The following is a 57022-nucleotide window of genomic DNA, read 5'->3' as shown; positions in this document are numbered from 1 at the left end:
GCTTTATCTTCCGGAATCCACTTCGACCATATATCCTCATGCTCTTTCATCCACCAAAGCGCTGCTTCTTCAGCGGAAGTTCCTTCGTCCTCCATATATTGCAAGGCTTCTTCCGTCAAGGCGCTGCTAGTTTCATAGTTTTCCAGAAACTCAACTGCTTCAGGTGCTTGTTCAGGCAAATCTTTGTGAACTGCTATAATTACGTCATTTGGAGGAAATTTGGTCTTTTTTGTTTCTTCCCAAGTATTTTCGTCATATTCCGGCTCTTCGAGCAGTACAAGATCGTACTTGGCAGTGATTGCTGTTGGGGACCAATAGTATCCAACCCAGCCTTTGCCAGATTTATAGGCATCCACTAGCGATGCAACAATAGCTGAATCAGAACCGGGCATAAAATTATTCAAAGTTTCATCCAATCCGTAGGCTTCAAATTTGGAATCAATATGGTCGGCTACTATCCAGCCGCTCGGCGCATTGATTACCCTTCCCCTGTCCGGATCTTCAGGATCGGCGAAGACTTCGGGATATTTCTTTAAATCCTCCACTGTTTTTAAATCCGGTGCCAGCGGTTCGATTCCCCTCTCTTTGTCTCCGTGAATGACGTATGCAGGTACGTAAAGCCCTTGATCATTATCATCAAAATTTACAGAGGTTTTAATAATATCTCCTGATTCAATTGCATCCTCATATACTTCTTTGAGGTTGTCTGTCCATATTTCCATATAGACGTCGATATCACCTTTTCTAAGTCCCTGAAGCGTCGCTGACGACGATCCTGCCGTCACATCAGTTTTATAACCATATCCTTCTTCAAGAATTTTTTGGGCAATTGCATTATGGACCCTGATGCTGTCCCACCCTGCATCAGCAAATACAATTTTATCCGATCCTTTTCTTGATGTTGTTTCATCGCTGCCGCCTCCTCCGCAAGCCGTTAAAAACAGAAGCGCTGCTGCAGCAAAAATACTTCCTATTTTCCTCATGCTTTCTTCCCCTTCTCTATTTTTTATGGAGCGTGGACATTATGTCCAAACGCTATTCACTCCATATCCGATAAATGAGTGAAATGTTGAGCATAGTTCTCCGAAAACATGCAACACTATTAAGCTTAGCCAACTGCATCGACTATATCAAACGAGTGTAAAGGCCAATTTATTAGTTTAATTGCGATGTAATAGAGTTAGTGCTGAATTAAACTGCAATCGTTCCCATATGTTCCCGAATTCTCCGTTTACCTCCCTTGTTCGGTAACTTTAGTCAGTTTAGAATCGATTATCCAAACAAAATAATAGTAAACTGAACTTTCCCTCTTTTCTTAAAGTGTTAGTTAGGAAATAAAAAAAGCATCATATAATCTATTCCAGGTGGTTACCCTAATATACATAGCGGCAGTTGAGTAAAAAAGGAGTTATTAGTATGGATCAAAATCTGTTGGCTGTGCTCATCGGAGTGTTTTTCGGATGTATAGCCCGAGTATTACTTCTTCGAACCGACTTCAGGCAGTATCCTACTTATCCGCAAGGAAGGATCATCCATCTCTCACTAGGATTTATAGCGGCTTTTATCGGTGCGGTAGCCGTTCCCTCAGTCCTTGAATCTAATTGGACTGCGGTAACATTTTTGGGACTCGCAGCAACCCAGTTCAGGGAAGTTAGAAAAATGGAACGGGATACATTGACAAATATTGATTCAAGCGAGCTTGTCAGGCGCGGTACGCCTTTTATTGAAGGAATGGCTCAGGCATTTGAAAGCAGGAATTATTTAGTCATGTTTACTGGACTAGTGACTACCATATTTGCGGTCTTTTCACCTTGGCTAGGCATTCTGGGTGGAATTATCATGCTTTCTGTTGTTAAACGGAATATGACAGGAAATAATTTGTTGGCAATCGCAGATATTTCGGAAGGCGAAATCCGATTTGACGGCCCAAACTTATACGTTGATGACATACATATTAAAAATGTCGGATTGAAAGAGAGCCGGCAGATGATTTTGAATCAAGGTGTAGGCGCCATTGTCACTCCCAAAAATGAAAACAGTGTGGTGACTATTTCCAATCTCGGGCAAAGGCAGGCAATGCTTCATCATGTAGCTAATGTACTAGGTGCATATCTGGACACAGGTGAACCCGACATTGTTCCATTGTCAAAAAGAAATATGAATGATGGGAGAGTCGCGCTATTTCTTATGCCTCAGGAAAAAGACTTCCAACAAATAAAAACTGTACTTGAGCATGTCCCTGTGCTTGACAGCGCAATCAGGCTGCCAGGTGAAGCGGACAAAGGCAAATAGGAGGCTTCCCCTCATGGTCGAAAGGAAGAATGAACAAGTGGCTGAAACCCCTGATATTAAAGCAATCGTCACAACAGATAAAAACCTAATCATCAATAGCGGAGCGCCGGTATTTTTATCAGCAAACCACGAGGAACTTCAAAAGCTAAGCAAAAGCCTTGAAAGAATTTTAGATGCATCCTCACATGAAATTAATAAGGAAACAGTTATTATCGTGGCAAGATAAAAAATGAAACTGTTAGGAATCTGTGCACGCTTGGGCAGGCAGCTACCCCCCTGATTTTTTTCTTCATAAAATGAAAATAGGAGGCTATTTCCTTGTTGAAGAAAGTATTGACGAAAATCGGAAAATCGCAGCAAAGAATTGATGCACTGGAAAAAGCGGCCGGAACGATAAAATACACCGGGGATGTAAGCTACCCTGATACGCTGCACGCCAAATTGGCAACCAGTAAATATGCGCATGCCAATATCAAGGGAATAAATACGGACGAAGCTTGGAAAGTTCCAGGGGTTCGAGCAGTGATTACCGGAAAAATGTTTCCCTTTCATATCGGGCCTATTCTGGCGGATCGCCCTCCTTTGGCAATTGACAAGGTCCGCTACTTTGGCGAGCCTATCGCGTTAGTTGTGGCTGAAAATGAATATCAGGCCTAGCAGGCGGCATTATTAATCAGGGTCGATTATGAACCTCTCCCTGTTGTCAATTGTGTGATACAAGCAATCCAAAAAGAATCCCCTTTAGTCCATGACAATGCTGGGCAATATCAAAAAATCATCAGTAACGTTTATCCCGTTTCAGGTACAAACATCGGAAGCCACATTAAGATACGCAAGGGTGATTTCATCCAGGCTTGGGAAAGCTGTGAAGTGAAAATGAAGGCAGAATATGAATTCAACCTTTCTGATCATGCTGCCTTGGAAACGAGGACATGCAGCGTTGAAATCAATCCGTCCGGAAAAGTTATTGTTCATTCATGCACACAATCACCCTATACGATTAAAAAAGTATTGAATCAATTTTTTAATCTCGAAGTCGGAAATATAATCGTCATGTTCCGCTTCTTGGTGGAGCATTCGGCGGGAAGGGAACCGTTCAATTGGAGCCCCTGGCTTACTTGGCTTCAAAAATGGTCGGCGGGAAGCTTGTCAAACTGCAATATGATCGTGAAGAAGATATGATCACCTGCGCCGGGGCATATCGGGCTTCATGCAACAGTCAGGCTAGGAGCTACGAAGGAAGGAAAAATAATGGCTGGCCAATACACCTTCTTGATCGATTCGGGTGCATATACGGATCAGGCGGCAGGCATCACTAGAGCAGCCGCGCTTGATTGCAGCGGTCCGTATGAAGTACCTAATGTATTGTGCGACTCATATTGTATGTACACCAACCATACATATGCAACTTCATTTCGGGGGTATGCACATCCTGAGCTTACCTTTGCTGTAGAAAGAACGATGGATCAGTTGGCAGAAAAGTTGAATGTCGACCCAGTCGAACTGCGGCTGTTGAACTCTATCAAACCTGGAGACACCTCCCCCACCCAAACATTATTGACGGCCAACAATATAGGAGATCCGGATAAGTGTATGAATAGAGCCAAGGAACTGATCAACTGGGAGGAAGGACAAAGACTGGAAACTGGTGGAAAAATCAAAGCTAAAGGAATCAGCCTTTTTTGGAAAACATCTACCACAGCAACGAATGCGCAAGCTGGGGCACTGTTGACTTTTGAAGCGGACGGACGTGTCAACCTAAACTGTGCAGCCATTGAACTAGGCCAGGGATCAAAGACGATCCTTGCTCAAATAGCAGCGGAAGAATTGGGGCTGGAATTGGATAAAATCCATGTCACAATGGAAGTAAACACACAGTACGACCCCCATCAATGGAGAACTGTTGCAAGCAGTACGACATTTCTTGCAGGGAGAGCTGTCCAAGCTGCCGCAAAGGATGCCAAGACTAAATTAAAAAGGACCGCTTCCATCGTTCTGAAGTGCTCGGAAGTAGACCTCGAGGTAGGCGGCGGAAGAGTTTATTTGAAGCCGAGTCCGGAATACGGGGTTGAAATTAAAGACCTTGCACTAGGCTATAAGTTCCCAAACGGAAATGCTGTCGAGGGGCAGATTGTAGGCCATGGAAAATATATTCAAAGACATCTGACTCCGATGGACAAAAATACCGGATTCGGAAAACCAGGGCCCTGGTGGTCCGTCGGTGCCCAGGCAGTTGAAATACAACTAAATCCAGTGGATTACTCCTATCAAATTTTAAAAGCCGTCACTGTCTTGGACGGCGGGACTATTATCAATCCGGCTACAGACATTCAACAAATGAGAGGCGAAATGTATTTGGGACTAAGTTTTGCAAGCAGTGAATCATTCATTTTCGATGATAATGGGGTTGTTCTTAATCCCCAACTGCGCACGTACCAAATGCTGCGATTCGGCGAGGTGCCCAAGGAATACCTTGTTGATTTTATCGAAACCCCGTCTGCTGATGGCCCTTTTGGAGCCCGTGGGATCGGTGAATATGGAGTGATCGGAATGCTTGCTGCACTTGCCAACTCTCTCTCTGCAGCGGTACAGACAAACTTGAATACACTTCCGCTAATTCCCGAATTCATTTGGAAACAAAAGGAGGGAAGGAATTGATCCCCTTCGATTTTGAATATTATCGCCCGGATTCATTAGACGGAGCAATTGAATTGTTTCATACATTGGATGATAAAAAGACTGAAATCTTTTGCGGAGGAACGGAATTCATTACTTTCGCAAGGAATAATCAGCTTACAGCGGATGCAGTTATAGATATAAAATGCATTACATCGTGAGAAATTTCTTTGAATATGCATCATGCAGGTTTGCGATTCCTCGAATAAGCTATAGCGCAGGAGCACCTTCATCCTGAATAGGCTTCCTTGCAGCTTGTGGCCTCGAGCCGATGGCGCATGGCCGACTTAATACGCCAAATCCTGTGGGCCGTCGGCATAAGGGCCTCCTGTCCGTCGGAGCTAGACATAACTAATCCTCATTCGGTTAGAAAGTTATGTCTATGTTAATAATTTCTTTTACTTTAAGACAAGTACCCTCGGCCTTCAATCAACCGGGGGTATTTTCATCCTTTGATTTTAACATTGATTTGACAGCCTCTTTAATCTCCGCGTAACCCGTACACCTGCACAGATCGGATTCAAACCATTCTTCAATGATTTGATCCGTTGCATTGGGATGTTTCTCTACCAAGGCGTGGCAGCATTGATTGCAAATCCATCATCGAAGAATTCTGCTTTATAGATCTCTATGTTTTTTTGTGCTTCTTTTTGATTTAATTTCTGTGCAAATGCCGAAAGTTCCCCTGCTGATCATTTTGTTTGCTGTTCACACTGATTTCCTCCCTGCTGACATTGCTCTTTAATTATTATTCTTTATATTTCAGGCAGGAATTATCCATTTTTTTATCCGTTAAAAATACTTCTCAATCCGTAAATAATCACTTTCGACAAATTAAGTCACAGTTCCTTCCTTTTTCTATTATTCTTTTAAAGAAATATGTTATGCTTGTATTTCGATTTCAGTCATGATAAAATCACTTTCGACACTATATTTGGTGACGAAGACTGTACATAACACAATATATTGATAATTCACAAGAAAAGGTGCCCATTATGGGCTTAATAGGGAATCCGGTGAAAAACCGGAACTGTCCCCGCAACTGTAAATGCGAACGAAAGGGAAAAACCACTGTCCATCATGACGGGAAGGTCCCCCAGTAGGTTGATGCATGAGTCAGGAGACCTGCCTTTTTTTGTCCGAGTTTCAATTCTTCGGGGATTGGGAAGATGAAACGATAGAGGAGCTATGTTCTTTTCCCTATCGTTTGATCCGCTCTTTCCTCGAGAGCGGATTTTTTATTTGTATAAAACAGGAGGTTTCTATTAAAAAATGACAACTTTAATAGTAAAGGAACACGGAATCAGAAAAAAACCGTTTGACAGGGATCGTCTGGAAAGCTTCATTCAGAGAGTCACTACGATTGAATCACAAGAGTACAGAGAAAAGATTTTTAGGAGCATTGAAACCAGGGCTGAAATAAAAGCTGAAAATATCACCGATATTCTTATTCAATCCGCACTGGAAAATGTCGACGAATTGAATACACAATGGTCATTTGATGCAGCGCGTATTTATTTACAGGACCTATATAAAAAAGCGGCTGAAAACCGTTTATACGATAAAAGCAAGAAATACGGGGATTTTTACGAGCTAATAACAAAGTTAACAAATAAAGGTATCTACACCCCTGCCCTTCTGAAGAAATACAGTAAACAGGAAATCAATGAATTGGCAGAGCTGATCGAGCCTGAGCGTGATTTGTTCTTTGATTATACGGGGCTTCATACGCTGGCTACCAGATATTTGGCTGTTGATCATGAAAAGAATACTTTCGAGCTTCCACAGGAAAGATGGCTCATCATTGCCATGCACCTTATGCAGGATGAATCTGCCGACATGCGCCTGAATCTTGTGGCCGAAAGCTATTGGGCATTGTCAAATCTTTATATGACGGTGGCAACCCCGACATTGGCAAATGCCGGTTTGGCGCACGGGCAGCTGTCAAGCTGTTTCATCGATACGGTGGATGATTCATTGATCGGCATCTATAACAGCAACACAGATGTGGCAAGACTTTCCAAAGACGGCGGCGGAATAGGCGTCTATATGGGCAAAGTCCGAGCTCGGGGCAGCTCTATCAAAGGGTTTAAAGGAGCTTCCTCCGGCGTAGTGCCATGGATCAAGCAGTTAAACAACACGGCTGTCAGTGTGGATCAGCTTGGAAGGCGCAAAGGTGCCATTGCCGTATATCTGGATGTCTGGCATGCCGACATTCTTTCCTTTCTCGACTTGAAGCTTAACAATGGGGATGAAAGGCAACGTGCACACGATATTTTTACCGGAGTCTGTCTGCCAGACCTTTTCATGGAACAGGTGGAAAGCCGCGGAGACTGGCATTTATTCGATCCACATGAAGTGAAACAAGAGATGGGCTATTCATTGGAAGACTTTTATGATGAAGAAAAAGGATCTGGCTCCTTCAGGGAAAAATACGAAGCGTGTGTACATAATGAGAAATTGACTAGAACAACAGTACCTGCCATCCAAATCATGATTAGAATCATGAAGTCACAGCTTGAAACAGGGACGCCATTCATGTTTTACAGGGATCAAGTGAACAGAATGAATCCGAATAAGCATGCAGGTTTGGTCTATTCTTCCAATTTATGTACAGAAATCATGCAAAATATGTCCCCTACGGTTCATCACGAGGAAGTGGTCGACGGAGATACCATCATTACATACAAAAAAGCCGGCGACTTTGTCGTGTGCAACCTATCCTCCATTAATCTGGGTAAAGCGGTTGACCCGGCGGACGAAAATTATGACATTTTGGAGCGTTTGATTCCAATCCAGGTAAGAATGCTGGATAACGTCATCGATCTGAATACAATTGATGTCAAGCAGGCTGCGATAACAAATCGAAAATACCGTGCGATCGGCCTTGGAACTTTCGGTTGGCATCACCTGCTCGCATTAAAGGGCATAGCCTGGGAGTCCAAAGAGGCTGTTCTATTAGCAGACAGCCTATACGAGAAAATTTCACAATTGACCATCAAAGCAAGTATGCAGCTGGCAAAAGAAAAAGGAGCCTATCCCCTATTTGAAGAAAGTGACTGGGAGACCGGCAAATACTTTGAAATCCGTGACTATTTGTCAGGTAACGAAAGCAATGAGTGGAAAAAGATTATGGCAGATATAAAAGCACATGGAATCAGAAACGGTTATTTGATGGCTGTAGCACCGAACTCAAGCACATCTGTAATAGCCGGTTCAACTGCTAGCATTGACCCGGTGTTCAAACCTTTTTACCACGAAGAGAAGAAAAATTACAAGCTTCCTGTTGTTGCGCCGGATCTTAATCACAATACGTACAACGTTTACCGAAAATCGGCATACATTGTTGACCAGCGCTGGTCCATTCAGCAAAATGCGGCCAGGCAGCGCCATATCGACCAGGCAATTTCATTCAATTTCTATGTCCCTAACCATATTAAGGCACAGGTCATGCTTGATTTGCATTTGCAGGCATGGGATTCCGGGCTCAAAACAACGTATTATGTCAGATCAACTGCATCCGATATAGAGGATTGTGTATGGTGCGAATCCTGATCTGCTATGCCAGTTTCAGCGGAAACACGAAAGAAACTGCCGAAATCATTGAAAAGGTACTTAATGTTAATGGGCACACAACAATTTTACATCGAATTGGATCGGGTCCAGCCCCCGATCCCTCCCGCTTTGATGCAATGTTAGTTGGAACCTTTACATGGGGGAAAGGAAAAACTCCCGAACTTGTTAAGGACTTTGTTTACGAAATCGGCTATAAGCCGCCGAATGTTTTCGTTTTTGGTACCGGCGATACTCAATTTGGTGGCGACACCCTGTTTTGCCATGCAGCTGAAAAGCTCGCTGCATTTTATCATTCATCATACGAACCATTAAAAATAGAGCAAAGCCCCAGGGGCTTTCAGGAAAATTCAGTAATAAAATGGACGGAAGGAGTATTGAACCAATGCCTAATACACTTGACAAAGTAGCTGTTTTGGAACCACTGAATCCCAATCGGTCAACTGCATTGTTCGGAGGAAAAGCCAGCGGAATTTTGAATTGGAATGACCTTGCCTATCCCCACTTTTACAATCATCGAGAACAGATCCGCGCTTTATTCTGGCGTGCCAGCGAGGTGGATATGACACAGGATATCAAGCAATTCCCAACACTGTCCGAACAAGAACAAAATGCTTTCTTAAAAATTATCGGACTGCTTGCTACACTTGATGGACCGCAAACGGACGTAGCAGCGAGAATCGGGCATTTTTCTACTGATCCATCCGTCAAATCGATCATGGCCACGATTGCTGACCAGGAAAGCGAGCATAATCACAGTTATGCATATGTCCTCTCCTCAGTCACCTCTTTGGACAGACAAAATGAATCCTTCGAAACAGGAAGAACAGATGAGGTATTATTGAAGAGAAATGAAAGGATCATGCAGGTTTATAATGAATTTGCATCGAATACCACAATTGAAAATGTGTTGAAAGCTATGGTCTACACTGCATTGCTGGAGGGATTGTTCTTTTATTCCGGATTTGCCTTTTTCTATAATCTGGCACGCAACCAAAAGATGGTCGGATCATCGACGATGATTTCATATATCAATCGTGACGAACTTCAGCATGGTCGTTTTATCAGCGACTTGTTCAGGGCCACGCTGGCTGAGAATCAGGAATATAATACAAACGAATTTACAGAATGGGTATATGACCAGTTCCGCCACTCCGTAGAACAGGAAATTACGTGGAGCCGTTATGTACTGGATGGCATCGAAGGAATAGATCTTATTGAGATGGAAGGCTATATCAAATACAGGGCAAATAAGATGCTCAGAATGCTTGGGCTAAGTGAGATCTACAACGAGTATGTTGAGAATCCGATGAAATGGATCCGTGCATATGTTGACAACTTCGATGATACGAAAACTGATTTCTTTGAACAAAAATCACGCCAATATACAAAAACAAGTGATTTAAATGGATTTGATGAATTGTAAATAGCTAGGTAATGGCCTTTTGGGAGGATGAACGGATTTCACGCATCCTCCCTTCTAGTTTTGATGGATAGCCGCTCGTTTAGGGTTTGGCGGTGTTTCTCCGGAGCTGGGTTAGAACATCTCCTGAATCAAATCGAATAAAAACAAAAAGAACTGCCCATAAGGCAGTTCTTTAGTGCATTATTATAGTTTAACAACGTTTTCCGCTTGTGGTCCACGTTGACCTTCAACGATTTCGAATTCTACTTGTTGACCTTCGTCAAGTGTTTTGAATCCTTCGCCTTGAATAGCGCTGAAATGTACGAATACGTCATTTCCGCCTTCCACTTCGATAAATCCAAAACCTTTCTCACTGTTAAACCATTTAACTGTACCAGTTGTCATGCACAAAAACCTCCAAAAATTTTTTAATATGTTCCTAATATTTACCGGGTAAATAAAAATTCACATATTATAATCAATACCCACTTGTCGGAGTAGATATTCATTATAACATGTGAATAATGGTAACTCCTAATACAGGCAAATAAAATTGGCATATCCTTACTTTCTTCATTTATCATACATGATGACAGTAAAAAAAGCAAGGAGCGGGCAAACAATTCTTTATTTATTATTGTGTTGCCCATTTCCATAAATATTATACGAATGAGCGATTTTTTTCTCCTTATTTTGTCTTTGTTGCACCAGATGCTTTCGCAGCTGGTTTCTTTGCTTTTACAGGACGTTTTACTTTTGGCTTTGTCCTGTCTATCGACGCTTGAAGTGCCGCCATCAAATCTGTCATTTGAGCTGCAGGTTTCTTTACATCAACTGTGACCAAGTCTTTTCCAGTCTGCTTCGCTTCAATCAATTCAATGACCTTTGTACGATATTCGTCTTTATATTTGTCCGGATCGAACGTGGTCGTCAACTGATCGATAAGCAGGATCGCCGTATCGATCTCTTTTTTTGTCACATTATCAGCAGCTGGCACATTAGGGACATCGGAAACATTTCGAACTTCATCGGGGAAATGGATTATCTCCATTAAAAGCGTATCTTTATAAACCCGTATGACCGCCAGTTGCTCCTTTGAGCGGATAATTATTTTGGCAATCCCTACTTTCTCCGACTCTGTCAATGCCTTCCTCAGTAATCCATATGCTTTGTTTCCCCCGTCAGGTGACATGTAATAGCTTCGGTTAAAGTATATGGGGTCAATTTCGTTTAATTTAATAAAATCGATGATTTCAACTGCTTTTTCTTCAACAGCCTCTTTCAGTTCCTTCAGTTCGTCATCTTCCACAATTACAAATTTCCCTTTCGTCACTTCATACCCCTTCACAATATCCTTTACCTCAATTTCTTTTTCACACGTGGGACAGATTTTTTCATACTTGATTGGTGTATGGCACTCATTATGCAAGGAACGGAACTTCACATCCTTGTCCTCTGTTGCAGCATGCAGCTTGATTGGAATATTCACAAGACCGAAACTGATGCTTCCTTTCCACATCGTATGCATATCGTCACCTTCGTCACTTCATATTTATCTTAGCTTTTGTTAATTGCCCCAGTAAATAAACATATAAACTTTTGGTAAAAAAAATCTGTTTGGAAAATCTATAAATAAATTCTGATAAGGTGTGATTTGTTTATGAAGCCTATGCTCCCGATATTAACCTTTCATTCCCCTGAAAAAGGCAGCTGGCTGTATGAAATCAAATATGACGGTTATCGGGGAATTTTGGAATGGACGAAAGAAGACATGTATCTTTGGAGTAGAAATGGAAAGGATCTGCTCCCTCAATTTCCTGAAATCCGCTTATTTCTAAATAGGTATGCGGAAAAGGTCAAGAAAGATCTTCCCCTTCGATTAGATGGAGAGCTTGTTATATTGGAGAATTCGTACAAGGCAAATTTCTCTAAACTACAGCAAAGAGGGAGAATGCGTTCAACGGAAAAGATTTCTTTAGAAGCCCAGGAATGGCCCTGCCACTATCTTGTCTTTGACATCCTGTCTTTACAGGGGGAGGATAAAGTTTCATTACCCTATCTCCAACGTAAAAGCAGACTGCTGAAGCTTGTTCAACATCTTAATCTCCCTGAATTTCCGTCACCAGGAGATGACAGGCTTTGCCAGTACATCCCCTTTTTCAAATCCCAAGAGGAAACATTGCTTAAGTCCTTTGAATTCGATAGTGAAGGGGTAATTGCCAAACAAGCACAAAGTCAATGGCTGGAAGGTAAACGTTCTGCAGAATGGCTAAAAATCAAAAACTGGAAAACTGTATCCTGCTTCATCACTTCCATGGATGAGTCTAATGGTTATTTTTCCGTTGGAGTATGGAAAGAAGCCGACGTCTTTCCCCTGGGACAGTTCTTATTCAGCCTGGACACTGAGACTAAGCAGGCACTAAGAACAACAATCCGGCAAAATTATATAAGCCGCAAAGGCTCCTTGTTCATGGTGCCCCCCGGTATTTGCGTTGATGTGAACTATTTGGAATGGACGGACAATCAGATGAGGGAACCCCATTTTAAAAGTTTAAGGTTCGATCTGCACCCCGATGACTGTACGTATGAAAAATTCCTGCTTGATGAGGCGATGTTTCCTGATAGTATTGAAATCACCCATCCAGACAAAATTTTATGGGAAAAAAATTATGCCACAAAACTTGATTATGTTCGTTATCTCAGAAAGGCTGCCCATTTAATATTGCCTTTCCTAAGAAACCGAGCGTTGACTGTCATCAGATCCCCACACGGCGTGTTTGGCGAGCCCTTCTATCAAAAAAACAAACCTGAATCCTCGCCGAATTTCGTGCAATCAAAAATAATAGACGGCATTGATTATATTGTCTGCAATGACTTACAAACACTAATTTGGCTTGGAAATCAACTGGCAATAGAGTTCCATGTGCCTTTTCAAACCGTTACAAGCAAATATGTTAGTGAGATCGTCTTTGACTTGGATCCTCCCGACCGTTCACATTTCCAATTGGCTGTGTACGCTGCATCTATACTCAAGCAGGTTTTTGATGAACTGAACCTATTTACGTTTGTAAAGCTGTCCGGCAACAAAGGGCTACAAATATACATTCCCCTGCCGGAAGGAAAATTCACATGGGATGACACGCGCTTGTTCACAACATTCGCTGCCGATTTTTTAATTCATTATGATCCTGATTCATTCACGACCGAACGTTTGAAAAAGAAGCGGGGCAACAGACTATACGTTGACTTCGTTCAGCATGCTGAAGGCAAGACAATCATTGCTCCGTATTCAGTCAGGAATAATGAGGACGGACTTGTGGCCGCCCCTATCCATTGGCATGAACTGAACGAAGACTTATTTCCTGACCAATTCACGATGAAGTCGGTTCTTGAAAGGCTAAAAATGATGAAAGATCCGTTTGCAGGATTTTTTCACTGTAAAGCGAATCAGCCATTTGATCAAGTGCTTGCCCGCTTGGAGAATCAATCTTAGAACAGAATCAATAAACAAAGACTAAGACTGCGCTCCTCTTGTGATATACGGCTATCCATCTTCAGCAAAGGGGTGTTTGGTGAAAAGTATTGCTGCCATTTAATAGGCATCCAGCCTCTTTTGATCGACATGATAACATGTCCATTTTTTAACAGCAGCCTGTCCGAGTATGGCTTTTTAACTTCGTAATGGTCCGGTCCCACAATAAAACTTAATTTTTTACTTCCCCTCGTATTGATGATCACAGGAATCTTTCTCTTGGCAGCAATAAAGCTGATGCCGCTTTGCCCTATATGCATGTATGCTGTCGTTCCAACACCGTGCTCACTGATTTTAAACAGGCGGCCCTTCCTCCCCAGGCCATAATATTTCATACGGTCCCGTCTCTCTTTTCCTTTAACGAATAAAAGAGAAAGTCGCCTGATGCCGTCTGAAGAATATGCCTCCAATAAAGAATTGGAATTATGTGAAACAATCAGCAGCAGTGTTTCTTCATTTTCTTTCATGGGGCCGTTGTTCAGTATTATCGAAACAGCGCTGCTTTTATATGAAAAATAAATACACCGCAAGATAAAGTAAACCATACAAAGAAACACGACCAGTCCTGCCAGATTACTGAGAAAAAAGTCAGCTTTCCTCACATTCGGCAGAATGATTACAGTAAAAACAACGGTAAACAAGATACTTTGATGAAAATACAGCCGTGCCATGAGTGAATAATGCTCTTTTATGTTCATTCTCTTCCCCCTGCTCAGGAGTTTCAATTAATTATACGAGACGTAATCTTCAAACATGCCTACTCTTTGTTTGGGAAGTACTGTAATATAAGACTGTTAATTTTCGCTCAAGTCCTACGCTTAGCCTCCTCGTCGCTTCAGTGCTATCACAACACTTACGCTTTGACGCAAAAAAGCCGCTCTTTGTAACAGTTTTTCCTGCAGGGCTTTACCTCGGCACGCTTTTTCCTTCTCTGGCCGCGGGCTCTAGCCTCTCGAAACGCTTTGGTTTTTGTCAAAAAGGCATAGAGCGCCTTTTCTTCAAGCTCTCCCGCGTCTGTCGAGCCTAGTCGGCCTTCGGCTACAATCACGAATAATTGTTGAAAACAAAAAAGTATTCCTTTAATAAATAGAATAAAAACCGCCTCCGTTTCTTTGCATCGGAGGCGGTTTGTTTTGAAATCCTATTTAATAATCCTGAATACAAGCGGGAAATGATATATTTCACCATTATACGCTTTTACAGCTGCTATGATGGTGAAAACAAAGGCCATTATACCAATGATCGGCAAAAGAATAAAGCCGACCAGTACTACCATCAGTATGGAAGCCACCAGACTGTATACTGTGTAGGAGATAATGAAGTTCAAATATTCCTTCCCATGAAAGTCTATAAATGGAGATTCGTCCTTTTTCAAAAGCCAAATAAGGAGCGGGCCAATCAAAGTTGTAAAGAAACTTGTCACATATATCGCCATTGCGAGCATTCTGTCATTGTTTGAAATTGTATCCATTTTATTCCCTCCCGTTTAATATCTATCTTTAATACGTAAGAGAGCAAAGAAGGTTTCAAAAACATTGATATTTTTATACGTACAAGCATATTCATTCTTTGAGCATGACTTGTGTGAATGGGGTGGTAAATATCCATGCTTAGGGAATGGGCTATTGACTTGCTTCAAGTCCTTGGTGACTATGGGTTTATTGGCATAGCCGTCGGTTTGATGATAGAGGTTATTCCAAGCGAGATTGTCCTCGGGTACGGAGGATTTTTAATAGCAACCGGTAAGATATCTTTTTTTCAAGCATTGATTGCAGGCGTTTTTGGAGGAACGATGGCCCAACTCTTCTTATACTGGCTTGGTATGTATGGAGGACGACCTTTTTTTGATCGTTATGGAAAATACTTATTTATCCAGTCTAAGCACTTGAATGCAGCTGAAAATTGGTTTGAACAGCACGGAACTGTAGTCATATTTACGGCGAGGTTCATACCAGTCATCCGGCATGCGATTTCCATCCCGGCAGGGATAGCCCGGATGTCATTTTCCCAATTTACCCTACTTACTATAGCTGCAATGTTTCCTTGGACGGTATTATTCCTATTGATCGGCATACAGCTGGAAAATCATTGGGATCAGATCGGAGAACATGCCACGGCCTATTTAAAACCGATCATCGGGATAGCTATAACTGTTCTTCTGTTATACTTTCTATTAAAAAAATGGAGACATAAACGTTTGTCGAAAAACGAAAAATAATATTTTAAAAAAGTTTATTTTAGCTATTTCCAAACAAAATAAATTTTTGTATTATATGGGTAGATAACAAGAAAAGCGTAAGCGCCGTTCTGGAGCTAGACAGCTTTTCTTCCAAAAAATAGAATACATCTCATAATTGAGGGAAGGCAAATGGTGCGCCACCAGTCCTGTTTCTGACTGGTATTAGTGGGTTCGATTCCCACCCCGAAATTTTTTATGCAAACTTAAAAAATTTCGAGGGCAGGATCGAACACAGACCTGCCCTGGGCAGGAGGGATTCAAATGATGCTCAAGAAACGTGAAGTAAATGGGCATGAATGCCGGATTTTGTTTGATTTGATGACGCATCCCGATGTCTTCCCTTTCGTACGTCAGAAAGCTTTTTCTTACGACGAGTTTGTTTTTTTAACAAAGCAGACAATTGAAGCAGAGGAACGTAACGAGTTGATTTCAAGGACCATTCTTGATGAATGGGAGAACCCGATTGGAACGATCAATCTTTATGATATCGACTCCAAGTCAGGATTCCTGGGAACGTGGATTGGTAAACCGTTTCACGGAAAAGGCTATAATAATATGGCCAAGGAAGCTTTTTTCCAGGAACTATTTTTTGAGCGCGAAATCGAAACAGTTTATATGCGGATCCGGAAAGAAAATATTCGGTCGAAAAAGGCGGCAGAAAAGCTTCCATACACCATTTTTTCCAATGAAACGAAACCGGAAATTTTTAATCAATTGAACCGCACTGAATATGTGTATGATCTTTATGAAGTGCCTAAAGATTTATACACCATGACATTTATTCGAAATTCTGCTGTAGAAGAAGAGACACAACCAATGGAAGCCTAGCTTCCGCTGCAATTGAACAGAACAAAAGTACAAGTGCATTGCTCAGCGCGGGCAAATAAGATGATTCCCTAGAAGGAAGTTCGTAAACGAACCGGGAAGCCACTGATTTTAATCACATCAGGAAATCTTTAACGAATACACTTCGTGAAGGTTGGCAACGGGCTTAACAAAGATTTTTCGCATAGGCTATAGCACAGGTGGCATTTTTTTATTGGATAGACATCCTTCTCGCCTTGTGACCTCGAGGGTTAGCCGTAATAAAAATCATAGGTAATAATTTCAAAAAACAAATATAAAATCAGCCGGAATTACAAGCCCCGGCTGATTTTAATTTGATTTACCCTCATCCATTTCTATAAATTCATTATATAGATTTCTCACAACATAAATTTTATATAATTCCAGCTTCTTTTTAGTTTCCGGATGGAAACGAATACCCTTTTCTTTTAATCTAGCAATATACCAGCCCTTGGAATAAATATACACCATCGATCTCCCCTTTCCCACGCCAAATATCTTATGCTGAGAGCAAATCAATGTTGCTTGTCCAAAATAGAGTAATAACAATAATGCCGGTATGATATAATCTGTCTTAAACATTTGTAACTTGAAAGAGGATGCCAATGAAACAGACATTTACCATTAAAGAAAAATTGACCCAGCTGAATATTATTCTAATCCCCATATTAATTACTCAACTGGCTATGTTTTCAATGACATTTTTTGACATAATGATGACTGGGAACTACTCCGCAAGCCATCTTGCGGGAGTTGCGATAGGGTCTTCGATATGGTTTCCTGTATTCACAGGTTTAAGCGGTATTTTATTGGCTGTGACACCCATTGTGGCCCAATTGACGGGAGCGAATAAGCACAAAGATGTTCCTTCTGCTGTTATACAAGGAGTTTATGCTTCATTAATTTTGGCAGCTGTCATTTTAACTATAGGCTGCCTTGTCCTTGATCCGATTTTAAACCGGATGAATTTAGAAGAGGAAGTTAGATATATAGCTAAATATTATATCATCAGTCTGGCTTTTGGGATCATTCCCGTTTTCGTATATAATGTTTTACGGTCATTTATTGACGCTCTTGGAAAAACAAGGGTCACAATGTTTATCACTTTGGCCTCTCTCCCCTTGAATATAATTTTTAACTATTTGCTTATATTCGGAAAAATGGGTCTTCCAAAATTGGGAGGCATTGGAGCCGGAATTGCATCGACACTTACCTATTGGATTATTACCGGGGCTGCCGCATGGATCATACATACAAAAAAACCGTTTATTGATTATGGGATCTTTATGAACGTTCAAAGAGTGTCCTTCAAAAAGCTGAAAGAGATTTTCACACTCGGTATCCCCATTGGTTTATCAATATTTGTTGAAACAAGCATTTTCGCAGCTGTAACTCTGTTTATGAGTGAATTTGGGACGGTTGTTATTGCTGCTCACCAAGCTGCACTCAATTTTGCCTCTCTCTTATATATGGTACCGATGAGCATCTCTATGGCTTTGACGATATTGGTCGGATATGAATACGGCGCCAATAGATTCCATGACGCACGAATATACAGCTTTATGGGGATCATCCAGGCTGTCATCATTTCATCTGCTGCAGGTATTTTTTTATTTATCTATCGTGTCCCGATCGCCGGTTTGTACAGCGACAGCCCTGAAGTGATTACATGGGCTGCACAGTTTTTAATGTATGCCGTTTTCTTTCAGTTATCAGATGCGGTACAGGCTCCAATCCAGGGTGCATTAAGGGGATATAAAGATGTTAATGCAACATTTATCATGGCTGTCATTTCATTTTGGATCATAGGTCTGCCTTTTGGATTCATATTGGCCAAATTTACTGATTTGGGTCCCTTCGGTTATTGGCTCGGATTGATCGTTGGCCTGGGTGCAGGTGCAGTAACTTTGTCACTAAGGCTTTTACACGTTCAAAAAATAAGAATAAATATAAAAAAGAACGAACAGGCTTTATAAGTAAGCTGTTCGTTCTTTTTTTCGTATTATTTTCCGATGAACTGTTGTGTCCAATAGTTGCCGTCAGCCACATGACCCACACCGATATGTGTGAAGTCTTTGCTTAGAATGTTAGCGCGGTGACCGGAGCTGTTCATCCAAGCGTTCACAACTTCTTCAGGAGTACGCTGACCCATTGCAATGTTTTCACCTGCAGAACGGTAGCTGATACCGAATTTTTTCATCATATCAAATGGAGAGCCGTATGTCGGGCTGTTGTGATCGAAATATTTGTTGACGGACATGTCTCTTGACTTTTCACGAGCTACTTTGCTCAATTCAACATCGATTTTAAGTGGAGCAAGTCCATTTTTAGTTCTTTCTGCATTCGTTAATTCAACGACCTTTTGCTCATATGCACTTAGTTGGCTGCTTTGCTGCTGAGCAGGCTTTTGTTCCTCTTTTTGTGGTTGAGGCTGTTGTTGCTGAGCAGGTGCCGGCTGTTTTTCAACAGGCTTTTGAACTTGTTGTGGAGCCTGTTTTTTCGGAGCTGGCTTTTGAACCTGTTGTGGTGCTGGCTTTTGAGCCGGTAGTTCAAATTTATAAGTGTTAGTTTCTGTATCCCATTTTGGATAAACTTTAAACTGTTTACACAAGTCATTAAATTTTTGCATATCGCCAGTTTGATAGAAATACACCTTTACATTTGACTGAACTTGATCAGGCTGTGCTGCACTTGCTTGTCCTGCTATTGGAGCGGCCAATAATCCCAATGCTGCCGCAGTAGAAACGATTGTTTTTTTCATTTTGTTTTTCCTCCCTGTCGTTTTCTGTTTTCATAGTATCATAGGATTTTCGTAATAATTGTGGGAGGAAATTCCAGATTCCAAACAGTTTTTTCCTTACATTGCTTAATACACAAGATGATTGATATAATGCGAGATTCCAAGGAAAATAGAAATGACTTACATTACCATAGCTTCCAATTTACAGTGCTGACAGTAAAAAACTTCTACTTTTTAGCTGTTGACAGTGTTTGAAAAAAGGGCGGTTTGTTACGTATGTTACGAAGATGTTTCAAATATGAAGATATGATGAGGTTTTTAACTGTTGAACTCTTCCTTCAGCTCCTATGAAGTTTTTGGGAGAACAATGCGCTTTCTTCGTTACACTTTTGTTTAAAAAGCTTAAGTTTTTCATACATAATGCTTTGTCCAGCTCCAGCTTACTTATAGGAGTTGCTTTTAACGTTCTAATCAATAAAAGATGTTGACGGCTATTAATAAAAAAATCGTTTGTTGGTTATTCTGAAAGAAAAAGGAGGTCATCATGAGTACAAGATATCGTTGCCCAAACTGCAAGACGAATCGGACACGGTTTAATATTGTTGAGCAAGTCGTTTCAGCTGTAAAATTGAACCCTGAAACCGGAGAAGTAGTTGAAAGGTATGATTCGATGGAAGAGGCCGGCCCCTTCCACACGCATTATAACGGACCTGACAAAAGGATACAGTGTGGATCATGCGGTTTGATTGAAGACGAAAGGACGTTTGCAAAGTTCGGTGAGCAATGAACCCATATTTTTTAAAATATAATGTAAAAAGAACTCCATGGACGGAGTTCTTTTTACATTAATTCTTATTTTTTCTTCTTTGACAGAACCTTTACCGCTTCTTTCACTTGTGGATCATTCTCATGAAGATGGTCACGTATTTTATTCATAAGTGCTACAGTAGTATCACCTGTAAGTACACCTGATGCCTTAAGGCTTTCCTCTTTTTGGAATTCCTCGACTGCACCTTTAGTTTCTTCATCAAAGTAGGAGTCTACCTTCCCCGGATCGTAACCCAATTCTTTCAAGATTTCCTCCGCAGCTTTCACATCTTGGGAGACTGTGTCCACTTTCAATTTCAAATCCGGATCAATAAATGATAGAGAAGCATACTTAGGCATTGCTACCTTTTTATCCGGTTCGATCCCTTTTTCATGAATCCAATTTCCGTCGGGTGTGAGCCACTTGGCCATCGTGTATTTGATATTTGAGCCATCTTGAAACTCATCGGTTGTTTGAACGGTACCTTTTCCAAATGTCTTGTCACCAATAAGTGGGATATTTGCGGATTCACTTACAGCTGCAGCCAGAATTTCCGCAGCACTTGCACTCCCTTCATCGACTAATACAACCGTCGGAACAGAGATTTTTTTGCCGTCCTTTGCCACATATTCTTCCACTTTTCCATCTTTATAGGCTACTTGGAATAACATTTTTCCTTTAGGAACAAAAAGATTAGAAATATTTACTGCCTGATCAAGCAAGCCGCCGGGATTTTTTCGAAGATCAAGGATCAATGATTTCATTCCCTTTTCTTCCATCTCTTTTAAAGCTTCGCTTAGATCTTTATCCGTATGACTGGAGAAGCTGGTAATTTGTATTTTGGCAATCCCGTTATCAAGCATTTCCGGATACACTGTATTGATTGGTATTTCATCACGTATAATGGTGACTTTTTTCGGTTCTTCGCCTTCTTTACGTTCAACAGTCAATGTCACCTTTGTACCTTTTTCTCCTCTGATTAGCAGGACTGCTTCATTGGCGCTCATACCTAGGACGCTTTTTCCATCCACCTCGGTTATTTTATCATTAGGCTTGATTCCCGCCTTTTCTGCCGGAGAGCCTTTTATCGGGGACACAACGACAATTGCTCCATCTTTTTCCTGAATCTCCGCGCCGATTCCTTCGAATGATGAGGTAATGCTGTCCTGAAAGACCTTGCTCTCTTCTTTTGTCATGTAATCTGAATAAGGATCATCGAGTGCTTTCACCATTCCGTCGATCGCACCATCAATTATTTTCTCTTGATCTACATCTTCGAAATAACTCTTCTTCAGTTTATCGTAGGTATTGTATAATTTATTAAATTCCGCTCTTTCTTGCATACCGACATTTACAGCCTTTTCATCACCGAATGAGAGAGCCAAAATGGTGATGCCCGCCGTAACAAAAACGATTAAAAAGATTAACATGACAAACCTGAACTTCTTCATTTTTATAAAACCAGCATTTTGCGGACTCTCTTGTCTTTGATTTTGCTCTTCTTCCATCCATCTCACCACTTTCATTGCGTCAGCTCATCCATACATGAACAATCATCCGTTAGTTATTCCAACCTCTTTATTTTACCAGTTTTACACGAACAGAGAAAGAATAATGGGCTTTACATGTTTTTAAGACATAACTATGAACAAAAGCGCAAGCGCTTTGATCAGCCCCGACAAGCACANACAAAAGCGCAAGCGCTTTGATCAGCCCCGACAAGCACAAGACGATTCCCGAGGAGGCAGCTCTTCAGCCACCACAGGGAAGCGGCTTGTGACCTCGAGGGGCTAGGCGCTGGAGCTGGATGTAGCACGAATAGATAATAAGTTATCAACAAACTTATGCGCTTTATAATTTCCTATAAAAAAACTTTGCCCGTTAAAAGGCAAAGTCGTTATATTTTTGCTACATTATCGAAGTATTCCTCAAGTGTCCAATCACGCTCATAGATGATTTTTGCTGCTTTTTCCCCTACATATCTGAAGTGCCATGGCTCAAACTGATATCCAGTGACTTCTTCTTTGCCTTTTGGATATCGTAGAATATACCCAAAGCGATGTGCATTGTCCTTTAGCCATTTGCCCTCAGATGTGTTTTCGAATTCCTGAACTAAAAGATGTTGTACAGACTCACTTGTTATGTCCATTGCCAATCCTGTCTGATGTTCGCTTGTTCCAGGAACGGCAACAGCCTGGGCAGCCTTAGTCTCTCCTGATTTATTTACCTCTGCTTGAAAAACCCCATTTTGACGGTCATAAGACCGATATCCGGAAGAAGCATACAAACGAATACCTTCATTTTTTGCTGCTTTAAACATTTTTTCTAAGGCATCTGCAGCTTCTTTCCTTAAGTAGCTTTTTTCAATATCCTGATTTCCAAAGGAAAAGTCCACTTTTGGACGAATCAAATCATCTGGTACATAATCACTAGGCAAAGCAAATGTTTTATTCACTAATGCCATCGTATTGCTTGCATTCATAATTTCCTGTTTACCATTCACTTCATTTACTTCATTAAAATATGCAGCATCTAAAGTAAGTTCGGAATCTTTTTGGTTATTCCTTTCCGCACTTTTTTCCTTTATTGAAGAAGACTCTGAGGTGCTGTCCGGTTTCTGTTCCTGTCTGTTTTCTCCCTGGAATTGACTCCATTGACATCCAGCAAGCAAGAGCCCAGCCACGATGATGCTAGTCATTTTTTTCATACGAAAATCTCACTACTCCAATTCACTTTCAAAAAAATTATTTTCCGGACAATTAACTTTTAACGGCTGATTCTAATGCCACTTCAATCATATCGTTAAAGGTTGTCTGCCGTTCTTCCGCGCTTGTCAACTCACCCGTAATGATATGGTCGCTCACTGTCAAAATCGAAAGAGCTTTACGCCCAAATTTAGCAGCTAGTGTATAAAGTGCGGCTGTTTCCATTTCAAGTGCCAAAATACCGTACTGTGCCCATTTCTCATGTTCCTCATTGTCGTTGTAAAACATATCTGCAGTAAATACATTCCCTACTTTTAAATGAAGACCCTTGTTTACCCCTTCATCATATGCTTTCTTTAAAAGGTCAAATGATGCCGTAGGCGCATAGTCAATTCCATTGAATGTCAGGCGGTTCATCTGTGAATCGGTCGAAGCTGACATTGCAAGGATGACATCACGAACTTTAACATCTTTTTGAATCGCACCACAAGTTCCTACTCTGATCAAATTTTGCACATTGTAACTTTCCATGAGCTCATTAATATAAATGGAGATGGATGGAACGCCCATTCCGGTTCCCTGAACTGAAATTCTTTTTCCTTTATATTCACCTGTATATCCCAGCATATTTCGAACAGTATTATAGCATTGAGCGTTATCCAAAAAGGTTTCGGCGATGTATTTTGCACGCAGCGGATCCCCTGGCAAAAGAATCGTCTCGGCAATGGCAGATTCCGGTGCATTTATATGTATACTCATTTTCATTCCCCTTCCTAATTTACTTCAACTCATATATTAAATGTTTACTGATTTTGATGCAAATTAACTTCAAATAAAATGACGCTTGGCCATATTTTATCCAAGCGTCATTTTAAAGTATATACGAAATTATCATGCGAATTTCTTTGTGACATATCTAACTCCGGCTAATAGGATATTCCCTGCATTGATTATACACACTTTTCATCTGGCTGCATGCCTGTGCCATCATACCTTCTAACAATTGCCGGACACTAGGAATATCATCAATAAGTCCGGCTGCCTGTCCCGCATTGACGTAGCCGCCGTTAAAGTCTCCATGAATAGCCCCTTTAATATGGTAATCCTCAGAGGTTTTCTCAACAAAATCCTCAATCTTCATACCTTTTTTTTCCGCTTCAATTATTGATTCCGCATAGTTTCCTTTAAGAACCCTCCGCACCCTTCCCAAGGAACGTCCTAAAATGACAGTGCCGAGATCATCCGCTTCCAGAAGTTTCTTTTTATAAACCGGGTGGAAAGGTGCTTCCTTGGTAGCAATAAACCTTGTACCCATTTGTACCCCGCTTGCTCCGAGCATCATTGCAGCGGCCAGCCCTCTTCCATCGGCGATTCCACCAGCAGCGAAGACTGGGATCTTCACTTTTTCTACGATTTGGGGAATAAGTGCAAATGTAGTTAATTCAAGATTAGAGTTGATTCCCGCTGCTTCAAACCCTTCAGCAACAAGCAGGTCGGCCCCAGCTGCTTCCGCTTTCAGTGCATGCCTGACTGAAGCGACAATCACTATAACCTTTATACCGTTCTTTTGTAAAAGAGGGATAAAAGGGGCCGGGTTTCCGGCAGACAAAGACACCGCCGCAATCTTATGTTTGATGGCCAAGTCTATCAATTCCTCTGTATATTGCGAAACAGTTATCGGTATATTCAATGCGAATGGTTTCTTCGTTCGTTCTTTGATATCATCAATGATCTTACCTACCTCAGCAGGCGGCATCGTTCCAGCTCCAACTGTCCCCAAACCGCCGGCCTCCGAAACAGCCGATGTCAACTGTGTATTGCTTATATTTCCCATTCCGCCTTGAATGATAGGATATTCTATCCCCAGTAAATCACATGCACGTTTCAATATTTTCACCATCCCATAAAAAAGTGTTATAGTAAAAGAGACGATTAATTTCTAAATATTTAGATCAAATGGAGGTTAAACAATGAAAATACCGTATAACCAAGCAGAACCCGAAGTACATTCAACTGTGTTTATTGCACCGGGAGCCTATTTAATCGGTGATGTGACCGTAGGCATGGAAACGACGATTTGGTTCAATGCCGTCCTGCGAGGCGATGAAGGCCCCATTAAGATCGGGCAAAGATGCAGTATTCAGGACAATACTACAATTCATATGTATGAGGGTTATCCGGCGATTATCGAAGATGAGGTCACTGTGGGCCATAATGTGATTTTACATGGATGCAAAGTTGGAAAGCGCTCAATTATTGGCATGGGCTCTACGATCTTAGATCATGTTGAAATAGGCGAGGAATGTATTATTGGAGCAAATACATTAATCCCTTCCGGGAAAAAAATCCCGCCAAGATCACTTGTTATCGGCTCCCCAGGAAAGGTTGTGCGCGAGTTGAACGAAAAAGATCTGGAACTCATTCAATCATCCATAGATACATATGTACAAAAAGGCAAGGAATACAATGCCATATTGAAACAGGATTGAAATTGGGCCTGCCCCCGTGCATGGGAGGCAGGCTTTTATTATTTTACAATATATGGATGATCATTCGCATTATAAAATGCATCTTTTTTCCTTAGGTCATTCTCTTTTTCAAAGATTGCCTCAAAAAAATTACTTGCCGGCTCGGCCAGAAGTTGGTAATATTGCCGGAACAACAATGCTGCATGATTTCCGCTCCACATCGGCGGCAGCAGATCCTTGGGCAGACCAGGGTCAACAAATAGGAACTTCCGGTATTCATGCACCAGTTTGGTCCTCTCGACAAAACAGTCAGCATTGCTCATTTTTCCTTCATTAAGCAAGCTCTGATGAACGATGAACTGTTTGCCGTATGTTGATACAAACTCCTCATATTTCTCCTCAATTTCATCAAGCGGCCAGCTTCTTTCAACAAGCCGGATATTATCCTGCGGACCAATATAATCTGATACAAAGAAGTCTACATACTCCTGAATCCCATATTTTTCAATTAACCAAGTCACTTCTTTTTCCAAATTATTAGGAGAAATCCAACAGCTGTGCGTAAAGCTACCAAAACCGCTCCACAACAATTCCTTACGTAAGTCATCCCTGATTTGCCTTTTCTCTTCCGGAATCGAATACATAAGCATTCTCCACTTTCCATCCCATTCATGTGGATCAAGCTTAAATATTCTTCTGCCTGCCTCATCGATTCTGCTAACTCCCCGAGCTGTCAAAAAATAGAAGCTTTTATTTCCCTGTCTTTCCGACTGAAGCCATCCCTGTTTTACCATCCTTGATACGGCCACCCGTACAGCCTGTTCATTATGTCCAAACTCTTTCAACAAGCCAATAAGACTGCCAATCCAAATTTTATTACCGTAATGGCGAATATAATCACCGTAGATTGTGAAAATCATTGATTGCGTGTTAAGGCCCATCTATCCGTCACTCTTTTCATTAACAATTTCGTGTTATTTCATTATACCACTCCGCTACTGAAGATAAGATGTTTTTGCCCATAGAAGGGCTTTAACAAATAACCCTTACTTGAAAAAGCAAGGGTATTTTTCCATTAATCTTTATTTTCTACGATGACCGAAATCCCCTGCCCTACTCCGATACACATTGTCGCCAGTCCGTATTTCGATTGCCGTCTTCTCATTTCATAGATCAAGGTTGTCAAAATTCTTGCACCACTTGCTCCAAGCGGATGGCCAAATGCAATGGCACCGCCGTTCACATTCACTTTCTCCTTGTTAAGCCCCAGTTCTTTAATGCATTGGATAGACTGGGAAGCAAAGGCTTCATTAAGCTCTACCAAATCTATATCGTCTACAGTTAAACCAGCACGCTCAAGCGCCTTTTTACTTGAATAGATTGGCCCGAGCCCCATGACAGCCGGTTCAAGTCCTGCAACTGCCCCGACCCTATATGTCACTAAAGGCTTCATGCCGAGTTCTTCAGCTTTTTCCTTGCTCATCAATAATAAAGCGGATGCACCGTCATTTACACCTGAAGCATTTCCGGCAGTCACCGTACCTCCCGGAAAAATAGGCCTTAATTTGGACAATTTTTCTAAAGATGTATCTGGGCGGGGATGTTCGTCAGAATCCACGATAATTTCATTTCCTTTTCTGTCTGTATAAACAACAGGAACAATCTCTTTTTCGAAAAGTTTTTCCCCCATTGCCCTTTTTGCTTTCATCTGGCTCTCGAAGGCGAATTCATCCTGTTCCTCCCTTGAGATACTGCACCTTTTTGCAACATTTTCAGCAGTTTCAGGCATGGTATCGGCCCCATACATATCTTTCAGTTTCTGATTGGTAAAACGCCATCCGATAGTTGTGTCCTGAAGTTCCATCGCCCCCCTCGGGAATTCCTTGTCGGGCTTGGCCATAACGAGTGGTGCCCTCGTCATGCTTTCCGTTCCCCCGGCAATAAAAATATCTCCATCACCGACAGCTATCGCCCTTGCAGCGTACATCACAGCGTCTAGTCCCGAGCCGCAAAGCCTGTTAACTGTCGTCCCGGCTACACTTAGGGGCAGGCTTGCTAAAAGGGCAGACATACGTGCAACGTTCCTGTTATCCTCCCCAGCCTGATTGGCATTTCCCATTACTACTTCCTCAATTTGCTCTTTCGGGAGTTCGGGATTCCTGTTAATCAGAGCTTCGATGACTTTAGCCCCCAAATCGTCCGGCCGAATATTTTTTAATGCCCCCTTATACCTTCCGAATGGTGTTCTAACAGCGTCGACAATAACAACTTCCCTCATTTTTTCATCAACTCTTTTTCTATATTTGTATATTCATAAACTCCTCTTCCAGTTTTCCGTCCAAGTCTTCCAGCTTTGACATACTGCTCCAACAGCGGAGCAGGCCTGTATTTTTCACCCAGCTTCTCATGGAGGTATCGCAAATTGTTTAACCGCGCATCCAACCCAACTAGATCAGCCAGTTCAAAAGGGCCCATCGGATAATTCAATCCTAGCTTTATGGCTTTATCTATATCCTCAGGGCTGCCGAGACCTTCTTGAAGCATGTAGAATGCTTCATTCCCAACAAGTGCACTGATCCTGCTAGTGACGAACCCTGGAAACTCGTTGATGATAACCGTTTCTTTACCCATTTTTTCTGCTGTATTTTTTATTATTTCAGCAGTCTCATCACTAGTTTCCAAACCTTTGACTATTTCTACCAAGGGCATTTTATGCACGGGATTGAAAAAATGCATGGCTATCGTTTTATCTGGACGCTTCGCATACGAGCCGATTTCTGTCGGGCTCATCGTTGAAGTGTTTGTAGCGAACAGGCATTGTTCCGGAGCAGATTGCTCCAACTTTTCAAATACCAGCCTTTTAATTTCAGCCTTTTCCGGAACAGCCTCTATGACCAAATCAGCCTTCGAAGCAGCTTCGTCCAAATCCGACCTATACGCCAGATTATCTTTTATTCGGCTAAAAATCTCATCAGTTAGCTTCCCGATAGACAGACCCTTCTCAGCAATTTTATTTATCTCTTCTCTTGCATTCTTTAAGGCATTCTCATTAACGTCCACGAGATTCACCGTAAAGCCTGACGTTGCTGCCACATAAGCTATCCCTCTTCCCATGACTCCTGAGCCGACAACTGTAATATTTTGAATCATCTATTTTCCTCCCTTTTCAGAAAAGTGCTAGGCGCGCAGCCTTAGGTGACAGGCACAAGGCAAATTTTGATGAGTGATTTCCTCGCCACTACAGAATATCTACATATAATACTTGCGTGCAGCCACCCTGAATATGCTTAAAAACAGCTTTATGACAGGGGGAAACATACACTTCCTTGAATTGCAGTGCGTTCACACGATATATGATACCTTACAACTAATGACCTCGAGACAATGGGACCTAGCCGCCATAAAGCGCCACGTCCTCTGGCGGAGTCGGCACTTGGCCCTCCTGTCCGGCGAGCTAGACATAACACACCTGCACTTTACTTAATAAGAAAAGCGGAAGGCTCCTTGTGCAATTCCGCATTATTTTGCCTTGTAAAAAAGTACGAATAGAAAATATTGCGATCCTCTATTCGTACGGTGATGAAAACGCATTCAAATATTTGAAATTGGCTTCATTGCTTCAAATGGATTTTTACAAGATTTACAATATAAGATGCTCCTGCAAGCTGTTGGTCCAAAAATATTCTCCATCGTCACGTAGGTTGACCCGCAGTAGGGACAGTCAACATGCCAAGTGCCATCTTCATCCATATGGCGAGGTGGCGGAGCTATACCGAACTTCCTCAACCCTTCATGCCCTTTTGGTGTAATTCTATCAGAGGTCCATGGTGGATGATAAATGAACTGGACTTCCGCTCTTTCCACTCCTGCACAAGCTTTAATGGCTTGAATGATATCCCGCTCGATAATTTCCAGTGCAGGACATCCCAAAAATGTAGGAAGGACATCAACTGTAACTTTCGTTCCCTCAATATGGATATTTTCAATCATGCCTAAATCTATCACGCTGACCGTATCAATTTCCGGATCTTTGACAGAATCCAAGACGTTCAAAATGTTATTTTTGGAAATGGGCAAGACTGTGTTCATCCTCGATCCCCTCCTTGCATATTACCATGAAGCTGCCGTATCCAGTCGATAGACCTCAGAAAGGGTTTCAAGGGCTGACTCGAGGTCCTTAGAATGCTCGCCCAACCGCCCATTCAACTCTTGTATTTCCGGAACTTTTGGAAGTTCCAAATCAAGGGATGTATAGGCTTTATCCAACTCGTCATACCATCTTTTTTGGAGGACCTTTCCTTCTTCAATCAGGCCGTATCGGTGAATCTCATTTGCATGCTGTCCGAATGTGAACATATCACCGAAATCTTCCAACGCTAAAGCAATGGCTTTATTCATTCTTTCGATGGCTTCGTCAGAGGAATTGAGCAGTTGAACAAACCAGGTTTTCCAATGGAGATTATGGTAAAAGAGTTCCATGCTCACCCTTGTGGCTATTTCAGCGGCAGGCTTATACGAACTGTTCTTCAGTGAATCAATCTTTACCTTCTTAGCAGTTGTATAAAAATAATTTCTTACTACAGCGTAGGCCCAATCGTATTTAGGCGTATCCATATAATATCCCTCACCGTTCGGCCTTTCTGCAATAATGCTGTTCCTCCGTTCATCGGAAGGGCGTAAATGTGCCAAATCATCCGCTGTCCCATATTCCAACTCTTCAAGTAAAGTGTAGAACATTGCTGCATGCCCCATGCAATCCTGGCTGATGGAGGAAAACGCCACATCTTCTTCGATATGCGGGGCAAGCCCAAGCCATTCGGAACCCCTGAATGAAATCAAAAAATCATCATCCGCAAATTGAAACAATAAATCCGCAACTGCCTCTTTGTACTTTTCATCAGTCTTTACGTCTGTCATCTTCTCCCGTCTCCTCCCCATGAAAGAATTTCTTTCTCATCGAGCATCTGCTGCTCATATTGCCGCCATTTTTTTCTTAAATAGCCATATCCCTTCGTTAGCCTATAATCCTTATTATCCAGCCTGGCTAAGCTTCTTTTCTCATCCGGATTTAGCGAGCGGATATTGTCTCTTTTAACAACCCAAATATCAGCTACAGGCTCTCGCCTCATGAAGTTTTCTTGAGCCATAACCAAGGCCATTTCCTCATTAGGGGCCAGCAGGGAAAATTGATGCTGGAACGGGGCTGTTGCTGTCCGTTTACTAAACACTTCAAATTCTTGATAAAACGTATTTCCAGTAGTCATGACAATCCCTCCTTACGCTTGCTTGCCAAGTGCTTGACGCACCCATGCATTATTTTCATAGGAAACTCTTCTCAGGTTCAGCCGCGCTTGGGAGCGGGGACCTTCATTTCTAATGATCTTTTTGAATTCATTCCAGTCTGGCTGCCGATATTCCCATCTCTCTTCCTCTTCATTGTATTTAATTGTTGGGTCTGGGATCGTTAATCCTAGAGAAAGAATACGCGGAACATATTTATTGAAAAAGTCCTGCCTTAATTGTTCATTTGTTTTCGTTCTGATTTTGTATTTGATCGTAACGTCTTGCTTTGAACGTCCTGTAGTATCACTGCTTGCCGGACCAAAGAACATTAACAGCGCATCCCACCAGCGGTTTAGGGCATCCTGAATCATTTGTTTTTGCTCTTTCGTTCCTTCGGCCAGTGCCATGATTATCGCTTCGCCGTGCTGGGCATGGAAAACTTCCTCTGCGCAAATCCGCTGTAGTACCCTGGCATATGGTCCATATGAAGCTCCGAGCATATTAGTCTGGGTAATGATCGCTGCACCATCGACAAGCCAGCCAATCAAACCTGCATCCGCCCATGTTAGCGTTTTCATGTGGAAGACATTATGAAACTTCAAATCCCCCTTAAAAAGATCCTGCATCAAGTCCTCCCTATTTTTTCCATAAGGCTTCAAAAGATCTTCCGCAACCCTCAATAATAACTGGCCATGCCCCATTTCGTCCTGAACTTTTGCCATAATACCGAGTTTTCTTCTTAGCGACGGCGCTTTCGGTACCCATTCCTTTTCCGGGAGTGCTCCCATAATCTCACTAATTCCGTGCATGGAAATCAATTTGATAAGAGCAATCCGGTATTCGTCGGGCATCCAATCATCTGCTTCAATTTTATCGTCCGCTTCAATTCGTTCCATAAAATTTTGCAATTTTTCAGATTCCGTCGCTTGTTCAGCATAGATCACGCCTGTCATCTAAAAAACCTCCCGTTGTATAACAGTCATTTTACGTTATTGTAAGTTATTGTTATATTAAAATCAATAGTTAGCCCTTTTTTATAAGTATAAGAGATTACCCCGCTTTTTCCACTTGGCCTTCAAACGGTTCATCTGCTACTTTGATTGAATCTGTCGGACATCCGTCGCAGGCATCCTCCAAGTCGTCATATAATTCTTCCGGCACCTCCGCCATTCCGGTATTTTCATCTAAAATGACATATGACAACCCTTCCTCATTATAGTCGAATATATCCGGTGCACAGGCTCCGCACGAACCACAGGCAATACATGTATCCTGGTCAACAATTGTATATTTAGACATAAATGTCTTCCTCCTTTAATGTTTTAAACTTTGACTTTCTTCTTCTCCATTACAGTCGTACTATGAATCGGCTGTACTCTTGATGATGAATCAATCGACACTTTCGCATTACTGACTGCTACCGGGGCTTCTCCGAAACCTGTGGCAATCAGCTTGACCTTCCCTTCGTACGTATTGATATCACCAACCGCGTAAACGCCTTTAATTTTTGTTTCCATTTTTGAATCGACGACAATTGAATTCTTTTCTATTTCCAATCCCCAGTCTTTAATTGGTCCAAGTGAAGCAATAAATCCGTAATTGCATAAAACCGCATCAACTTCCACAACAACTTCCTCTTTCGTTTTGACGTGCTGCAAGATCACCTGTTCAATTTGCCTGTCTCCCAGCAGGTCAACTGGTATATAGGGCGTTAAAATATTCACCGAAGAACTATTGAGTAATTCTACGCTATGTTCATGTGCCCTGAACTTTTCCCTGCGGTGGGCAATAATCACTTCTTTCGCAATCGGTTCAAGCATCAGCGACCAATCCACGGCGGAATCACCTCCACCAAAAAGCTGCACTTTTTTATCTGTAAACTTTGTCATGTCGTCAACGAAATAATAAAGATTGCTCTGTTCATAATTGGCGGCTTTTTTAAGCGGCAGTTTCCTAGGTTGAAACGCTCCATTACCCGCAGTGATAACGATCGTCCTGGAATAATGGATTCCCTTGTCGGTAGTTAAAATGAAAGTGCCGTCATTTTGTTTAACTAAAGATTCCACCGATTCATTCAGGCAAACTTCCTGCTCAAACATGCGCATCTGCTTTTTCAAGCTGTCTACAAGCTCCTGGGCGCGCACTTTGGGAAAACCTGCAACATCGTAAATATATTTTTCAGGATATAAGGCGGAGAGCTGCCCTCCCAGCTTGGGCAGGCTCTCGATAATTTTGACAGACATTTGTCTTAAACCCGCATAAAAAGCTGTAAACATACCAGCAGGGCCGCCGCCAACAATCGTTATATCATATACTTTATTATCCATCTCTGTTTGAAAGCACTCCTTTTAGTAATGTGGTATTAAGAAAGCATAACTGGCCCTGATTTCCTTTGGTCAACGATTCTTATGGCTTTGCCTTCTGATCTAGGGATGCTCTTTGGAGTTCCGATCACTGTTTTGACCGAAACAAGGCAAGCAGATTTCATTTCATGCTTAATTTTTCTCTCAAGTATCAATATCTGTTCATGTTTGAGATCCCCATTAATACCCTTAAACAGCTCATCGGTTATCTCCACATGCAGCTCAGCACAATCCATCGGACCTTCTTTGATAAGCCGGATCTGATAGTACGGGGCCAGACCTTCAATTTGCAAAAGAACACGTTCCATTTCCGAAGGGAAAACATTCACCCCGCGAATAATGATCATGTCATCAGTTCTTCCCTTGACTCTTGACATCCTAGTCGTTGTTCTGCCGCATTTGCATTTATCCCTGGTGATAGATCCGATATCTCCAGTTCGGTATCTTATAACTGGAAACGCTTCCTTTGTAAGAGTGGTGAAAACAAACTCACCGTCCTCACCGTCCTCCACGGGTTCCGATGTTTCCGTATCAATGACTTCCACTAGGAAATGGTCATCAGCTATATGAAGACCGTCCTGCGCGACATGACATTCGATTGAAACACCCGGCCCCATTATTTCACTTAATCCATAAATATCGACGGCTTTGATACCCAGCAAGTCTTCGATTTTTCCGCGCATCTCTTCCGACCAGGGCTCTGCACCGAATATTCCGTACCTTAAACTGTTATCTCTCGAATCCAGCCCCATCTCCCGCATTTTTTCAGCAATGTTCAAAGCGTATGAAGGCGTGCATGCAAGCCCTTTAGGCTTAAAATCCTGAATGGCCAATATCTGCCTTTCAGTATTCCCCCCCGAAATTGGAACCACTGCCGCTCCCAGTTTTTCAGCGCCATAATGTAACCCTAATCCACCAGTGAACAGCCCATATCCATAAGCGTTATGGAAAACATCTCCTTTACTTCCCCCAGCAGCAACAATAGCCCTTGCGATAAGTTCCGACCAGACATTGATGTCATTTTGAGTATAGCTGACAACAGTCGGCTTCCCGCTCGTTCCAGAAGAACCGTGCATCCGGACGATATTTTCCATGGGCTCTGCAAACAATCCAAAAGGATAGTTTTCTCGCAAATTCTGTTTTTTGGTAAAAGGCAGTTTTTTGATATCCTTTATGCTTTTGATTTCTTCTAAATCAATCCCCTGTTTGTCAAACTTCTCTTTATAAAAGCTTACTTTGCTATATACCCTGTTCAACGTTTCTTTCAGGCGTAAATATTGCAGTTCTTCTTTTTCTGCTATTGACAGCGTTTCCATTTCAGCATTATACGTTTCCATTTCAGCATTATATATCATAGAATCTACCTCCATTTGCATATCTTTTTGTCTTTAATGTAACAAAGTGCGTCCGTTAATACATTTATATGTTATATGTGTAATTTAATCCCTCTACTGATAAAAGTCAACTGTTTTTTCCGAAAATTTAATGTGTTTGTAAATATTCACCTATCATCTTGACCTCCCTAGCTTTATTCCTTAATAAAACTAACTTGCCAAATTGACATATACTTGAAATTATTCAAATTATTATGTTTACATTAAAAATGTATTATGGTATCTTTGTCTCAAGTTGTAAGGGCTTTCTTACTATCCGTTTTTGTTTTGTAACAAGAATATCTTAGGAGGTGATCCAAACAGTCACAAGCCTGCATTACAATCCTCTCAAATATCGAATTAAAAATGAAGGTTGAAACTATTACAGACAAAATTGTAGACCCTGAAATGTTTGACTATTCTTTCTACTATTGCTATTTTACTTATTTCAAGGAGGAAAGTACATGAAAAAGTGGTTATTTGGCCTTCTAGTCCTTATTTTGGCAGCTTCGGTTGCTGCATGTGGAAATAAAGAAGAGTCCTCAGGCGGCAGCTCCGATAACGGGGACAAAACTGAAGAAATTAAAATTGGAAGTATCATAGATGCATCCGGAAGTGCAGCCCCACTCGGAAAGCCGGAAGAAGAAACTATTAAAATGATCATTGACGAAGTAAATGATCAAGGAGGAATCGACGGTAAAAAAATTAAGTTGATCTCTATTGATTCCAAATCCGACCAAAACGAAGCTGTATTGGGAATGAAAAAATTGATTGAACAAGAAAAAGTTACAGCAATTGTCGGGGGTACAATCAGCGGAAACAGCTTGGCGATGATTCCTCTAGCTGAAAAAGCACAGGTTCCATACATTTCTTTGGCGGCAAGTAAGCAAATCAATAATCCTGATGACAACTCACCACGTGAATGGACATTTAAGACGGCTCAGGGCGATGACGTAGTTATTCCGAAATTATTGGAATATTTAGAAGGCAAGAACTTAAAGAAAGTTGCATGGTTGAGTGTTGCCAACTCTTACGGTACGAGCGGCCACGAGGAGTTTGAAAAGCTTAAAGGCGACTATGGTATTGAATCTGTCATCGAAGAAGAGTTTGAAGCAACTGTCAATGATGCAAAGTCCATGCTTACAAGGGTTAAAAAAGCCAATCCGGAAGCAATAATTGTTTGGGGTACTGCACAAGAGTCAGCTGTTGTGACAAAGAACATCCGTGAGATCGGCTTGGATGTACCAATCATTGAAAGCCATGGGATTGGAACTAAGGAATTTATTGAACTTGCAGGAGATGCAGCAAATGGAGTCATCTTCCCTGCCGGCAAACTGCTCGTGGTAGATGAATTGGACGATAGTGATCAACAAAAAGAAGAGTTGAAAAAGTTCAAGACAAGCTATGAAAATAAATTTGACAAAGCAGCCAGCACCTTTGGCGGACATGCCTATGATGGAATTTACATTTTACTTAATGCATTGGAAGAAGCGGGAGCAGATAAAGACAAACTCCGGGAAGCCTTGGAAAGCACCAAGGGATTTGTAGGGATTTCTGGTGTCTTTAACATGGAGGCTGACGATCATAACGGTCTTAAATCCGACAGTCTGACCATGATTGAAATTAAAGATGGCGAATGGAAAAAAGGAGAGTAATTATTTGGCAGGGAATCTAGCTATTCCCTGCTTTCTCCTTAATTACAACACTTCTTTGTGATTACCCTGAAAGGAGCTTAAATGATGGAGCTATTAACCCAGATACTGCAATTGATTTTCTCAGGCTTGACGATTGGTAGTATTTACGCTCTGATCGCCATTGGCTTTGTCATAACGTATAATATCACCGGCGTCCTGAATTTTGCCCAAGGAGAATTTGCCATGCTTGGCGCCATGTTGGCAATCACCTTTGTTTCCATGAATATGCCTATGTTCGTCGGAATCATCTTGAGCATTTTGATTGTAGTTCTTGTCGGCGGAATTTTTGAAAGGACTGCCATTTATCCTGCGAGGAATTCATCCTTGCCCACCCTTATCATCATTACTATCGGAGTGGCCATTGCCATACGCGGGCTGGCTATTTTACTTTGGGGAACTCAGCCTAAATCACTGGCTCCCTTTACAAAAAACGATCCCATAAATATAATGAATGCCGTTTTGCTTCCACAAAGTATTTGGGCTATTTGCATTTCAGTCGTCAGCCTAATTGCAATGTTCTATTTTTTCAATAAAACTTTTGTTGGAAAAGCCGTAACAGCCTGTGTTGTCAATCGCAACGCTGCCCGACTTATGGGTATCAGACCTGAATGGATGTCCTTTCTTTCGATTTCTGTCAGTGCAGGATTGGGAGCGGTAGCTGGTATTATCATTGCCCCAATATCTGGCGCTTCCTATGAAATGGGCCTCATGCTGGGAGTAAAAGCTTTTGTTGCAGCGGTCATCGGCGGACTGACAAATGCCCCTGCTGCAATTATTGGAGCTTTCATGATTGGGATTTTGGAGTCATTCACCGAGGGTCTGTGGACTTCCGGCTACAAGGATGCCGTCATTTTTGCTTTGCTTTTGCTTGTGTTGTTTTTCAAGCCAAGTGGATTATTTGCAAAAGCAAGCGGAAAGCGGGTATAAGATATGATTGATAATAAAAACCGACAAAAACAATATATCGGAATTGCCCTGTTGGTTGCAATTCTCACCATAATTCCCTTCTTTGCAAATTCTTTTATGCTGAGCGTCCTGATTTTAATTGGATTATATGCAATTGTGACTTCGGGACTGACGATGCTGATGGGTTATGCGGGCCAAATTTCACTGGGGCATGCCGCATTTTATGGTATTGGGGCTTATTCTGCTGCTATTGTCACAGGAACATACGGCCTACCCAGCATTTTGGGCATTCTCACTGGTATTGTCATCGCCTCAGTAATTGCTGTGATTATCGGTATTCCAACGTTGAAATTAAAGGAAAACTACTTGGCGCTTGCAACGCTTGGATTCGGAATTATCATTTTTGTATTCTTTAAAGAGTTTAAGGAACTTACTGGCGGTCTAAATGGATTTTTCGGTATCCCGTCTTTCGAAATCTTAGGATTTGCATTTAATACGGATATGAGATTCTATTATTTGGTCTGGCTGATTCTTCTTTTAAGCATCTTATTCTCAAGCAATATTATCCATTCACGGGTTGGCAGGGCTTTAAGATCCATTCACGGAAGCGATATTGCCGCCAACTCCATCGGTGTCAATATTCAGCAGTATAAGTTGCAAGTATTTGTTTTAAGTGCGATATACGCTTCGATTTCCGGAAGTCTATACGCACACTATGTATCTTTCATCAACCCTGAGTTATTTACGGCAATGGAATCTATCAGCCTGTTGATCATGGTTGTCATCGGAGGTTCCTCAAGTATTTGGGGCGGTATGATTGGAGCTGTCGTATATGTTTTGCTGAATGAAGGGCTCAAAGACCTTGTCCCTATGGTGCTGCCAAGTGTCGGAGGAGAATTCCAAATTATTTTTTTCGGAGTCCTGCTTGTAGTCATTTTGATTTATATGCCGCAAGGGCTTGCGCCAGCTTTAGGAAAACTATGGAACCTGATTTCTTTTAGCGGAAAAAAAGAACAGCCTTCCATTAAGAAGGACGAAACAAATGTGTCGGCGGGAGGTAGTAAATGATGAGCAATCCCTTGTTGGATGTCCAAGGTCTGACAAAGTCATTTGGAGGAGTCATTGCGGTAAGTGACGTCAATTTCCACCTCAATCCAGGTGAAATAGTTGCGGTCATCGGACCGAACGGCGCTGGAAAAACAACCTTGTTCAACATGATAACAGGAGTATTTCCCCCCACATCGGGCAAGATCTTTTTCCAAAAAGAAGAAATTACGGGCAAGCAGCCATTTCAAATCGCAAACGCAGGAATTACCCGGACGTTTCAAAATCTGCAAATCTTTGAAAATATGACAGTAATAGAAAATGTCATGACAGGTGTTCATTGTCGATTAAAAACTGGCTTTTTAACATCCGGCTTTCGCCTTCCTTCAGTTAGGAAAGAAGAAAAACAGGCTTATGAGATTGCCATGCACTTTTTAGAAAAAGTGGGAATTTCCGCCCTTGCACATGAGGATTCCAAAGTGCTGCCCTACGGAAACCAACGATTACTGGAAATCGCTCGGGCTGCTGCTTCCTCCCCAAAATTGATCTTGCTGGATGAACCGATGGCCGGTTTGAATCCCCAAGAATCAGCCCAGCTTGTTCAGGTCATACGACAAATGAGGATGGAGGGCATGACGTTCCTATTTGTTGAACATGACATGGAAACGGTCATGGGGATTTCAGACCGGATTGTCGTCATCGATTATGGCAAAAAAATTGCCGAAGGGACTCCGGCTGAAATCTATGAGAATGAAAAAGTCATTGCCGCCTATTTGGGAACTGATGACGAGGAGGCGATCTAGATGCTGGAAGTTAAAAACATTCATACGTATCACGGTTTTTTACATGTACTAAAAGGCATATCTTTTGAACTCGAGAAAGGTGAAATCTTTGCTATCGTAGGTTCTAACGGCGCTGGAAAAAGTACTTTGCTGGGAACGATTGCAGGCGTCTATCTCCAAAAAGAAGGAGAAATTATTTACGAAGGTCAAAACATCGGGAAAATGAAAGTGGAAGAAATCGTGAAACAGGGCATCTGCCTTGTCCCGGAACGCAGGCAAATATTTGATTCTCTATCAGTAAAGGACAACCTGATGCTTGGAGCCTATCATCGGTTAAAAACAAGCAAAACTATACAGAAAGACATCGACCGATGTTATGAATTATTTCCTAAATTAAAAACGATGGAAGACCGGCCCGGCGGCTTGTTAAGCGGCGGAGAACAACAGATGCTGGCTATCGCCCGCGGGTTGATGTCGAATCCAAAGCTGATGATGCTTGACGAGCCGTCATTAGGGCTTGCCCCATTGATCGTGAAAGACATCATGAACATACTTGAACATCTCCGGGAAGAATTCAAGACAACGATCATTTTGGTAGAGCAAAATGTAAGAGCTGCACTTAAAGTGGCGGATCGTGCCTGCGTCATAGAGCGGGGAGAAATCGTAATCAAGGGAATGGCAAAAGAGCTGATGAAAGACCCCCGCGTCAGGGATGCCTATCTGGGAGGAAAAAAAGAGTCCAGCTTCATTTCTTGAAGCCGGACTCTTCTTCCATTTGCTCCACTGGAACAAAAAATTCATTTTTACGGTAAACAGTTGCATCCATAGTCGCTAGCAATTCATCTTCACAACTCACTTTAATCTTATACCATGCAAGCCTGTTGCTCCTCTTCTCTTCAACGGCTTCTGCCCTTAAAATATCCCCTTCTCTTGCAGGTGACATGAAATTCATTGTTGTCGTCAACCCCATTGCCGTCTTTCCGTAAGAATTGCTGGCCGATGCGAAAACATAATCGGCGAGGGAAAACAATATTGCCCCATGAACAGTTCCATGGGTATTCAGCATATGTTTTTGTACTTCCAATGTTGCAGCCGCTGTCCCTTCCCCAAGGGATTCCAGCTTCATTCCAATATGTTTTGCATAAGGCTCCTGCTCCAATATGGAATAGATCTCTCCATAAAATGTTTCATGGACTTTTCTTTCATTGATTTTTTTCATAATTTGCGTTAAAGGACTGTTGAGATTTTAGCATAAGAAGTATATACGCCAGGCTCAATGTGCCTTAAGGTTGAACCTGCTTTTTTTCTGTCCTTTGCTTCCTCCTTTATATTTGTCGTTCGTTCAACTTATCTGCAATCATCTGCTAATATAAATTGAATTAAATATTTTTCCCCTGAGAAGCCACCGTTGATTTCCGTTACAGGCGGACGCTTTTGCGCGGCCTGCGGGGTCTCATGTCTCAAGCTACTCCCGCAAGACCCAGAAATAGCTTCTTCGAATGAGTATCTCACGAAGGAAATGCAAAGTATTTTCGAGGAATTGCCGCCTATCAATGCAATCAACGAACCGTTTTTTTATGATTTGTACAATGGAAGTTGCTCCGGTTTATTACTAGATGAATAATATTTATTTCAACCTATATAAAATATGAATTTAAACGAACCTTGTATCACTTTATAAACGAATTATACATTTAGCGTTATGTTTAATCAACTAAATCTTTAGAACTTTTGATAAACTTTTTAAATATGTATGATAGAATAATAATAATCGACAGACGCTAGATGATATGGAGGTAGAATCATGCTTTCTATTAGACAAGTGCTAGATGGTTACAGAACAAAGAAATTCTCTCCTGTAGAAGTGACAAAGGAATATTTAAAAAGAGCGAAACAGGCAGAATCTCTCAACGCTTTTATTCTACTTACTGAGGAAACATCCTTGAATCAAGCAAAAATATCAGAAATGCGCTGGTCAATGGGATATGCTGGACGGCTTGAAGGAGTGCCTTTGTCGTACAAAGATAATATCCATGTCAAGGGCATTCCAGCTACAAGCGGATCAAGGATTGATCAAAACTTTGTACCTAAGCAAAATGCTCCTGTCATTTCCACACTTCTAAACGAGGGGGCAGTGATGGTGGGTAAAACGAATATGCATGAATTTGCTTTTGGGATAACAAATAATAATCCATTCTATGGACCTGCGAGGAACCCTTGGAATCCCGACTATATTTCTGGAGGATCTAGCGGAGGATCCGCTGTTTCTGTGGCTGCTGAATTAAGTGCAGCTTCCATTGGAACAGATACAGGCGGCTCCATTAGAATTCCAGCATCATGCTGCGGGCTCATCGGATTAAAGCCCACACATGGTTTAATCAATAATGACGGTGTCACCCCAATTTCATGGACACTGGATCATAATGGGACTATTACCAAAAATATAGATGACCTTGCTTTAATGATGGAAGCGTTGACAAATGTCAGCTATTCGAATGCCGACACATCGTTAAAAGGACGGAGGATCGGCGTCCCCTCAAATTATTTTACTGACAGGATAGAATCTGAGGTTTTGGAAATATACAAGCAGACTCTCCTCAAATTGGAGAATTTGGGCGCCCTGCTATTTGATGTTGAGATTCCACATGTTGAAGAAGCGGCCTCTTTGACGTTTACATTGGCAATTGCGGAGGCCGGGTTTGTTCATAAAGACCGAATATACCGCGGGATTAAAAATTATGGAGCGGATGTTAAACAGGTAATGGAGAATGCTCATTCGATCAGTGCTATCGATTATATCAACGCCCTTAAGAGAAGAGGGATAATAGCAGAGGCTTTCAATCATTTATTTAATGAAGTTGATCTTATCATTGCACCGACCTTGCCAATTCTTCCTAAACCTGTGGGCATGGACATTGTTTCAATCAATGGGGAATCCGAACCGATTTTTAACTCCATGATCAGATATACATCCTATTTCAATTTAACAGGGCATCCCGTAATTTCCATCCCTGCGGGTCTCAGTCGTGAAAAGTTGCCCATCGGAGTACAGTTGATCGGTCCAAAACTGGACGAACAGCAGCTCATTGCCGCTGCTGGAGTTTTTGAAAGACATTATTTGGAGGATTTTTATAAAACAAGGGAAAAAGTTTGTGCGGAACAGGTGTTAAATCTTCAATAGGTTGATCACGATATAAAAAAAGGGGAATATGGTTCTTCCCCTTTCGTTGCGATATATACAGGAGTTAGTCCTCCCACTCTTCGGCAATAATTTCTTTTTTTAATAAATACTCAAATGTGACATCGGCTAGCTCCCTGATTTCATCTTCTGAAGGAATGAAACCCCTATTGATGAGTTCTTGGTAAAAGAATTCAGCAATTTCTTCTGTATCAATAAACACATCTATCTCGCGCATTTCATTCCGCCCCTTTTTATTTTTTATTCTCTGTTTCTAAATATAATTCCCAAGCTTCATCGAAAATAGCAAGCGTGGATTGGTAGCTGCCGTTCAATTCGAGATAGTCACTAATTTCATAGTAGTCCATAGAATCTTTCGGAAAGCCATGATCTTTATACACTTCTTCAGCAAAATAACTAAAATCATCCTTTGATTCCGGCTGCCGGTATTTGAGTAAAAAATGATAAAAAGTTTTCTTCATCGTCCTATTCGCCTTTCAGCCTTAGTTGTTAATTCACTATAGCCGATTGTCAAATGCATGTAAACAAAAAATACCTGGATCAGAAAGGACATTCTTTTCTTTCCTAAAATGTATGCAATATTAGCTATAAAAAGCCCCCTAATTTCAGGGAGCTTAATTCATTTCGCTTTATTATTCGGTTTAATTTTAACACCAGCATGCGCCAATGATGATCAACAGGATGAACAGTACAACAATCAGCGCAAAGCCGCCTCCAAAGCCAAAACCGCCAACTCCTCCTACTCCACATCCACCATATCCGTATGCTGGGGATACAAACCCATCGCATCCACAACCGCCGTAGCCGCCATATCCGCCATAATACATGTCATCACTCCTCATTTCTTATAGTCTCTTCATCCATATACTATGTAGGAGTTTCGTGGGCCGCATGTGCTTTAGCCCATTTTTTAAGAAATGAGGGATGTATGCTGAGCAGGCGTTTGATTCATTCAAACAAGCGTTTATATTCGGGATAACCCTCCTCTTCCAGATTTTCCACGGGAATGAAGCGCATTGAAGCGGAATTTATACAATATCTTAGTCCCGCAGGACCCGGCCCATCAGGAAAAACATGCCCCAAATGAGAATTAGCTGTCTTGCTCCTCACTTCAGTCCGAACCATCCCATGGCTGAAATCCTCATTCTCCAATATCTCTTCGTCTTCTATAGGTTTAGTGAAGCTTGGCCAGCCGCAACCGGCATCATACTGATCCAAAGAACTGAATAAAGGTTTCCCCGAAATGATATCAACATATATCCCTTCGGCTGTATTATCCCAGTATTCATTGTGGAAAGGAGGTTCTGTCCCATTATTTTGGGTCACTTCATATTGAAGCGGTGTCAATTTTTTTCTAAGTTCATTTTTTTCCATGTTGATCCCCCCAATGTCGCTCTATGAATGATGCTCTTCCAGAGCCATGTTGATACGCAGTATAGCGTTCGGGATTTTTTTGATAAAATTGTTGATGATACTCTTCCGCTTCGTAAAAAGGCTTGGCCGGCTCAATGGAAACAGCAATCGTATCTGCGAATTTCTTACTCTCATCGAGTTTTTGCTTCGACTCTTCGGCAAGAACGCGCTGTTCTTCATTATGATAAAAAATAGCAGGACGGTATGAATCACCCCGGTCGTAAAACTGTCCCCCTGCATCTGTCGGATCAATTTGCATCCAATAAATTTCAAGAAGTTCACCATAAGAAATGATAGATGGATCAAAAGTGATTTGCACTGCCTCGGTATGGCCCGTTAATCCTGAACAAACTTGTTCATAGGTTGGGTTTTCCGTAGATCCGCCTGTATATCCTGATACGACTTTCTTAATTCCAGGCATTTCGTCAAACGGCTTGACCATACACCAAAAGCATCCTCCTGCAAAAGTAGCCAGTTCCTGCCGCTTTTCGGATTTCATCAGATTCAACTCCTCGAATAACATATTTTATTCTGACGGAACAAGCATTTTCATAGAGATTCTGTCATTTGCAAGGTCAAATTCCTGTACTCTGACTTGTATTCCGTTATTCAGTCTCATTTGCTGCAGCGCCACATATACCTGCTCGTCATTTGGCTGGATGATTACCCAGGATGGAAATTTGTAGGCATCACGTATAAACTTCATTATATACGAAACCGGCAGTTTCATATCTCCAAGATAAACATCTTTTTGTTCAAGGACCAGGTCGCCATTTTCCAATGCTTTTGGCTCAAATGTCATTTTCAACTGAAGGGCTTGTGAAAATACCGACACCTCACCATAAAGTTCAACTTCATCGGTTAGAAATACATTGTAATGAATAGGCCCGTTTAAGCCTTCTTTTTCAATATAGTAATTGATGAGTTTGTTTAAGTCCTCTTTTTTGGTATTAATCGTAAACTCCGAATATTTGCTTGTATCCGTTTTTTTCTGAGGAATTCCGTTTTGATCAGATGATAAAAACAGGAGCAACCCAATACTGAAAACAAATACCAGATTTAGAGCGGCCAATACCAAAAAACCGATCTTCCAATAATTTCTTTTTGCCATTATTGTTTCCCCCGTAATGCAGACTTACAAATTTACAAATAGTCTTCTGCAACTAGATAATCATAAATCCGTTCTGCAATCAACTCATAGCCTCTCGTATTCGGATGGAAATAATCAGTATACAGCAAGCTCTCCTCATTATTTTCAAAGATATCAGCAACAGGTACAAATAGCGTATGATTATATTTCGTAACCGTCTCATAACTGACATTGTTCCAATTATCGACAACTTGATCCATTTCCTTTATGTCTGAAAACCATTTAATAAATGGATTGTAAATACCTACAAGAACAATTCCTGCGTCGCTGTTGTAACTCCTGATTAATGCAATGATTTCATCCAGCCTTTCCTGGTACGCATCTTCCGCTGCAATAAACTTATTCAGTTTCAGTCCCAGAAGATTCTCTCTGAAAACCTGCATTACATCATTCCCGCCGATTGTGATGATTACCATATCGGCCTCCATTATGTCTGCCATGACTGACTGTTGCTTCAGGCGTTTCAATAATTGATCTGTCCTGTTTCCTTTTTTTCCGTGATTTTCAAATTCCACTTTATTGATACTTTTCAGCTTTTCCAGGTCCTCTTTTAAAAAAGGAATATAGCCGCCAAGCTTATCGTCTGCTCCAACACCCTGAGTTAGTGAGTCCCCTACAGAAACAATTTTAACATCATTAGGTATAAAATCAGCCGGAGGGTACTGTTTAGCTTTCAATGCGGTTTTTTTATTACTCAGATCCTTATTTTGAATAGCACAGCCGGACATGAGTAACAGCGTGCTTAACAATGCAATTAAATATTTTTTCATCAGGCTTGCCCACTCACTTTGTTTAAGTGCTTTCATTATAACATCATATGCAAAAGATAATAAAAAAGATAATAGGAAAAGTGGAAGCGCATGTTCAAAGAAATGCGCAAGCTCCTTGCTCAGCGAGGGCAAAACAAGACGATTCCCGAGGTGTCAACTCGTAAGCGAAGCTGCTGATTTCAATCACGCCATGTAAAACTTCTCAGAAATGCTTCGTGCATCTTTGCGACGAGCTGAACATGACCTTTTCGAATCAGTTCCTTGCAAGCTTGTGACCTCGAACGGCAAGGCGCTGAAGGATGGCGTCAGTTAGCGATGTCCTCGAAAAAGCTATCGATTTTTCTTCGTGCGAAGTAACGCTGACGAAGCTTTCCTTGTCCTGACCCTTGCCTGCACTAGCATCTCCTGTGCATCGCTAGACACAGAAAAGCTTCTTTTTAATAAAATTTCCCATAACGAGTTACACTTTACTTTCAAAAGAAAAGCAACCCTTTAATTACCCCATCAATTATTCGGCATAATAGGAAAAACCGATTGCCCCCTGTCCAGTATGCGTGCTGATAACCGGGCTCGTCCAAAGTATTTCTACGGAATGGTAACCAGCCTTTTCCTCTATCTGTTCTTTTAATTTCAAGGCAAAATCAATGCCATTTGCATGAGCAACACTTGCGTACTTGACTGTTTTCCCTTTAACATCGCTCATAAACTGTTTCACAATATATTTAATTGCCTGTGATTGGCTTCGAACTTTGGCAACAGGCGAATATTCCCCATCTTCTAGGATGGCAATCGGTTTGATATTTAAAAAGGACCCTATCAATGCAGTCCCTTTTCCGATTCTCCCTCCTTTGACAAGGTTTTCGAGTGTATCCACAACGACGAATAAATTGGTGTTTTTTCTTATTTGGTTCAAAACATTAGTAATCTCTTCCGTCGAACAACCTTCTTTCGCCAATTTGGCTGCTTCTCGAACTTGGAATCCCAATGCTTTGGAAATAAACAAAGAATCCACTACAGTCACTTTGCCATCTGCCATTCCGGCAGCAGTTCTTGCTGACTCGACAGTTCCGCTCAATTTTCCAGACATATGTATAGACAAAACTTCACTTCCATCTTCTGTCAGCTGATTATACAAATTGAGGAACTCCCCTGCTGCAGGCTGGGAACTTTTAGGCAAACTTTTGAACTGTTGCATTTTTTCTATGAACTGTTCCGAAGAAATATCGACGCCATCCAAAAATGATTCCTCTCCTATGGAAATGCTTAATGGCACAACATGAATGTTTAATTCAATTAACTCTTCTTTTGTAAAGTCACTGCTGGAATCGGTAACTATTTTTATCACTTTGAAACACATCCTCAGAGCTTTTTTGTTTTACTGGTGACATTGAACTAAAGTGCAAGCGCCTTGATCAGCCCTGACAAGCACAAGACGATACCCGAGGAGGAAGTTCTTTAGCCAAGCTGTCCACCACATCATGTGAAACATCTTTGAAAATTCTTCATGCGGCTTTACGACGGGCTGAACCAAGACCTCTTCAAATATGCTATGGCGCAGGAGCACACTCTTCCTTGAATGCTTGTGACCTCGACGGGCTAGGCAGCTGGCCACCTCAAAACGCCACGTCCTCGAAAAAGCTGACGCTTTTCCTTCGTGCGATGTAACGCTGCCGAAACTTTCCTTGTCCCTGTGGCTTCGGTGGCACTAGCACTTCCTATGCGTAGGAGCTGGACAAAGGACATCTTAATTAAAGTCCAAAAGTAGGAAGAACTACCATTTCCTCAACAACGAAAAAGCGAACACAGCGGTTCGCTTTTTTTCGTTTAGGAAACTACAAAATTCCAGTCTTGTGGATAACTTGTTAATCGGATTATGCTACGTCCAGCTCCAGCGCCTATCGACTAGCAGACTTCGCGCCTCCGCCTACGATAAGTCAACATCGGCTCCTTCGTCGCCGTGTTTCCTTTATCTCGTTGGAGTCACTCCAGTCTGTACGTCGATGAACAGGCGCTTCCGCATTTGTTCAATCCCGTTCGTATATCTGGAATTCATAATCATATGGGTTTTTATCATCTTTCGGACCTTTTTCCGCTGATTTTAAACGCCATTTCTCCCAATCAATTTCAGGAAAATATGTATCTCCTTCAAAGCAAGCTCTGATTTTTGTTACATATAACCGGTCCACATGGTTTAAAAACAGCTTAAATATCTCGGATCCGCCTGTAATAAAGACCTCCGGACCGTTTTCCTCAATCCAATCGAGCAGATCTTCCTTCGAATGAAAAACGAGACAGCCTTCTGCCGTATAGGCTGTGTCCCTGGTCAAGATGATATTTGTCCGCCCAGGCAATGGCCTTCCGATAGATTCATATGTTTTTCTCCCCATGACAATCGGACGCCCCATTGTTGTTTCTTTAAAATATTTCAGGTCGGCAGGCAGCCTCCATGGTAGTTCGTTATTATTTCCAATCAGGCCATTTTCGTCCTGGGCCCATAGAAAAGAGATCATACACTCACTGCTCCTTTAATATGCGGTTGGGCATCGTAATCTTCCAAGGTAAAGTCTTCGAATGTAAAAGCAAATAAATCTTTTACTTCCGGATTTATGAGCATTTTTGGAAGTGGACCCGGTTTCCTTGTTAGCTGCAGTTTCACCTGGTCTACATGATTTTTATAAATGTGGGCATCACCCAAAGTATGAACGAATTCTCCCGGCTTAAGGCCTGCAACCTGTGCCATCATCATCGTCAATAATGCATACGACGCAATATTGAAAGGCACGCCGAGAAAAATATCTGCGGAACGCTGATAAAGCTGGCAGGATAGTTTTCCATCCGCCACATAAAACTGGAACAGGCAATGGCATGGCGGCAGTGCCATTTTGTCCAACTCACCCACGTTCCAAGCATTGACAATCATACGGCGCGAATTGGGATTTGTCCGAAGCTGCTCTAAAACATCTTTAATTTGATCAACCGTATTCCCATCAGCCGTCTCCCAAGACCTCCATTGTTTTCCGTAAACAGGACCAAGATCGCCGTGTTCATCAGCCCATTCGTTCCATATTCTGACTCCATTGTCCTGGAGGTATTTCACATTCGTATCTCCGGCCAAAAACCAGAGGAGTTCATATATGATTGACCGTACGTGAAGTTTCTTTGTAGTTAAAAGCGGAAATCCATTTTCCAAGTCGTACCTCATTTGATATCCGAAAGTGCTGATCGTACCGGTACCGGTTCTATCATCCTTGACCGTACCGTTTTCAAGCACATGGCTGCATAATTTCAAATACTGTTCCATAGAATAAACCCTCGCTTTATTTTAAGCTGCTTAAAAAAGTATACATCTTCGGAGCCTTCCTTTTCAATTGCTCCCTGGTATCTGCAGAATAGAAATAATAAGCAAAACACTCTGCAAAATATTCTTCTTTGTAATCAAGAAAATAATCCATGCCCGGAAAAAGGGAGCTTGCTTCCTGTTCCCATGCTTGGGTAATCTTCTGATCTGCTTTTCCATCATTAAAGGAAAAATGCTGCAGGGAATGTGCAAGCTCGTGATATTCGAGATTTACTGAGCCATGCCCTTCTCCTTTTTCACTTGATCCAATTTTGACAAAAACAAACTGGGAGCCTCCAGCTCCCGGCAAATCATCCCATGATGCGGTATCGGGATAACCCCTCGGCACTTTTCCTTTCAAATGCTTTGCGTACGGTTGATCCGTCAACATTCCCTCGAAAAGGATAATTTTTACGTCATGTTCATTTATAGCCGAAAGTACCGATTTTGGCAAAAAATCTAATCTATTGATGATTTTTTCCGCTTCCGTTTCGTTAAATTCCTCTTCGGGCAACATGACAGAATCTTTCAAGAGATTACCAGACTGTAAATTCAGTTCATTATATAATTTGGTGTCTCCAAGGGAAACCCCAATATCAGTAGCCTTGGACAAGTCTGAAATTAAAAAAACAACAGGGAAAATAAGAAGGACTATGATGATTTTCTTCATTCCGGGGTGCCCCTTCTCTACTAATATTTTTCGCTTTAGGATACATAAAATTATATCATACTTAGCGAGAGATTTAGAGATTCCCAGAAGAATTTCATCGTTACATATCGATACGGCAGGAAGGATTTTACGATAATGTTCATCAAACGACAAAGATGTCTTAAGAATGGTAAAAATTTTGAGTTGAGGTATAATATGAGTATTCGTTTGGATTAAGGAGGGTTAACAGATGACATCAGTACTAGTTTCAATCGGACTCATTGTTATGCTTGGCTATTTCGTTTATATGAATATTGCTGATTAAGAGCTTTGGGCATTAGAGCAGCCCAAAGCTCTCTCCTTTTACATACAATTTTTTTCAAAAGCGGTTGTTAAACCAGCGACGATGTCTTCAAGCTCATTATCCTCTATCTCTTCTCTTGGAATAAAATGAACGACCTCATTTCCCTTCATTAATGCAATCGAAGGTGATGATGGTTCGTAGCCGGTAAAATATTCACGCATTTTGGCCGTTGCTTCCCTCTCTTGGCCGGCAAACACCGTGACGAGATGATCCGGCTTATGAGGGCTTTCCTCTATTGCCTTGATGGCCGCCGGTCTTGCAAGACCAGCAGCACAACCGCAGACCGAGTTGACGACAACAAGCGTTGTTCCTGTCACCTGACTCATATACTCTTCTACTTCTTCAGGAGTTAAAAGTTCCTTAAAGTTTGCACGTACAAGTTGTTCCCTCATCGGTTTTATTACTTGTTTCATGTATTCCTCATAGGCCATTGACATGGTGATTCCTCCATTTCCGTTAATTCGTTGTTTGTTTCCTTGCTTCGGTCATTTGTTTCCAAACCGAGCCTTTCGCCTCTTCTCCACCCTCAATTCGTTCAATCGCCATTTTTATCTGCAAACGCACTTCAAATTCCGGATCATTTTCAGCGGCCTTAAGGGCAGGCAATACCCGCTCATCACCCACTTCATATAAGAACATTGCAGCCCGCCATCGCACGATTCTACTCTTGTCTCTGAGTGCCTGGCTCATCTGTTCCATCGCTTCAGGAAAGCCGAGATCTGATAAACAATCCCCTGCAGTTCTTCTGACAGTGACTGTTTTATCGTGAAGCCCCGCGTATAAAAGAGGAAGAACTTTTTTATCTTCGATCATTCCGAGATATACAACTGCCAGTCTACGAATTGAAGATTTTTCATCATGCAGTGCTTTTTCCAGCACAGGCAAATCTTCAAGTCCCGGCGTCTCCATCTGTTCCAGGAGCTGATATCTTTTTCTCCAATCAGGTTCTTCGAGCATTCCTGGTGTAAGCTTGATTAGCTTCCTAGATGTAACAGCTCGGACAAGATCAGGATTTTTGGCATTTTCTACAAGCTGATTTAATCTGTCTTCCGGGTAGGCTGCTCCCAGCTCCTCTGCTACCTGTTGGCCAATCGTATCCAAATCGCCGTATCTAACACCCATGTCCTTCCATTTTCTTAGAAGTACATAGTTTTCACCTTCCGACTGAGCCGCTGTCATGGCTTCCATAAAGCGTTCGGGGAGTCCGAATCTCTTTTCCTCGGTCCCGGTGGAAAGCTTGACCTGGAGCGGAATGCCTTTGAACATTTGCACCTGTACATCTACTTCACCGTAATGCTCATCCACCCGTTTATCACTTTCATTTGCAGCTTGCGGATCCTCGCCGAATACTTCCCTTACTTTTGGTAAAATTTCTTCCCAATGGAACTTTCCGTTTCTTTCCACAGCCAGAAAATCGGCGACGTGATAAACTCCCTTAACACCATCTATTTCCAGAATCTCTTTTATATAAGGAGGTGCTGTGTCGGTATTTTCCTTCTTATAATTATTGCTCACGCCCGCTTCAAGTTCCTCGCTTAAAATCACCTTCATCGTATTTGGACTCGGTGTCGGTTCAATTGTTTTTATATGCATGACAATCCACCTTTCCCGCAAATTATCGATTGAATAGCCGTATCGTTATTGTATCATAGACGCCTACTGGCCCCTAATGATCAAATTCATTGAACTAATGCCCAAGCGTTTATTGGCTAAAACCGATTAAAAAAGGGCGCAAACACAGATGGTTTGCCCCATATAAAATATACCAATCCAGTCACTAGCAAACCTCACACCGTTTTTTCCTGTCTCAAAACAGTCCGATGGCCCGTCCTTGTTCATCCACATCCATATGATTTGCTGCGGGTTCCTTTGGAAGACCCGGCATTGTCATCATCTCGCCTGTCAACGCCACTATAAAGCCGGCGCCCAGCTTAGGCTTGAGCTCGCGGACATGGATGATGAAGTCTTCAGGCCGGCCTAGCTTTGCGGGATCGTCCGAAAGTGAATATTGTGTTTTCGCCATACAAATTGGCAGATTTCCCCAACCAAAATCTTCAAACTCTTTCAATTGCTTCATTGCCGCAACAGAAAATTCTACATCCTTTCCGCCATATACTTCCTGAACGATTGTCCTGATTTTGCCTTCAAGTGATTCTGAAATGTCGTATAAATAATTGAATTGACTATTATCCTTTTCTATTTCATGCAACACTTTTTCGGCAAGGCGGATCCCGCCTTCCCCGCCTTTTTCCCAAACTTCAGTCAATGCAACCGGTATGGAATGTCTGTCACACCATTTCTCAAGCAGAGTTACTTCAGACTCAGTATCGGCAGAAAACTTGTTGATCGCCACAACAAAAGGCAATCCGAATTTTGCTATTGTTTCGGTATGTTTCTTGAGGTTTTCCAAGCCTTTTTCAAGAGCCATGATATTTTCATGGGTCAATTCATCTTTCGGAACTCCACCATGCATCTTTAAGGCCCTGATTGTTGCCACAATAACGACTGCATCCGGCTGCAGTCCGGCGTTTCTGGATTTAATATGAAGAAATTTTTCGGCACCCAGATCTGCTCCAAAGCCGGATTCTGTCACCACGTAATCACCTATTTTTGCCGCCGTTTTCGTAGCCATGATGCTGTTGCACCCATGGGCAATATTAGCGAACGGACCGCCGTGGATAATGGCCGGAGTATGTTCGATTGTTTGGACAAGATTTGGTTTGAGTGCATCCTTTAACAATAATGAAAGTGCACCTTGAACTCCGAGATCTTTAACCGTAACAGGCTTCTTATCTGTATTATAGGCAATGACCATTCTGGAAAGTCTGCGTTTCAAATCATCCAAATCCGTCGACAGGCACAGCACCGCCATGATTTCGGACGCGACAGTAATATCGAATCCATCCTCTCGCGGAACACCCTGAGCTGGTCCTCCCAGGCCTACGACCACTTCTCGCAAAGCACGGTCATTCAAATCGACGGCTCTTTTCCAGGCAATTCTGCGCTGATCGATCTTCAATTTATTACCCTGTTGCATGTGATTATCCAGCAAAGCTGCAAGCGCATTGTTTGCTGTAGTTATCGCATGCAGATCACCTGTAAAATGCAAATTGATATCTTCCATTGGTAGAACTTGTGACCGGCCACCACCAGTAGCCCCGCCCTTGATTCCCATCGTCGGACCAAGCGAAGGCTCCCTTAGGGCAATGACGGTCTTTTTTCCAAGCTTGGATAGAGCATCTCCCAGGCCTACCGTTACTGTGGATTTCCCTTCACCAGCAGGGGTTGGGTTGATGGATGTGACAAGAATAAGCTTCCCATCTTTGTTCGTTTGAAGTTCTTTAATCTTTTCATAAGAAATCTTTGCTTTGTATTTCCCATAGTATTCAATGTCATCATCAAACAGGCCGATCTTCTCTGCTACTTGCTGGATAGGCCATAATTCAGAGGTCTGTGCAATTTCAATATCACTCATTGGCTTTTTTTGGCTCACATGGGTTCCTCCTGATATTTTTTAAACCAATTGTACCATATTACACCATCTTTTCCTTACCCGATGACGAATCCTGTTCCTTATTTTAATTGTCACTAACACCTTCGGCTTTCAGATGAATAATACTCTTGGTTGAGTTAATTATTAAAGTTGATTTCCGCTCCAGAAGGACGCTTTCAAGGTAACGGTCGGTGAGTCTCCTCGTCGCCGGTATTTTAAAGAGGGGCAAAGCCCCTTTTCTGCCAAGACCTTCGCCTTTCTTGCAAGACATCAACAAAAAACATATTAAGCCAAGTCCTCAATAAAAGAGAAAAACGCTTCGAACGAAATTGTTCAAAGCGTTTGTACGTGATATGCATTACTGATTGGCTGTTTCCTCTTCATTTTTTTCCTGAACAAGCTGCAGGTCTGCCATCCTGTCTGGACACTCTTCAAAGTATTGTACCAGGTCGCCGATTCGGTCAATTGAATTCCAGCTCAAATGATGTTCGATTCCTTCCACATCTTCATATATATTTTCATCTTCTACCCCGATAATTTTTAGAAACCTTTCTAGAAGATCGTGCCGTTCGACCAGCCGTTTGCCTATTTTTTTTCCTTTTGATGTAAGAATAAGGCCTCTGTATCGTTCATAATGAAGATAGCTTTCCCGATCTAGTTTCTGAACCATTTTCGTAACCGAGGAGGGATGGACTTCAAGAGCTTCTGCGATATCTGAAACTCTAGCATATCCTTTGTTACTGATTAGCAAATATATTTGTTCAATATAATCCTCCATGCTTGGGGTTGGCATCTGTCAATTTCCCTCCTCTATCCAGTGATAAGCACATAAAAGTGTACTATAAGAAGCCTGTTTTAACAAGTGATGACTGTCCTCCCTGCGTTTTCTGTTATTATAATTTTCGAATTAATCGAGTTAGTTTGCCATCGTTTTCTTGACTCTTTATTTTTCCTGTTGTATAGTTGATTTATCATTTAAGCAAAATATAGGGAATCTACAGATTTTTCAGTTGTTTTGCTTTATGATAATATTTTTTCATAGGCAGCAGTGCCGAAAGATTTAGGAGGATTAAGTGCATGCAAAACGGAAAAGTAAAATGGTTTAACAATGAAAAAGGTTACGGTTTCATCGAAGTTGAGGGCGGAGACGACGTTTTCGTACATTTTACCGCAATCCAAGGAGAAGGCTTTAAAACATTGGAAGAAGGCGAAGAAGTTTCTTTCGAAATTGTTGAAGGAAACCGTGGGCCTCAAGCAGCTAACGTAAATAAAGTAGCTTCTATATAAAAAAGTTTGAAAGGCTGGCAATTTTTTTGTCAGCCTTTTATTGTTTTATTAATAAATTCCCTTTTCTTTGAAGGCTCTCACCAACTGTACACTGTTTGATGCAAAAATGGTGAGCATAGGTCTTGCTATATTCTTTTCTAAAATGCTTCTTTAAAAAGCAGTCCTCACAATATTCTTTAAGTAAATGATTAATTTCCTTCATCACTTTCGAACGGTTCATCTTTTGCGACCAACCTTCCCTTTACACTCAATCTTAACAAAATACATCGTTTTTCTATTTTTCAATTTTGAGGTGGCTATCAATCATGTTGTCTTGAAGTGCCTGGCTCGCAAGTTTGTGCGCTTCTTTATTTTCATTCCTGGATATAATCTTGAATGTCGGCTTCAACCCCAATGACTTGATTAAATCTTCAATCCTGTCAAGCCAGCGGTTAAGAGCTTTTTCATAGCAGGGCCATTCTCCCTCAAGCTGTTTAATAACTCCCTGTGCATCCCCTTTGAACACACAAGGCATATGATGCACCTCAAGTTGCTGAAGCAATTTTACAGCATTGTATAATGCGGCATATTCAGCTTCGCTACTGCTTTGCAGCTCGAGTAATTTTGCATTATTTCTTAATCGATACGTTTCCTGTCCTTTTTCATAATAAATGACTATGCCAATCCCGGCATTTTCAGTTTCACGATCATAGCCGCCGTCAAAATAGACTATGGGATTCCTCGGCTCCTCTTCCATTTTCTCCATTAACTTATTGAATTCCTTTAAGGTCCATTCCCTGCCCATTTCATCCATTACATAAATATCTTTGATCCTGCCTGTCTTTACCATATCGGTTACCAACGGTTTGATTTCCCTATCTTCAAACCATTCCGATTCCAACAGAAGCGCTTTTGTTTTCATACCCTTATACTGAAATTTCAGCTTTATGTTCATTCAACTGATCCCTCAATGTAGTTTTGTTGGTTCCATCCATCATCTCATACTATAATGTATGGTAAGTTCTTTAACTATGATATTTCCCCAGTTGCGGGAAAATAACCGAACGAAAGAGGCCGAATAAGTGATTGAAGTATACATAGACGGCGCTAGTGCCGGAAATCCAGGGCCGAGCGGAATCGGCATTTACATAAAAAAGAACGGTTTTAGCGAAAGCTATTCAATTCCGCTCGACTGTTTAAGCAACCACGAAGCTGAATTCATGGCCTTGATTAAAGCATTAGAAATTTGTCGGGGTCATTCCTATTCAATCATTTCAGTAAGATCTGACTCTTCGCTTGTAGTCGATGCCATGGAAAAAGAATTCACTCGCAACAAAAAGTATGCCCAGCTTTTAGATACGGCGCTTTATCTTGCAAAATTTTTCGATCTGTTTTTCATCAAGTGGATTCCTTCAAAGGAAAACAAAAAAGCGGATGAGCTTGCAAAAAAAGCCATCCAAAAAATCAAATCAAAGCCCAATGAAGCTTAATTGGGAGTTCGATCAACGGGACATTTCCCATTCTTCAAAAGGGTTATCCGCCTTTGCCTTATCAAAAAGGTGTAACTGTCGGCGTACACTGTTCAACTCATGCTCTTGAACGAAATCAAATGCGGTTTGCGGAATCCCTGACCATCCGGCCTTTTCTATGTCCATTGTAATAGGAACCTCGCAATGTATTTTTGCAAGTTCCCGGGATAGAAACATCATTTCTTTATCCTGCTCTATCTTATTTCTTTGTCCTGGTGTCAAAACTGATAAATTTTCCAACAATGTCTCAATATCGCCATACTCCTGAATAAGTCTAGTGGCGGTCTTCTCACCGATGCCTTTTACACCGGGATACCCGTCGCTCGCATCTCCCATCAGTGCCTTCACATCGACCAGCTGCTCAGGGTCCAATTGGTAGTCGGTCGTAAAAAGACTCTTTGTATGCTTGGCGTAATTCCCGATCCCTTTTTGCATGATCCACACATTCACCCGATTATCCAGGATTTGGAGCAGGTCGCGGTCCCCCGTCAAAACGGTAATTTCCATTTCCCCTTTTACCTGTTTGCAAATTGTGCCGATGCAATCATCAGCTTCATACCCTTGAAGGCCAACATTCGGTATCTCAAAAGCAGAAGTCACTTCTTTGGCCAAATCGAATTGGGGCAGCAGCTCTACAGGAGGAGCTTCCCGATTGGACTTGTAATCTTGGAAAATATCATTTCTGAAAGTTTTGCTTCCCATATCCCAGCAAACGGCAACATGCGTAGGTTCAGAGGTCTCCATAGCGGTTAGGAAGTGACGTAAAAAACCCTGGACCGCGTTTGTTGGAACCCCCTTGCTGTTGAACATAAATTGCTTTCTGATGGCCGTCGCAAAAAACGAACGGAAAAGCAGTGCCATTCCGTCAACTAGTAACAATCGATTATTATTCATCAATGGATACACCTTTCAACCAAATTTAATATAAAACTATTATAACAAAGAAAAGAACATGGCGCTTAGCCTTAGGCGACAAGCACAAGGCTAATCATGATTTAAAGAAAATATTTCGTATGATTTTAAGTTTTCATATTTTGCATAAAAAAACAGGGCATCTTGAACTGCACCCTAATTGTTAGACACCATCTAACAATTGGAGGTGTGGTTTTTTTATGGCCAAATA

General features: G+C 41.7%; 61 protein-coding genes, 1 pseudogene and 1 riboswitch (1 of these 63 cut by a window edge). Of the genes and pseudogenes, 21 read left to right on the top strand and 41 right to left on the bottom strand.

Features of this window, described 5'->3' with window-relative positions:
* On the bottom strand, nucleotides 1–983 hold the 5' portion of the coding sequence (locus D4T97_RS13980) for an ABC transporter substrate-binding protein (protein ID WP_126051373.1). Its footprint begins 25 nt before the window's first position; the window shows 983 of its 1008 coding nt (coding positions 1–983); its start codon is at nucleotides 981–983; its stop codon lies beyond the left edge, outside the window.
* Nucleotides 984–1416: 433 nt separating this feature from the next.
* On the opposite strand from D4T97_RS13980, the gene D4T97_RS13975 reads away from it, so the two are divergent.
* The 4 genes and pseudogenes from D4T97_RS13975 to D4T97_RS13960 all read left to right on the top strand — a co-directional run bounded on the left by D4T97_RS13975 (nucleotide 1417) and on the right by D4T97_RS13960 (nucleotide 5129).
* Nucleotides 1417–2292 carry a YIEGIA family protein gene (locus D4T97_RS13975; protein ID WP_126051372.1) on the top strand — a complete coding sequence of 292 codons (876 nt, stop codon included), beginning with the start codon at nucleotides 1417–1419 and terminating at the stop codon, nucleotides 2290–2292.
* A 13-nt stretch (nucleotides 2293–2305) separates the two neighbouring features.
* On the top strand, nucleotides 2306–2518 hold the full coding sequence (locus tag D4T97_RS13970) for a capping complex subunit for YIEGIA (RefSeq protein ID WP_126051371.1): 213 nt from the start codon (nucleotides 2306–2308) through the stop codon (nucleotides 2516–2518).
* A gap of 107 nt (nucleotides 2519–2625) precedes the next feature.
* A pseudogene (locus D4T97_RS21115) lies at nucleotides 2626–4950 on the top strand (xanthine dehydrogenase family protein molybdopterin-binding subunit).
* Nucleotides 4947–5129, top strand: a complete 183-nt coding sequence (locus D4T97_RS13960) for an FAD binding domain-containing protein (protein ID WP_126051370.1) — start codon at nucleotides 4947–4949, stop codon at nucleotides 5127–5129. The pseudogene D4T97_RS21115 and the gene D4T97_RS13960 overlap by 4 nt, the downstream one beginning before the upstream one ends.
* A 268-nt stretch (nucleotides 5130–5397) precedes the next feature.
* Here the strand turns inward: D4T97_RS13960 and D4T97_RS13955 are convergent, their stop codons facing one another.
* A complete protein-coding gene (locus D4T97_RS13955) occupies nucleotides 5398–5541 on the bottom strand; it encodes a 2Fe-2S iron-sulfur cluster-binding protein (protein WP_408021613.1) in 144 nt (47 codons plus the stop codon).
* Nucleotides 5542–5935: 394 nt separating this feature from the next.
* A riboswitch (cobalamin riboswitch) is annotated at nucleotides 5936–6115 on the top strand.
* A 125-nt stretch (nucleotides 6116–6240) separates the two neighbouring features.
* Here D4T97_RS13955 and D4T97_RS13950 point away from each other — a divergent pair.
* Genes D4T97_RS13950 through D4T97_RS13940 form a run of 3 tightly spaced genes read left to right on the top strand, consistent with a single transcriptional unit; the run spans nucleotide 6241 to nucleotide 9967 of the window.
* Nucleotides 6241–8523: a ribonucleoside-diphosphate reductase subunit alpha gene (locus tag D4T97_RS13950; protein WP_126051368.1), complete on the top strand. Its 2283-nt coding sequence runs from the start codon at nucleotides 6241–6243 to the stop codon at nucleotides 8521–8523.
* Nucleotides 8508–8951, top strand: a complete 444-nt coding sequence (locus tag D4T97_RS13945; protein WP_126051367.1) for a flavodoxin — start codon at nucleotides 8508–8510, stop codon at nucleotides 8949–8951. Before D4T97_RS13950 ends, D4T97_RS13945 begins: the two co-directional genes overlap by 16 nt.
* Nucleotides 8927–9967, top strand: a complete 1041-nt coding sequence (locus D4T97_RS13940) for a ribonucleotide-diphosphate reductase subunit beta (protein WP_126051366.1) — start codon at nucleotides 8927–8929, stop codon at nucleotides 9965–9967. Before D4T97_RS13945 ends, D4T97_RS13940 begins: the two co-directional genes overlap by 25 nt.
* Before the next feature lie 183 nt (nucleotides 9968–10150).
* On the opposite strand, the gene D4T97_RS13935 is transcribed toward D4T97_RS13940, so the two are convergent.
* Nucleotides 10151–10351 (bottom strand): cold-shock protein, encoded by a 201-nt coding sequence (locus tag D4T97_RS13935; RefSeq protein WP_018707263.1) that lies wholly within the window; start codon nucleotides 10349–10351, stop codon nucleotides 10151–10153.
* 283 nt (nucleotides 10352–10634) lie between these two features.
* On the bottom strand, nucleotides 10635–11474 hold the full coding sequence (gene ku / locus D4T97_RS13930) for a non-homologous end joining protein Ku (protein WP_126051365.1): 840 nt from the start codon (nucleotides 11472–11474) through the stop codon (nucleotides 10635–10637).
* Nucleotides 11475–11606: 132 nt separating this feature from the next.
* Between ku and D4T97_RS13925 the strand changes: the two genes are divergently transcribed.
* The gene (locus tag D4T97_RS13925; RefSeq protein WP_126051364.1) at nucleotides 11607–13439 is read left to right on the top strand and encodes a DNA ligase D; all 1833 of its coding nucleotides are present in this window, start codon (nucleotides 11607–11609) and stop codon (nucleotides 13437–13439) included.
* Here D4T97_RS13925 and D4T97_RS13920 read toward each other — a convergent pair.
* Nucleotides 13436–14176, bottom strand: a complete 741-nt coding sequence (locus tag D4T97_RS13920) for a hypothetical protein (RefSeq protein ID WP_126051363.1) — start codon at nucleotides 14174–14176, stop codon at nucleotides 13436–13438. The two genes, D4T97_RS13925 and D4T97_RS13920, sit on opposite strands and share 4 nt — an antisense overlap.
* Before the next feature lie 443 nt (nucleotides 14177–14619).
* The gene (locus D4T97_RS13915; protein WP_126051362.1) at nucleotides 14620–14949 is read right to left on the bottom strand and encodes a DUF4870 domain-containing protein; all 330 of its coding nucleotides are present in this window, start codon (nucleotides 14947–14949) and stop codon (nucleotides 14620–14622) included.
* 135 nt (nucleotides 14950–15084) lie between these two features.
* On the opposite strand from D4T97_RS13915, the gene D4T97_RS13910 reads away from it, so the two are divergent.
* Together D4T97_RS13910 and D4T97_RS13905 are read left to right on the top strand one after the other, a co-directional pair.
* Nucleotides 15085–15696: a DedA family protein gene (locus D4T97_RS13910; protein ID WP_126051361.1), complete on the top strand. Its 612-nt coding sequence runs from the start codon at nucleotides 15085–15087 to the stop codon at nucleotides 15694–15696.
* A 285-nt stretch (nucleotides 15697–15981) separates the two neighbouring features.
* Complete coding sequence (locus tag D4T97_RS13905; protein ID WP_126051517.1) at nucleotides 15982–16545, top strand: GNAT family N-acetyltransferase; 564 nt, start codon at nucleotides 15982–15984, stop codon at nucleotides 16543–16545.
* A 327-nt stretch (nucleotides 16546–16872) separates the two neighbouring features.
* Here D4T97_RS13905 and D4T97_RS13900 read toward each other — a convergent pair whose 3' ends face one another.
* Nucleotides 16873–17034, bottom strand: a complete 162-nt coding sequence (locus D4T97_RS13900) for a DUF2639 domain-containing protein (RefSeq protein ID WP_126051516.1) — start codon at nucleotides 17032–17034, stop codon at nucleotides 16873–16875.
* A gap of 134 nt (nucleotides 17035–17168) precedes the next feature.
* On the opposite strand from D4T97_RS13900, the gene D4T97_RS13895 reads away from it, so the two are divergent.
* Complete coding sequence (locus D4T97_RS13895; protein ID WP_126051360.1) at nucleotides 17169–18539, top strand: MATE family efflux transporter; 1371 nt, start codon at nucleotides 17169–17171, stop codon at nucleotides 18537–18539.
* Between the two features lie 26 nt (nucleotides 18540–18565).
* Here the strand turns inward: D4T97_RS13895 and D4T97_RS13890 are convergent, their stop codons facing one another.
* Complete coding sequence (locus tag D4T97_RS13890; RefSeq protein ID WP_126051359.1) at nucleotides 18566–19324, bottom strand: CAP domain-containing protein; 759 nt, start codon at nucleotides 19322–19324, stop codon at nucleotides 18566–18568.
* Nucleotides 19325–19847: 523 nt separating this feature from the next.
* Here D4T97_RS13890 and D4T97_RS13885 point away from each other — a divergent pair.
* Nucleotides 19848–20090 (top strand): DNA alkylation repair protein, encoded by a 243-nt coding sequence (locus tag D4T97_RS13885; RefSeq protein ID WP_126051358.1) that lies wholly within the window; start codon nucleotides 19848–19850, stop codon nucleotides 20088–20090.
* Between the two features lie 65 nt (nucleotides 20091–20155).
* Here the strand turns inward: D4T97_RS13885 and D4T97_RS13880 are convergent, their stop codons facing one another.
* The 4 genes from D4T97_RS13880 to D4T97_RS13865 form a co-directional block, all read right to left on the bottom strand.
* A complete protein-coding gene (locus tag D4T97_RS13880) occupies nucleotides 20156–21637 on the bottom strand; it encodes a lmo1851 family serine protease (protein ID WP_235872256.1) in 1482 nt (493 codons plus the stop codon).
* A gap of 371 nt (nucleotides 21638–22008) precedes the next feature.
* Entirely contained in the window at nucleotides 22009–22818 is an 810-nt protein-coding gene (locus D4T97_RS13875; RefSeq protein ID WP_126051357.1) for a M15 family metallopeptidase, read from the bottom strand.
* A gap of 52 nt (nucleotides 22819–22870) precedes the next feature.
* Complete coding sequence (deoD, locus tag D4T97_RS13870) at nucleotides 22871–23575, bottom strand: purine-nucleoside phosphorylase (protein ID WP_126051356.1); 705 nt, start codon at nucleotides 23573–23575, stop codon at nucleotides 22871–22873.
* A 157-nt stretch (nucleotides 23576–23732) separates the two neighbouring features.
* Nucleotides 23733–24704 (bottom strand): NAD(P)H-dependent flavin oxidoreductase, encoded by a 972-nt coding sequence (locus tag D4T97_RS13865; RefSeq protein ID WP_164525579.1) that lies wholly within the window; start codon nucleotides 24702–24704, stop codon nucleotides 23733–23735.
* An 82-nt stretch (nucleotides 24705–24786) separates the two neighbouring features.
* Between D4T97_RS13865 and D4T97_RS13860 the strand changes: the two genes are divergently transcribed.
* Entirely contained in the window at nucleotides 24787–25305 is a 519-nt protein-coding gene (locus D4T97_RS13860) for a gamma carbonic anhydrase family protein (RefSeq protein WP_126051354.1), read from the top strand.
* Between the two features lie 38 nt (nucleotides 25306–25343).
* On the opposite strand, the gene paaX is transcribed toward D4T97_RS13860, so the two are convergent.
* The 10 genes from paaX to D4T97_RS13810 all read right to left on the bottom strand — a co-directional run bounded on the left by paaX (nucleotide 25344) and on the right by D4T97_RS13810 (nucleotide 34285).
* Nucleotides 25344–26225, bottom strand: coding sequence for a phenylacetic acid degradation operon negative regulatory protein PaaX (gene paaX, locus D4T97_RS13855; RefSeq protein WP_126051353.1), 882 nt, complete (start codon nucleotides 26223–26225; stop codon nucleotides 25344–25346).
* Between the two features lie 134 nt (nucleotides 26226–26359).
* Complete coding sequence (locus D4T97_RS13850) at nucleotides 26360–27562, bottom strand: thiolase family protein (RefSeq protein ID WP_126051352.1); 1203 nt, start codon at nucleotides 27560–27562, stop codon at nucleotides 26360–26362.
* The gene (locus D4T97_RS13845; RefSeq protein WP_126051351.1) at nucleotides 27559–28434 is read right to left on the bottom strand and encodes a 3-hydroxyacyl-CoA dehydrogenase; all 876 of its coding nucleotides are present in this window, start codon (nucleotides 28432–28434) and stop codon (nucleotides 27559–27561) included. The genes D4T97_RS13850 and D4T97_RS13845 overlap by 4 nt, the downstream gene beginning before the upstream one ends.
* A gap of 441 nt (nucleotides 28435–28875) precedes the next feature.
* Nucleotides 28876–29373, bottom strand: coding sequence for a 1,2-phenylacetyl-CoA epoxidase subunit PaaD (gene paaD, locus D4T97_RS13840; protein WP_126051350.1), 498 nt, complete (start codon nucleotides 29371–29373; stop codon nucleotides 28876–28878).
* Nucleotides 29374–29394: 21 nt separating this feature from the next.
* Nucleotides 29395–30201, bottom strand: a complete 807-nt coding sequence (gene paaC, locus D4T97_RS13835) for a 1,2-phenylacetyl-CoA epoxidase subunit PaaC (RefSeq protein WP_126051349.1) — start codon at nucleotides 30199–30201, stop codon at nucleotides 29395–29397.
* Nucleotides 30198–30548, bottom strand: coding sequence for a 1,2-phenylacetyl-CoA epoxidase subunit PaaB (gene paaB / locus D4T97_RS13830; protein WP_126051348.1), 351 nt, complete (start codon nucleotides 30546–30548; stop codon nucleotides 30198–30200). The genes paaC and paaB overlap by 4 nt, the downstream gene beginning before the upstream one ends.
* Before the next feature lie 12 nt (nucleotides 30549–30560).
* A complete protein-coding gene (gene paaA, locus D4T97_RS13825; protein ID WP_126051347.1) occupies nucleotides 30561–31520 on the bottom strand; it encodes a 1,2-phenylacetyl-CoA epoxidase subunit PaaA in 960 nt (319 codons plus the stop codon).
* 97 nt (nucleotides 31521–31617) lie between these two features.
* Nucleotides 31618–31866, bottom strand: coding sequence for a ferredoxin (locus tag D4T97_RS13820; RefSeq protein ID WP_126051346.1), 249 nt, complete (start codon nucleotides 31864–31866; stop codon nucleotides 31618–31620).
* A gap of 23 nt (nucleotides 31867–31889) precedes the next feature.
* Entirely contained in the window at nucleotides 31890–32894 is a 1005-nt protein-coding gene (locus tag D4T97_RS13815) for an NAD(P)/FAD-dependent oxidoreductase (RefSeq protein ID WP_126051345.1), read from the bottom strand.
* A gap of 35 nt (nucleotides 32895–32929) precedes the next feature.
* Nucleotides 32930–34285 carry a phenylacetate--CoA ligase family protein gene (locus tag D4T97_RS13810; RefSeq protein WP_235872255.1) on the bottom strand — a complete coding sequence of 452 codons (1356 nt, stop codon included), beginning with the start codon at nucleotides 34283–34285 and terminating at the stop codon, nucleotides 32930–32932.
* Between the two features lie 482 nt (nucleotides 34286–34767).
* On the opposite strand from D4T97_RS13810, the gene D4T97_RS13805 reads away from it, so the two are divergent.
* The 5 genes from D4T97_RS13805 (at nucleotide 34768) to D4T97_RS13785 (ending at nucleotide 39485) form a co-directional block, all read left to right on the top strand.
* Nucleotides 34768–35958: an ABC transporter substrate-binding protein gene (locus tag D4T97_RS13805; protein WP_126051344.1), complete on the top strand. Its 1191-nt coding sequence runs from the start codon at nucleotides 34768–34770 to the stop codon at nucleotides 35956–35958.
* An 84-nt stretch (nucleotides 35959–36042) separates the two neighbouring features.
* Nucleotides 36043–36924 carry a branched-chain amino acid ABC transporter permease gene (locus D4T97_RS13800; RefSeq protein WP_126051343.1) on the top strand — a complete coding sequence of 294 codons (882 nt, stop codon included), beginning with the start codon at nucleotides 36043–36045 and terminating at the stop codon, nucleotides 36922–36924.
* A 3-nt stretch (nucleotides 36925–36927) separates the two neighbouring features.
* Nucleotides 36928–37971 carry a branched-chain amino acid ABC transporter permease gene (locus D4T97_RS13795; RefSeq protein WP_126051342.1) on the top strand — a complete coding sequence of 348 codons (1044 nt, stop codon included), beginning with the start codon at nucleotides 36928–36930 and terminating at the stop codon, nucleotides 37969–37971.
* Nucleotides 37971–38750 (top strand): ABC transporter ATP-binding protein, encoded by a 780-nt coding sequence (locus D4T97_RS13790; RefSeq protein WP_206435577.1) that lies wholly within the window; start codon nucleotides 37971–37973, stop codon nucleotides 38748–38750. Before D4T97_RS13795 ends, D4T97_RS13790 begins: the two co-directional genes overlap by 1 nt.
* A complete protein-coding gene (locus D4T97_RS13785) occupies nucleotides 38751–39485 on the top strand; it encodes an ABC transporter ATP-binding protein (RefSeq protein ID WP_126051340.1) in 735 nt (244 codons plus the stop codon).
* Here the strand turns inward: D4T97_RS13785 and D4T97_RS13780 are convergent.
* A complete protein-coding gene (locus D4T97_RS13780) occupies nucleotides 39475–39948 on the bottom strand; it encodes a hotdog fold thioesterase (protein WP_126051339.1) in 474 nt (157 codons plus the stop codon). The genes D4T97_RS13785 and D4T97_RS13780 overlap by 11 nt on opposite strands.
* A gap of 585 nt (nucleotides 39949–40533) precedes the next feature.
* Here D4T97_RS13780 and D4T97_RS13775 point away from each other — a divergent pair.
* Nucleotides 40534–41910 carry an amidase gene (locus D4T97_RS13775; RefSeq protein ID WP_126051338.1) on the top strand — a complete coding sequence of 459 codons (1377 nt, stop codon included), beginning with the start codon at nucleotides 40534–40536 and terminating at the stop codon, nucleotides 41908–41910.
* Nucleotides 41911–41974: 64 nt separating this feature from the next.
* Here D4T97_RS13775 and D4T97_RS13770 read toward each other — a convergent pair whose 3' ends face one another.
* From D4T97_RS13770 to mntR, 15 genes are all read right to left on the bottom strand, one after another.
* Complete coding sequence (locus D4T97_RS13770; protein ID WP_126051337.1) at nucleotides 41975–42145, bottom strand: YozD family protein; 171 nt, start codon at nucleotides 42143–42145, stop codon at nucleotides 41975–41977.
* A 16-nt stretch (nucleotides 42146–42161) separates the two neighbouring features.
* Nucleotides 42162–42389: a YozE family protein gene (locus D4T97_RS13765; RefSeq protein WP_126051336.1), complete on the bottom strand. Its 228-nt coding sequence runs from the start codon at nucleotides 42387–42389 to the stop codon at nucleotides 42162–42164.
* 186 nt (nucleotides 42390–42575) lie between these two features.
* Nucleotides 42576–42770 (bottom strand): YjcZ family sporulation protein, encoded by a 195-nt coding sequence (locus tag D4T97_RS20980; RefSeq protein WP_408021612.1) that lies wholly within the window; start codon nucleotides 42768–42770, stop codon nucleotides 42576–42578.
* Between the two features lie 106 nt (nucleotides 42771–42876).
* A complete protein-coding gene (gene msrB, locus D4T97_RS13755) occupies nucleotides 42877–43302 on the bottom strand; it encodes a peptide-methionine (R)-S-oxide reductase MsrB (protein WP_126051335.1) in 426 nt (141 codons plus the stop codon).
* Nucleotides 43289–43840, bottom strand: coding sequence for a peptide-methionine (S)-S-oxide reductase MsrA (gene msrA / locus D4T97_RS13750; RefSeq protein WP_126051334.1), 552 nt, complete (start codon nucleotides 43838–43840; stop codon nucleotides 43289–43291). Before msrA ends, msrB begins: the two co-directional genes overlap by 14 nt.
* A 27-nt stretch (nucleotides 43841–43867) precedes the next feature.
* Nucleotides 43868–44452, bottom strand: coding sequence for a YpmS family protein (locus tag D4T97_RS13745; RefSeq protein WP_126051333.1), 585 nt, complete (start codon nucleotides 44450–44452; stop codon nucleotides 43868–43870).
* Between the two features lie 32 nt (nucleotides 44453–44484).
* Nucleotides 44485–45297 (bottom strand): SGNH/GDSL hydrolase family protein, encoded by an 813-nt coding sequence (locus tag D4T97_RS13740; protein ID WP_235872254.1) that lies wholly within the window; start codon nucleotides 45295–45297, stop codon nucleotides 44485–44487.
* A gap of 472 nt (nucleotides 45298–45769) precedes the next feature.
* A complete protein-coding gene (locus tag D4T97_RS13735) occupies nucleotides 45770–46618 on the bottom strand; it encodes a DegV family protein (protein ID WP_126051332.1) in 849 nt (282 codons plus the stop codon).
* A 667-nt stretch (nucleotides 46619–47285) separates the two neighbouring features.
* Entirely contained in the window at nucleotides 47286–47771 is a 486-nt protein-coding gene (locus D4T97_RS13730; protein ID WP_126051331.1) for a dihydrofolate reductase, read from the bottom strand.
* Nucleotides 47768–48562, bottom strand: coding sequence for a thymidylate synthase (locus D4T97_RS13725; RefSeq protein ID WP_126051330.1), 795 nt, complete (start codon nucleotides 48560–48562; stop codon nucleotides 47768–47770). The genes D4T97_RS13730 and D4T97_RS13725 overlap by 4 nt, the downstream gene beginning before the upstream one ends.
* A gap of 16 nt (nucleotides 48563–48578) precedes the next feature.
* Nucleotides 48579–49268 (bottom strand): anthrax toxin lethal factor-related metalloendopeptidase, encoded by a 690-nt coding sequence (locus D4T97_RS13720; RefSeq protein ID WP_126051329.1) that lies wholly within the window; start codon nucleotides 49266–49268, stop codon nucleotides 48579–48581.
* A 342-nt stretch (nucleotides 49269–49610) separates the two neighbouring features.
* Nucleotides 49611–50048: a BrxA/BrxB family bacilliredoxin gene (locus D4T97_RS13715; RefSeq protein ID WP_126051328.1), complete on the bottom strand. Its 438-nt coding sequence runs from the start codon at nucleotides 50046–50048 to the stop codon at nucleotides 49611–49613.
* Between the two features lie 19 nt (nucleotides 50049–50067).
* Complete coding sequence (locus D4T97_RS13710) at nucleotides 50068–51204, bottom strand: conserved virulence factor C family protein (RefSeq protein ID WP_126051327.1); 1137 nt, start codon at nucleotides 51202–51204, stop codon at nucleotides 50068–50070.
* Between the two features lie 214 nt (nucleotides 51205–51418).
* On the bottom strand, nucleotides 51419–53086 hold the full coding sequence (locus D4T97_RS13705) for a formate--tetrahydrofolate ligase (RefSeq protein ID WP_126051511.1): 1668 nt from the start codon (nucleotides 53084–53086) through the stop codon (nucleotides 51419–51421).
* 376 nt (nucleotides 53087–53462) lie between these two features.
* Complete coding sequence (gene mntR, locus D4T97_RS13700; RefSeq protein WP_126051326.1) at nucleotides 53463–53897, bottom strand: transcriptional regulator MntR; 435 nt, start codon at nucleotides 53895–53897, stop codon at nucleotides 53463–53465.
* 284 nt (nucleotides 53898–54181) lie between these two features.
* On the opposite strand from mntR, the gene cspD reads away from it, so the two are divergent.
* Nucleotides 54182–54391, top strand: coding sequence for a cold-shock protein CspD (gene cspD, locus D4T97_RS13695; RefSeq protein ID WP_120117437.1), 210 nt, complete (start codon nucleotides 54182–54184; stop codon nucleotides 54389–54391).
* Nucleotides 54392–54428: 37 nt separating this feature from the next.
* Here cspD and D4T97_RS13690 read toward each other — a convergent pair whose 3' ends face one another.
* Both D4T97_RS13690 and D4T97_RS13685 read right to left on the bottom strand, forming a co-directional pair.
* Nucleotides 54429–54611, bottom strand: coding sequence for a zinc-finger domain-containing protein (locus tag D4T97_RS13690; RefSeq protein ID WP_126051325.1), 183 nt, complete (start codon nucleotides 54609–54611; stop codon nucleotides 54429–54431).
* 54 nt (nucleotides 54612–54665) lie between these two features.
* Nucleotides 54666–55325, bottom strand: a complete 660-nt coding sequence (locus tag D4T97_RS13685; RefSeq protein ID WP_126051324.1) for a reverse transcriptase-like protein — start codon at nucleotides 55323–55325, stop codon at nucleotides 54666–54668.
* Between the two features lie 127 nt (nucleotides 55326–55452).
* Here D4T97_RS13685 and D4T97_RS13680 point away from each other — a divergent pair, with 127 nt between their 5' ends.
* Nucleotides 55453–55860: a reverse transcriptase-like protein gene (locus tag D4T97_RS13680; RefSeq protein WP_126051323.1), complete on the top strand. Its 408-nt coding sequence runs from the start codon at nucleotides 55453–55455 to the stop codon at nucleotides 55858–55860.
* A gap of 12 nt (nucleotides 55861–55872) precedes the next feature.
* Here the strand turns inward: D4T97_RS13680 and D4T97_RS13675 are convergent, their stop codons facing one another.
* Complete coding sequence (locus D4T97_RS13675) at nucleotides 55873–56793, bottom strand: 5'-3' exonuclease (RefSeq protein WP_126051322.1); 921 nt, start codon at nucleotides 56791–56793, stop codon at nucleotides 55873–55875.
* Between the last annotated feature and the right edge of the window lie 229 nt (nucleotides 56794–57022).

Origin of the sequence: Siminovitchia acidinfaciens, assembly GCF_003605385.1 — a bacterium.
Lineage (GTDB): Bacteria > Bacillota > Bacilli > Bacillales > Bacillaceae_C > Siminovitchia > Siminovitchia acidinfaciens.
Note: the sequence above shows the minus strand (reverse complement) of the source record. Positions and strands in the feature narration are given on the sequence as shown.

Coding starts and splice junctions, on each gene's coding strand:
- D4T97_RS13685 (WP_126051324.1), bottom strand. CDS start 55,325: ATGAACATAAAGCTGAAATTTCAGTATAAGGGTATGAAAACAAAAGCG.
- D4T97_RS13820 (WP_126051346.1), bottom strand. CDS start 31,866: ATGTCTAAATATACAATTGTTGACCAGGATACATGTATTGCCTGTGGT.
- D4T97_RS13730 (WP_126051331.1), bottom strand. CDS start 47,771: ATGATCTCTTTTCTATGGGCCCAGGACGAAAATGGCCTGATTGGAAAT.
- D4T97_RS13735 (WP_126051332.1), bottom strand. CDS start 46,618: ATGTGTTTCAAAGTGATAAAAATAGTTACCGATTCCAGCAGTGACTTT.
- D4T97_RS13945 (WP_126051367.1), top strand. CDS start 8,508: ATGGTGCGAATCCTGATCTGCTATGCCAGTTTCAGCGGAAACACGAAA.
- D4T97_RS13895 (WP_126051360.1), top strand. CDS start 17,169: ATGAAACAGACATTTACCATTAAAGAAAAATTGACCCAGCTGAATATT.
- D4T97_RS20980 (WP_408021612.1), bottom strand. CDS start 42,770: ATGAGGAGTGATGACATGTATTATGGCGGATATGGCGGCTACGGCGGT.
- msrA (WP_126051334.1), bottom strand. CDS start 43,840: ATGAAATCCGAAAAGCGGCAGGAACTGGCTACTTTTGCAGGAGGATGC.
- D4T97_RS13740 (WP_235872254.1), bottom strand. CDS start 45,297: ATGAAAGCACTTAAACAAAGTGAGTGGGCAAGCCTGATGAAAAAATAT.
- paaC (WP_126051349.1), bottom strand. CDS start 30,201: ATGACAGACGTAAAGACTGATGAAAAGTACAAAGAGGCAGTTGCGGAT.
- D4T97_RS13875 (WP_126051357.1), bottom strand. CDS start 22,818: ATGAAAAAAATGACTAGCATCATCGTGGCTGGGCTCTTGCTTGCTGGA.
- D4T97_RS13885 (WP_126051358.1), top strand. CDS start 19,848: ATGAGTACAAGATATCGTTGCCCAAACTGCAAGACGAATCGGACACGG.
- D4T97_RS13790 (WP_206435577.1), top strand. CDS start 37,971: ATGAGCAATCCCTTGTTGGATGTCCAAGGTCTGACAAAGTCATTTGGA.
- paaB (WP_126051348.1), bottom strand. CDS start 30,548: ATGACTACTGGAAATACGTTTTATCAAGAATTTGAAGTGTTTAGTAAA.
- paaX (WP_126051353.1), bottom strand. CDS start 26,225: ATGGGCCTTAACACGCAATCAATGATTTTCACAATCTACGGTGATTAT.
- D4T97_RS13675 (WP_126051322.1), bottom strand. CDS start 56,793: ATGAATAATAATCGATTGTTACTAGTTGACGGAATGGCACTGCTTTTC.
- D4T97_RS13780 (WP_126051339.1), bottom strand. CDS start 39,948: ATGAAAAAAATCAATGAAAGAAAAGTCCATGAAACATTTTATGGAGAG.
- D4T97_RS13725 (WP_126051330.1), bottom strand. CDS start 48,562: ATGGAACAGTATTTGAAATTATGCAGCCATGTGCTTGAAAACGGTACG.
- D4T97_RS13975 (WP_126051372.1), top strand. CDS start 1,417: ATGGATCAAAATCTGTTGGCTGTGCTCATCGGAGTGTTTTTCGGATGT.
- D4T97_RS13775 (WP_126051338.1), top strand. CDS start 40,534: ATGCTTTCTATTAGACAAGTGCTAGATGGTTACAGAACAAAGAAATTC.
- D4T97_RS13915 (WP_126051362.1), bottom strand. CDS start 14,949: ATGGATACAATTTCAAACAATGACAGAATGCTCGCAATGGCGATATAT.
- paaA (WP_126051347.1), bottom strand. CDS start 31,520: ATGACAGGCGTGATCTATGCTGAACAAGCGACGGAATCTGAAAAATTG.
- D4T97_RS13785 (WP_126051340.1), top strand. CDS start 38,751: ATGCTGGAAGTTAAAAACATTCATACGTATCACGGTTTTTTACATGTA.
- D4T97_RS13795 (WP_126051342.1), top strand. CDS start 36,928: ATGATTGATAATAAAAACCGACAAAAACAATATATCGGAATTGCCCTG.
- D4T97_RS13770 (WP_126051337.1), bottom strand. CDS start 42,145: ATGCGCGAGATAGATGTGTTTATTGATACAGAAGAAATTGCTGAATTC.
- D4T97_RS13805 (WP_126051344.1), top strand. CDS start 34,768: ATGAAAAAGTGGTTATTTGGCCTTCTAGTCCTTATTTTGGCAGCTTCG.
- D4T97_RS13800 (WP_126051343.1), top strand. CDS start 36,043: ATGGAGCTATTAACCCAGATACTGCAATTGATTTTCTCAGGCTTGACG.
- D4T97_RS13935 (WP_018707263.1), bottom strand. CDS start 10,351: ATGACAACTGGTACAGTTAAATGGTTTAACAGTGAGAAAGGTTTTGGA.
- paaD (WP_126051350.1), bottom strand. CDS start 29,373: ATGAACACAGTCTTGCCCATTTCCAAAAATAACATTTTGAACGTCTTG.
- cspD (WP_120117437.1), top strand. CDS start 54,182: ATGCAAAACGGAAAAGTAAAATGGTTTAACAATGAAAAAGGTTACGGT.
- D4T97_RS13900 (WP_126051516.1), bottom strand. CDS start 17,034: ATGGTGTATATTTATTCCAAGGGCTGGTATATTGCTAGATTAAAAGAA.
- D4T97_RS13705 (WP_126051511.1), bottom strand. CDS start 53,086: ATGAGTGATATTGAAATTGCACAGACCTCTGAATTATGGCCTATCCAG.
- mntR (WP_126051326.1), bottom strand. CDS start 53,897: ATGCCAACCCCAAGCATGGAGGATTATATTGAACAAATATATTTGCTA.
- D4T97_RS13720 (WP_126051329.1), bottom strand. CDS start 49,268: ATGAAGAAAATCATCATAGTCCTTCTTATTTTCCCTGTTGTTTTTTTA.
- D4T97_RS13860 (WP_126051354.1), top strand. CDS start 24,787: ATGAAAATACCGTATAACCAAGCAGAACCCGAAGTACATTCAACTGTG.
- D4T97_RS13890 (WP_126051359.1), bottom strand. CDS start 19,324: ATGAAAAAAACAATCGTTTCTACTGCGGCAGCATTGGGATTATTGGCC.
- D4T97_RS13910 (WP_126051361.1), top strand. CDS start 15,085: ATGCTTAGGGAATGGGCTATTGACTTGCTTCAAGTCCTTGGTGACTAT.
- D4T97_RS13925 (WP_126051364.1), top strand. CDS start 11,607: ATGAAGCCTATGCTCCCGATATTAACCTTTCATTCCCCTGAAAAAGGC.
- D4T97_RS13710 (WP_126051327.1), bottom strand. CDS start 51,204: ATGCATATAAAAACAATTGAACCGACACCGAGTCCAAATACGATGAAG.
- ku (WP_126051365.1), bottom strand. CDS start 11,474: ATGCATACGATGTGGAAAGGAAGCATCAGTTTCGGTCTTGTGAATATT.
- D4T97_RS13880 (WP_235872256.1), bottom strand. CDS start 21,637: ATGAAAGTGGTGAGATGGATGGAAGAAGAGCAAAATCAAAGACAAGAG.
- D4T97_RS13920 (WP_126051363.1), bottom strand. CDS start 14,176: ATGAACATAAAAGAGCATTATTCACTCATGGCACGGCTGTATTTTCAT.
- D4T97_RS13970 (WP_126051371.1), top strand. CDS start 2,306: ATGGTCGAAAGGAAGAATGAACAAGTGGCTGAAACCCCTGATATTAAA.
- D4T97_RS13715 (WP_126051328.1), bottom strand. CDS start 50,048: ATGTCAATGGCCTATGAGGAATACATGAAACAAGTAATAAAACCGATG.
- D4T97_RS13940 (WP_126051366.1), top strand. CDS start 8,927: ATGCCTAATACACTTGACAAAGTAGCTGTTTTGGAACCACTGAATCCC.
- D4T97_RS13810 (WP_235872255.1), bottom strand. CDS start 34,285: ATGATATATAATGCTGAAATGGAAACGTATAATGCTGAAATGGAAACG.
- deoD (WP_126051356.1), bottom strand. CDS start 23,575: ATGAGTATACATATAAATGCACCGGAATCTGCCATTGCCGAGACGATT.
- D4T97_RS13850 (WP_126051352.1), bottom strand. CDS start 27,562: ATGAGGGAAGTTGTTATTGTCGACGCTGTTAGAACACCATTCGGAAGG.
- D4T97_RS13950 (WP_126051368.1), top strand. CDS start 6,241: ATGACAACTTTAATAGTAAAGGAACACGGAATCAGAAAAAAACCGTTT.
- msrB (WP_126051335.1), bottom strand. CDS start 43,302: ATGGAAAAAAATGAACTTAGAAAAAAATTGACACCGCTTCAATATGAA.
- D4T97_RS13765 (WP_126051336.1), bottom strand. CDS start 42,389: ATGAAGAAAACTTTTTATCATTTTTTACTCAAATACCGGCAGCCGGAA.
- D4T97_RS13845 (WP_126051351.1), bottom strand. CDS start 28,434: ATGATTCAAAATATTACAGTTGTCGGCTCAGGAGTCATGGGAAGAGGG.
- D4T97_RS13815 (WP_126051345.1), bottom strand. CDS start 32,894: ATGGATAATAAAGTATATGATATAACGATTGTTGGCGGCGGCCCTGCT.
- D4T97_RS13745 (WP_126051333.1), bottom strand. CDS start 44,452: ATGGCAAAAAGAAATTATTGGAAGATCGGTTTTTTGGTATTGGCCGCT.
- D4T97_RS13690 (WP_126051325.1), bottom strand. CDS start 54,611: ATGAACCGTTCGAAAGTGATGAAGGAAATTAATCATTTACTTAAAGAA.
- D4T97_RS13905 (WP_126051517.1), top strand. CDS start 15,982: ATGCTCAAGAAACGTGAAGTAAATGGGCATGAATGCCGGATTTTGTTT.